Genomic DNA, 56,490 nt, shown 5'->3' on the forward strand with positions numbered 1-56,490 from the left:
CGCCTGGGCGTCCACCTCCACGCCGATCACGCGCAGCCCGGCGCGGGCGAACACCTCGGCGATGCCGGCGCCCATGGTGCCGAGACCGACCACCCCGACCGTCTGGAACGTGCGTGCCATGCTGCCCTCCCGGCTGCCCTCCTGCCACCCATCCTGGCGGCAAGTCTCCCAGAAGGCCCGCGCGGCGTCCCCACGCCCCCGCGAACCGCGCCCCACCGGACGGGACGGAGGGTAGGGTTGGCCGTCATGCGGCTGGTCATCGCGCGTTGCAGCGTGGATTACGTGGGAAGGCTCACGGCGCACCTCCCCATGGCGCCTCGTCTGGTGCTCTTGAAGGCGGACGGCTCGGTGTCGATTCACGCCGACGATCGGGCGTTCAAGCCGCTCAACTGGATGAACCCTCCTTGCAAGCTGCGTGAGGAGGAAGGTCTGTGGACGGTCACCCACGGCAAGACCGGCGAGCAGCTCATCTTGACGATCGAGGAGATCCTGCACGACTCCTCGCACGAGCTCGGCGTCGATCCCGGCCTGCAGAAGGACGGCGTCGAGGCCCACCTGCAGGAGCTGCTGGCCGGCAACATCTCCACTCTGGGCGCCGGCTGGACGCTGATCCGCAGGGAGTATCCGACGGCGATCGGGCCGGTGGACATCCTGTGCCGCGACCATCTGGGCGGCACCGTCGCCATCGAGATCAAACGGCGCGGCGAAATCGACGGCGTCGAACAGCTCACCCGCTATCTTGAGCTGCTCAACCGCGACACCATGCTGGCCCCGGTCAAGGGCGTCTTCGCGGCCCAGGAGATCAGGCCTCAGGCCAGGGTGCTGGCCACCGACCGCGGCATCGACTGCGTCACGCTCGACTACGACGCCCTGCGCGGCATCGAGCGAACCGACACCCTCTTCTGACCTCTTCTGACCCTCTTCTGACTCGCTCCTGACCCGCCTCACCGCCTCCTTCGAGGCGTCGCCGGCAGACCCGCAATCTTCGCATAGGTCGCTGCGGCGCGCGGGGCCTCTCGGGCACGCGGCGGACGGGCCGCGGCCGGCTCGGCCGCCGCACCCCGCGCCGACCGCACTCACCGGTGACCGCAGAACTCGACCCGCACTTATATCGACACTGTTCGAAATCAGCCGATTACTCGGCGATCTTCTGAGAAATCGGTGCAACGTAAGGGATGGGCGAGAGCGTCTAGTCATGCGAACAGGGGGCAGGCGGAGGACGCGCTAACAGATTCCTTACCTTCCGCGGGAAGCAGCTCATTGTTCTCACCCGGGATCACGCATGCTCCCGGACCGGCATGGCACATGGGGATACGAAGCCGTATCAGCGACCGCACGATTCGAGGGGTCTTCGGGGTGTTGACGAGGATGGGCAAGGCGATCGCACGCGTGGGGGTCACGCTGCTCGATCTGGTGAACGCCCGGCGGGCGCGCAAGGCTCCGCCGCGGAGCACCCGGAACGTGCGCATCCTGCTGCTGCACGCGTACGGGATGGGCGGCACGATCCGTACCACGCTGAACCTGGCCGCCTACCTGGCGCGCGACCACGACGTGGAAATCGTCAGCCTGACCCGCACCAACGAGGAGCCGTTCTTCGAGATGCCGCCCGGCGTGCGGCTCCGGTTCCTGGACGACCGGACGGTCCGCCGCGGATGGTTCGCCGAGTTCCTCGCCCGCCGCCCGAGCAGGCTGGTGCCCGAGGAGGAGAAGGCCTACCTCAACCTGAGCCTGCTGACCGACCTGCGACTGGCGCGCTACCTGCGCTCGCTCAGGGGCGGCGTGGTCATCGGGACGCGTCCGGCCTTCAACCTGGCCATGGGCCTGCTCGCGCCGCCGGAGGTGCTCGCCGTCGGCCAGGAGCACGTCACCCTGGAGTCCCACGGCCCGGCGCTGCAGGCGCAGATCAGGAGGCGGTACGGCAGGCTGGACGCCTTCACGACGCTCACCAGGGCCGATCTGAAGGAGTACACCAAGGCGCTGAAGGGCAACCCGCCCAGACGCCTGCTGCGCATCCCCAACGCCATTCCCGACCTCGCCGGCGAGGTGTCGCCGCTGGAGGAGAAGGTCGTGGTCGGCATCGGCCGCATCGTGTGGGCCAAGGGCTTCGACCGCCTGGTCAACGCGTGGAAGACGGTCGCGGCGACGCACCCCGACTGGGTGCTGCGCATCTACGGCGGCGGCACCCCCGAACGCGAGGAGCGGCTGCGGAACCGCATCGACGAGGCCGGGCTGTCGGACAAGGTCGTCCTGATGGGCAGCACGCCGGAGATCGGCGTCGAGCTGTCGAAGGCGTCGATCTATGCGGTCGGCTCCCGCTACGAGGGCTTCGGCATGACCATCCTGGAGGCGATGAGCAAGGGCGTGCCCGTGGTGAGCTTCGACTGTCCGCACGGCCCCAAGGAGATCATCACCCACGAGCACGACGGGCTGCTCGTCCGGTCGAAGAAGGCCGCCGCGCTCGCCGCGGGCATCTGCCGTCTCATCGAGGACGAGGAGCTGCGCCGCAGGCTGGGCGCCAACGCGTTACGCACCTCGTCGGCCTACGGCATGGAGACGATCGGCGCGCAGTGGGAGGCCCTGCTCACGGACCTGGACGAGCGCCGGCCGCTCCCCGACTGCTCGCTCGGCACGCTCGTCTGATCCTCCGGCCACCGCCGGGGCGTGTCCATCGAACGGACGACAGCCGGGTCGGTCCACCGGTGGTGCCGCGCCCGCCGCGCGTCCGCGATTCTCGGGGACATGACGCAGACAGCGGTGCAGGTTCGCGGCCTCACCAAGCACTACCGCGAGGTGCGGGCGGTGGACGGCATCGACCTGACGATCGCCGAGGGCGAGGTGTTCGCCATCCTCGGCCCGAACGGCGCCGGCAAGTCCACCACGGTGGAGATCCTGGAGGGGTACCGCAAGCGGGACGCGGGCGAGGTGGCCGTGCTCGGCGCCGACCCCGCACACCCGTCCCGGCAGTGGCGCGGCCGGGTGGGCATCGTGCTCCAGACCGCGAACGACACGGCCGAGCTGACGGTGCGCGAGACCGTCCGCCATTTCGCGGGCTACTACCCGGCGCCAGGGGACCCGGACGAGGTGATCGCCAGAGTCGGGCTGACCGAGCAGGCCGGCAAGCGCGTCAGGCAGCTCTCCGGCGGCCAGCGGCGGCGCGTCGACGTGGCCCTCGGCATCATCGGCCGTCCGGAGCTGCTGTTCCTCGACGAACCGACCACCGGCTTCGACCCCGAGGCGCGGCGCCTGTTCTGGGTGCTGATCGCGGACCTGGCCCGCGACGGCACCACGATCGTGCTGACCACGCACTATCTGGACGAGGCCGAGGCGCTGGCGGACCGGGTGGCGGTGATCGCCAAGGGCCGCATCGTGGCCGAGGGCCGCCCGGCCACCCTGGGCGGCCGGGCGAGCGCCAAGGCCACGGTGAGCTGGCTGGAGGGCGGCGAGCGGCGGCGCGTCGAGACCGGCACTCCGACCGAGACGCTCAAGGAGTTGAGCGGCCGCATGGGCGGCGAGATCCCCGAACTGACCGTGACCCGGCCCTCTCTGGAGGACGTCTACATGAACCTCATCGCGGAGGTGCCGCGGTGAGCGGCGCCGTCACCGCCTCCACGTCCGCCGCGCCCCCGGCCCTGTCGCCGCGCCTGCCCTCGGCGCTCGCGCTCGGCTGGTCGAGGGCGAGGGTGGAGACCAAGATGTTCTTCCGTGAGAGGGACGCGGTGGTCTTCACGTTCGCGTTCCCGATCGTCCTGCTCGCGATCTTCGGGTCGATCTTCACCGGACGGCTCGGCGGCACCGCCATCACCGCCTCCCAGCTGTACACCGCGGGGCTCATCGGTGCGGGGGTCATGAGCGCCAGCTTCCAGAACCTCGGCATCGGCATCGCCGTCGACCGCGACGACGGCACCCTCAAGCGCCTGTACGGCACGCCCATGCCGCCCAGCGCCTACTTCATCGGCAAGATCCTGCAGGTCCTGCTGGTGGCCTTCCTGGAGGTGGCGATCCTGCTGGCCATCGGCGTGGCGGCCTACGACGTCGCGCTGCCCGCCGAGCCGTCCCGCTGGGCGACCTTCGCCTGGGTCTTCGTGCTCGGCATCACGGCCTCGTCACTGCTGGGCATCGCGGTCAGCGCCCTGCCGCGCTCGGCTCGCAGCGCCTCGGCGGTGATCAGCCTGCCGTTCGTGGTGCTGCAGTTCGTCTCGGGGGTGTTCATCCCGATCAGCGAGCTGCCCGACTGGCTCATCAGGCTGGCCTCGTTCTTCCCGCTGAAGTGGATGTGTCAGGGATTCAGATCCGTCTTCCTGGGCGACGCGGGGGCCGCCCTGGAACCGGCCGGGTCATACGAACTGGACCGGGTGGCCCTGGTGCTGGCAGCGTGGACCGCCGGAGGTCTCATCCTGTGCCTGACGACGTTCCGCTGGAAGGGCCGCCGCGACGGATGACGCGGCGCACCTTCACCGGCCTTCTCCCCGGCCGCCCGAGTCACGACCCCCCGGGCGGCCGGGCTCGCGTGCCCATGGACGGCCCGGACGCCGCGTCGCCGGCCGGCGGGCCGCGCGTGTTCCGGTGGCGCGGGGCCCGGTCCAGCACGGACGTCCCCGCGGGTACGGACGTCCCCGCGAGCACGGGCGCGCGCGGGCCGGACGGGCCGGTCGCCAACGCCTGGCAGCTCCTGCGCGGCTGGGAGACGCTGTACGCGGTCACCTTCGTGGTGACCACCGCCCTGGTGGCCGTCGACGGGCGCTCCTCGGGCATCGCCAAAGCCGTGGCCATCGGCTCCCTGAGCGTGTGCGCCGGCGCCTACCTGGTGGTCGGGCGGCCCGCGCTGGAGGCACGACGCGACGACATCAGGTTCGGGATCATTTATGCGGGTTTCGCGGTGGTGACGTTCGTCCCCGCCGCGATCGTCGCGCCCTCCGCCATGTTCGTCCTGTTCGCCCTGTGCCCGCAGATGTTCATGGCGCTGCCGGTGCGGTGGGCGATCGCCGTCGTGGTGATGCTCAACACCGTCCCGGCGGTCCGCTTCCTGGTGACGCCCGGCGTCCGGCTCGGGGACATCGCCGTCTTCACCGTCACCGGCGTGGTGGGAGCGACGTTCTCCATGGTCAGCGGCCGCTGGATCACCCGCATCGTCAACCAGAGCGCCGAGCGGGCCGAGCTGATCGAGCAGCTCTCGGCCAGCCGGGCCGAGGTGGAGCGGCTCTCGCGCGAGCGAGGCGCCCTCGCCGAGCGCGAGCGGCTGGCCGGCGACATCCACGACACGCTCGCCCAGGGGTTCACCAGCATCATCATGCTGTTGCAGGCGGCCGAGGCGCAGTCCGACCCGTCCAGGCATCTGGCGCTGGCCCTGCGCACCGCCAGGGAGAACCTGGACGAGGCGCGCGGCCTGATCGCCGCTCTCAGCCCCGCGCAACTGGACGGCTCGAGCCTGGAGAACGCGCTGGGCAGAATCGCCTCGCGGACCGGCGAGGAGCTCGGCATCCCGGTGGCCTTCACGGTCGAGGGCGGCTCGCGCGTCCTGCCGCCCGCCGCCGAGGTCGTGCTGATCCGCGCGGCGCAGGAGGGCCTGGCCAACGTGCGCAAACACGCGAAGGCCGCGTCCGCCGCCGTCGGCCTCACCTACCGCGGGCAGGAGGTGGCCCTGCGCGTGAGCGACGACGGCGCGGGATTCGGCGCCCTCTCCCCGTCCGCCGGATTCGGCCTGCGCGCCATGCGCGGCCGGGTCGAGCAGGCCGGAGGCACCGTGGAATTGGACACCGCTCCCGGGCACGGCACCACGCTGACCGTCCGGCTTCCCCAGAAGGACGACATCGCGTGATAAGCGTGCTCATCGTCGATGACCATCCCGTGGTACGTGAAGGGCTGCGCGGCATGCTGGAGGCCGCCCCCGGCATCACCGTGGCCGGCGAGGCCGGCTCGGGCGGCGAGGCGGTGGCGCGCGCCCGCGAGCTGAGCCCGGACGTGATCCTCATGGACCTGCGCATGCCCGGCGGCGACGGCGTGGGCGCCATCCCGCCGATCCTCGCCGCCCGCCCGGAGACCCGGGTGATCGTCCTGACCACCTACGAGACCGACCAGGACATCGTGCGGGCGGTCGAGGCGGGCGCCGCCGGCTACCTGCTGAAGGACACCTCGCGCGCCGACCTGGTCTCCGCAGTGTTCGGCGCGGCGCGGGGCGAGACCGTCCTGTCCCCGGCGATCGCCACCAAGCTGGTCTCGCGCATGCGGGCGCCGGCCGCCGAGTCGTTGTCCCCGAGGGAGACGGAGGTGCTGGCCCTGGTGGCGCGGGGCCTGACCAACGCCGAGGTGGGCCGGCAGCTGTTCATCAGCGAGGCGACGGTCAAGACCTACCTGCTGCGGATCTTCGGCAAGCTGGGCGTCTCGGACCGCACCGCCGCCGTCACCACCGCGCTCGCCCGCGGCCTGCTCTAGCCTGTGACGGAACAATATTCCACGGAGATGGTTTCCGGTGTGGCAGCGCGGCTAAGGTGACCACAGGTCCCCGGCGTCGCGGTCCCGGAGGGCGCATCCGGGGCGCGAGCGTGGCCGTGAGGCCCGAGGAGGAGACGCCATGACCACCGCCACCGAGCAGGCCGCCTTCGACTCCCTGAACCCCGCGACGGGCGCCGTCGTCGGAACCCACCCCCGTCACGACGCCGAGGCCGTCCACGCGGCCGTCGAGCGCGCCGGCGAGGCCGCCCGCTGGTGGGCCGGGCTGGGCTTCGAGACGCGCAAGCGGCGGCTGCTCGACTACAAGGCGGTGCTCGTCGCCAACCTCGGCCGCATCGCCGCCCTGGTGCACGAGGAGACCGGCAAGCCGCTCGGCGACGCCACACTCGAGGTGGTGCTGACGATCACGCACCTCGACTGGGCGGCGCGGAGCGCCCGCAAGGTGCTCGGCCCGCGCCGGGTCTCGCCGGGGCTGCTCGGCGCGAACCTCGCCGCCACCCTGGAGTACCTGCCCCTGGGCGTGGTCGGGGTCATCGGGCCGTGGAACTACCCCGTCTTCACCCCCATGGGCTCCATCTCCTACGCGCTCGCGGCCGGGAACGCCGTGGTGTTCAAACCCAGCGAGCTCACCCCCGGCGTCGGGGTGCTGCTGGCCGAGCTGTTCCGGCAGAGCGTCCCCGAGCGCGAGGTGTTCCAGGTGGTCACCGGGTTCGGCGACACCGGGGCGGCGCTCGCGGGCGAGCCCGGCATCGGCAAGATCGCCTTCACCGGCTCGACGGCCACCGCCAAGCGGGTGATGGCCGCCTGCGCGGCCAACCTCACGCCCATGGTGGCCGAGTGCGGCGGCAAGGACGCGCTCATCGTCGACGGGGACGCCGACGTCGCCGCCGCGGCGGACGCCGCGCTCTGGGGGGCGATGTCCAACGCCGGGCAGACCTGCGTGGGCGTCGAGCGCGTGTACGTGGTCGAACGCGTCTACGACGCCTTCATGAGCGAGCTCACCGAGCGGGCGCGGGCCGTGCGCGGCGGGGAGCACTACGGGCCGATCACCATGCCCGCGCAGACCGAGGTGATCCGCAGGCACGTCGACGACGCCCTCTCCCAGGGGGCCACCGCGGTCGTGGGCGGCGCCGAGTCCGTACGGCCTCCGTACGTCGACCCGGTGGTGCTCACCGACGTCCCCGAGGACTCCAGCGCGGTGCGCGAGGAGACCTTCGGGCCCACGATCACCGTGCGCAAGGTCGCCGGCGTGGAGGAGGCGCTGGAGAAGGCCAACGCCGTGTCCTACGGCCTGGGCGGCACCGTCTTCTCCCGCGACGCCAGGCGCGCCATGGAACTGGCACGGGCGATGCTGAGCGGGATGACGGCGATCAACTCGGTGATCTCCTTCGCGGGCGTTCCCGCGCTGCCCTTCGGCGGCGTGGGCGATTCGGGGTTCGGGCGCATCCACGGCGCGGACGGGCTGCGCGAGTTCGCGCGGCCGAAGTCGATCGCCCGGCAGCGGTTCTCCCTCCCGGGAATGAAGATCACCTCTTTCGGCCGCGGGCCCGCCGAGATGGAGCGGCTTGTGAAACTGATCACTTTCCTGCACGGCCGACGCAAGAGGTAGTTGTCCTGATACTTCCAGAAAAACGATCTTGCGTCCATAATGATGGGTTCCTACGGGGCCAGCAGGACGCGAGGTGAGCAGTGGCGACCGGACGCGACTACCGCGGTATGACAGCGGAGCAGCGATTAGCCGACCGCAGGGAGCGGTTGCTGACCGCCGCGTACACGCTGTTCGCCAACGTGGGGTTCACCGCCACCACCATCGAGCGGCTGTGCGCCTCGGCACGCATCTCCAACCGCGCGTTCTATGAATGTTTCACAGGACGCGAAGATCTTATGCGGGCGGTGTACGACCGCTGCGTCGAGGAGACCATCCTCTCGGTCTCCAAGGCCATCGGGGAGGCGCCGGCCGATCCTGACAGCCGCATCTGCGCGGGCATCAAGGAGTACATCACCTTCGTCACCCGGGACCTGCGCCGCGCCCGCATCATGCACCTGGAAGTGCGGCGGGCCGGCGACATCCTCACCGCCCATCGGCAACGCGCGGTGAAGGGCTTCACCGAGATAATCGAGGAGACCCTGGGAGAGATGCCCGGCGGCCTCCCGGACAAGACCCACCTGCTCGCGCTCGGAGTGGTCGGCGCGCTGCAGGAACTGCTGATCGAATGGGTGCTCGCCGCGGAACGGCCGCCCCTGGACCACCTCGTCGACACGGCCGTCCACATCTTCCGCCGCTGCTTCGCCGCCTGAGCGCCACCGCTGCCGCCGCCCCTGCCGGGCCGCCCGGCCTGCCTGGACGACCGGAGGGCGGGCGCCGAGACCCCCGCCCCCCGGACCCGAGACGGCGCCACAGGGCGCCTCCCCCATATTCACGACGCCGGCGGCACCCCTGGGCGCCCGCCGGACGCGCGATCAGGCCACAGCCGCCACAGGAAGCTCGACCCGGAGCACCCGGTGCAGCCGGGTGATGGCGAGCACCCGCATGACGCGCGGTGGCACCCCCCGTAGAACAAGGCGGCGACCCGCGCGTAGCGCGCGGCGATGCGTGCCGACGAGAACTCCCAGGCCGGCAGAGTCGATCATCTCCAGGCCGGAGAGATCGACGATCATGTCACCGTCGCCGCTCTCGACCGCCTCGTGCAGGCGCGGCCGCAGCATCGCGACGGTGCCCACGTCGAGCCGGGACCCGACATGGACCTCCTGGCATCCCGGACTCCTCCGGCTTCGCATGCCGCCTCCTCATGTCCGGCGGCCCTGTCCAGGCCGCATGGTCTCCCTGCCCGTTCCGGCCGAAGCCATGCCTCTCACCTGGTCAACCCCGAGGACGGGGCCCGGAGCGCGCCCCTCCGCGAAGGGAGGGACGCCCGTGGGCGACGGGGAAGCGAGGCGAATCAGCGGCGGCCATTACGCTGGCGGCATGACGCGAGCTGACCACGACAAGCCTGTCGTCCTGTCGAAGATCTACACCCGCACGGGCGACGACGGCACCACCAACCTCGGGGACATGAGCCGCACGTCCAAGAACGACCCGCGGCTCGCCGCCTACGCCGACGTGGAGGAGGCCAACGCCGCGATCGGCGTCGCGATGGCCATGGGAGAGCTGCCCGCCGAGGTCGCCGAGGTGCTGGCCCGCATCCAGAACGAGCTGTTCGACGTCGGAGCCGACCTGTGCACCCCGGTGACGCCCGACCCGGAGTACCCTCCGCTGCGCGTCGAGCCTTCGTACGTCGAATGGCTGGAGACGCAGTGCGACCGCTTCAACGACGCGCTGAAGCCCCTTCGCAGCTTCATCCTGCCCGGCGGCTCCCCCGGCACGGCCCTCATGCACATGGCGCGCACCGTCGTCCGCCGGGCCGAGCGGACGGCCTGGGCGGCCGTGGAGGCCCACGACGACGTCAACCCGCTGACCGCCGCCTACCTGAACCGCCTCAGCGACCTGATGTTCATCCTCTGCCGCACCGTCGCAGAAGGCCGGGAACTCCTCTGGAAACCCGGCGCCACCCGCTGACCCGCCGCCTCAAAGGCGCCCCCGCCGAGCGGAGCGAGGCAAAGCGAACACGGCTCGGGGCGCGGCGGTGTCCTGAGGAGGAGGGAGCGAGTGCGAGGAACGAGCGCTCGTGAGCGACGACGAAGGGCGCCGCCTCAAAGGCGCCCCCGCCGAGCGGAGCGAGGCCAGACTACGCAGCGTCGAGGTGGGCGCTGGGCGGGGCCGACTCGACCCAGGCGAGGAAGCCGGTGAGGGCGTCTTCGCTCATGGCGAGCGAGACGCCGGCGCAGTCGACGGTCCAGTAGCCGGCCGGGCCCTCGTCGCCGGCGAGGGGACGGCGGGTGGAAACCGTGAGGCCGCGCCTCGCGATCGCGTGGCGCGGCCTCAGTCGCACTCCCAGGAAGGGGATCCAATGGAGCTCCCCGCCCGCGTAGCGGGCGACTCCACTCCTCCAGGCGCTGTCTTTGGTCCTCAGGCTGCATACGACATTGCCCCGGGATCGTGCGAGCACGATGCCGCGCAGAACGATCAGGGCGGCGATGACCACAACGCTCACCAGTATGTCAAGCGCCGCCATTGCCGCCCCCACGTTCATGTCGGTGTATCTATCAGACCTCTTCGCCGGCCGCACGCAGCCGGGCCCGAGCACGCTTGGCCTCGATCTGGGCGTCGGCGTCCTCGTTGTCGGCCTCGACGGACGCGAGCGCGCGCTGGAGCGCGTCGCGCGCCGCCGCGACGTCCACCTCGGAGCCGAGCTCGGCCGTCTCGGCCAGCACCGACACGTCGTTGTTGGCCACCGAGATGAACCCGCCGTGGACGGCGGCGACGATGTCGTCGCCGTCACCGCGGCGGATGCGCAGGACGCCGCCCTCGACAAGGACGCCGAGCACGGGCGCGTGGTTCGGCATAATACCGATCTCGCCGTCCACGGTCTTGGCAATCACCATGTCGGCCTCGCCGGACCAGATCTCACGTTCCGGCGACACCACTCCGATGCGGAGTTTTGCCATCACACACCTTCCTCGAATGCCGGTACGGCGGGGCCGTACCGGCACTCAGTCGTCAGCGGGCCAGTTCCTTGGCCTTGGCGATGGCCTGGTCGATGCCGCCGACCATGAAGAACGCCTGCTCGGGCAGGTGGTCGTACTCGCCCTCGCACAGACCCTTGAAGGAGTGGATGGTCTCGTCGACCGGCACGAACTCTCCCGGCTGGCCGGTGAACGCCTCGGCGGCGTACATCGGGTGGGACAGGAAGCGCTCGATGCGACGGGCCCGCTGGACGGTGACCTTGTCCTCTTCCGAGAGCTCGTCGATGCCCAGGATGGCGATGATGTCCTGCAGTTCCTTGTACTTCTGCAGGATGCGCTTGGTCTCCTGGGCGACCCGGTAGTGCTCCTCGCCGACGACCTGCGGGTCCAGGATGCGGGAGGTGGAGTCGAGCGGGTCCACCGCGGGGTAGATGCCCTTCTCCGAGATCGGCCGGGACAGAACGGTCTGCGCGTCGAGGTGCGCGAACGCGTTGTGCGGGGCCGGGTCGGTGATGTCGTCCGCGGGGACGTAGATCGCCTGCATGGAGGTGATCGAGTGACCGCGGGTCGAGGTGATGCGCTCCTGGAGGACGCCCATCTCGTCGGCCAGCGTGGGCTGGTAACCCACGGCGGAGGGCATGCGGCCGAGCAGCGTCGACACCTCGGAACCGGCCTGGGTGAACCGGAAGATGTTGTCGATGAACAGCAGCACGTCCTGCTTCTGGACGTCGCGGAAGTACTCGGCCATGGTGAGCGCCGACAGCGCGACGCGCAGGCGGGTGCCCGGCGGCTCGTCCATCTGGCCGAAGACCAGGGCGGTGTCCTTGAGGACGTCGGCCTCGTCCATCTCCAGCCACAGGTCGTTGCCCTCGCGGGTGCGCTCGCCGACGCCGGCGAACACCGACGTGCCGGAGAACTTCAGCGCGACGCGGCGGATCATCTCCTGGATGAGGACGGTCTTGCCGACGCCGGCGCCGCCGAACAGGCCGATCTTGCCACCCTTGACGTACGGGGTGAGCAGGTCGATGACCTTGATGCCGGTGGGCAGCATCTCGGTGCGCGACTCGAGCTGGTCGAAGGCGGGCGACGGGCGGTGGATGCCCCAGCGCTCGCTGACCTGCAGGGACGCCTTGTCGGTGTCCAGCGGCTCACCGAGGGCGTTCCACACGTGGCCCTTGACGATGTCGCCGACCGGCACCGTGATGGGGCCGCCGCTGTCGCTGACGGCGGCGCCGCGCACCAGGCCGTCGGTGGGCTGCATGGAGATGGCGCGGACCAGGTTGTCGCCCAGGTGCTGGGCGACCTCCATGGTCAGCGTCCTGGTCTCGCCGCCGAGGGCGACGTCGACGTTCAGGGCGTTGTAGATGTCAGGCATCGCCTCGACGGGGAACTCCACGTCGACGACGGGACCCGTGACGCGGGCCACACGACCTACGGCGGTCGCGACGGTCTCAACAGTCATTGTGGTTTCTCACTCTTTCCCCGCAGAGGCGTCGGCGAGCGCGTTCGCACCACCGACGATCTCGCTGATTTCCTGGGTGATCTCGGCCTGGCGAGCCTGGTTCATCTGCTGGGTGAACACGCGGATCAGCTCGTTGGCGTTGTCGGTCGCCGACTTCATCGCCCGCCGACGTGAGGCGTGCTCAGAGGCGGCCGACTGCAGCAGCGCGTTGAAGATGCGCGACTCGATGTAGCGGGGAAGGAGCTGGTTCAGCACCTCGCCCGCGGTCGGCTCGAACTCGTAGTAGGGCAGCGGACCGTCGGCCGGCTCTTCGGTCGTCTCTTCGACCTCGAGCGGCAGGATGCGCCTGGCCTGCACGTCTTGCGTCAGCATCGAGACGAACCCGGTGTAGACGACGTGGATCTCGTCGATGCCGTTCTCGTCCTCGAAGGCCGAGACCAGCGCGCCGGCGATCTCCTTGGCATGGGCGTAGGTGGGGCTGTCGGAGAAGCCCGACCATTCCCCGCTCATCTCCCGGCTGCGGAAGCGGTGCCAGGTGATGCCCTTGCGTCCGACGACGAACGGCTTGACCTGGACGCCGCGACCGCGAAGGTGACCGGCCAGCGCCTCGGCCTCGCGCAGGATGTTGGCGTTGAAGCCTCCGGCGAAGCCGCGGTCGCTGGTGACGATCAGGACGCCCGCCGAGGCCGGCCGCTCTTTGGCGACGGTCAGCGGGTGGTCCACATCGGCGCTGTTGCTCAGGACGGCCGACACCGCGCGCGTGATCTCGCGCTCGTAGGGGACGGCCGCCTCCATGCGCTGCTGCGCCTTGATGATGCGGGAGGAGGCGATGAGCTCCTGGGCGCGCGTGATCTTCGCCGTGGACCTGACCGACCGGATCCGCCGCCGCAGCAGTCTTAGCTGGGCACCCATGGACTACTTCTTCTCGGCCGAGCGGACGTGCTTCACGATCTTCTCCTGGCCGACCTCGTCCGCGCTCAGGGCCTCGACCGGCTCGTCCTGCACGAGCATCTCGCCGGAGGAGGTCTGGAAGCCCTTCTTGAACTCGGTGATCGCGTCCTTGAGGGTCGTCACCGTGTCGTCGCCGAGCTCCTTGGTCTCCCGGATCGCGTCCAGGACGCCCTTGTAGGAGGTGGAGAGCGTCTCGAGGAACTCCGACTCGAAGCGCCGGATGTCCTCAAGGGGGACGTCGTCCAGCTCGCCGCTGGTGCCGGCCCAGACCGAGACGACCTCGCGCTCCACCGGGAAGGGGGTGTACTGCGGCTGCTTGAGCAGTTCGACCAGGCGCGCGCCGCGCTCCAGCTGGGCGCGGGAGGCCGCGTCCAGGTCGGAGGCGAAGGCCGCGAAGGCCTCCAGGTCGCGGTACTGCGACAGGGACAGGCGCAGCGTGCCGGCGACCTTGCGCATCGCCTTGATCTGCGCCGAGCCGCCGACTCGGGACACCGAGACACCGACGTTGATCGCCGGGCGGACGCCCGAGTTGAACAGGTCGGTCTCCAGGAAGCACTGACCGTCGGTGATGGAGATCACGTTGGTCGGGATGAACGCCGAGACGTCGTTGCCCTTGGTCTCGATGATCGGCAGGCCGGTCATCGAGCCGCCGCCCAGGTCGTCGGAGAGCTTGGCGCAGCGCTCCAGCAGACGGGAGTGCAAGTAGAAGACGTCACCGGGGAACGCCTCGCGGCCCGGCGGGCGGCGGAGCAGCAGGGACACGGCGCGGTAGGCGTCGGCCTGCTTGGTGAGGTCGTCGAACACGATGAGCACGTGCTTGCCCTGGTACATCCAGTGCTGGCCGATGGCCGAACCGGTGTAGGGCGCCAGGTACTTGTATCCGGCCGGGTCGGAGGCGGGGGCGGCGACGATGGTGGTGTACTCCATCGCGCCCGCCTCCTCCAGGCGGGCCCGGACCTGCGCGATCGTCGAGCCCTTCTGGCCGACCGCGACGTAGACGCAGCGGACCTGCTTCGTCGGGTCGCCGGTGGCCCAGTTCTCGCGCTGGTTGAGGATGGTGTCCACGGCGATCGCGGTCTTGCCCGTGCCGCGGTCGCCGATGATCAGCTGGCGCTGGCCGCGGCCGATCGGCGTCATGGCGTCGATCGCCTTGAGGCCGGTCTGCAGCGGCTCCTTCACCGGCTGACGCTGGACGACGGACGGCGCCTGCAGCTCCAGCGGCCGGCGCCCTTCGGCCTCGATCGCGCCCTTGCCGTCGAGCGGGTTGCCCAGCGGGTCGACCACGCGGCCGAGGAAGCCGTCGCCGACCGGCACGGACAGGACCTCGCCCGTGCGGCGGACCGGCTGGCCCTCCTCGATGCCGCTGAACTGGCCCAGGACGACCGCGCCGATCTCTCGCACGTCCAGGTTCAGCGCCAGGCCGCGCGTGCCGTCCTCGAACTCGAGCAGCTCGTTCGCCATCGCCGAGGGAAGGCCGGAGATGTGGGCGATGCCATCGCCGGCGTCGGCGACGGTCCCGATCTCCTCGCGCGCCGCGCCTTCGGGCTCGTACGCCTGAACGAAGCGCTCAAGCGCGTCCCGGATCTCGTCCGGCCGGATCGTCAGCTCCGACATCTCTCTTCAGTCTCCCTAATCATCGGCCGCCCTGACACTCCTAGCCGGCCAACCGGCGGCGGACTTCTTCAATACGTCCTGCGATCGTGGTGTCGATCAGCTCGTCGCCGAGCCGGACCGAGAACCCACCGAGCACCCGTGGGTCCACCTCGGTGTTGAGGTGGACGTTGCGTCCATACGTGGTGCGCAACCAGGCGGTGAGGCGCTGCCTCTGCCCGTCGGTCAGCGGAACCGCGCTGCGCACCACGGCGACAAGTTGCTGTCGCTGCTCCGCCACGAGCTGGCCGTACTCCTCCAGCCCACGTTCCAAACTACGCCCTCGCGGGTACAGCACGAGCTGCGTGATCAGGCGCAGCGAGCTCGGCGCCACCTTGTCGCGCAGCAGGTCGGCGACCAGCCCCCGCCTGGCGTCGGCGGGAACGGCGGAATCCATGACCGCCATGCGCAGCTCGGGGTTGGCCTCGACGATGCGGCCGAAGCGGAAGAGCTCGTCCTCCACGTCGTCGAGCCTGCCGGCGGACTCGGCCTCGGCGGCCGAGGCCACGACGCTGAGCCGCTCCAGCGCGTCCGACAGGTCGGCCGACTTGGACCACCTGACCGAGACGGCCGCGACGACCGTGTGCACGGCCGCCTCGCTGATCTTGTCGCCCAGCAGGGCGCGCACGACCTCGGCCTTCTGCTCCGCCGGGCGGGCGGGGTCGGCGAGGTTGCGGCGCAGCCCGTGCTCGGCGTCGAGCAGGACGGCGACCGCGCTGAGGTCCTCGGCCAGCCGGCCGAGGTCGGCCGAGGCCGCCACCGCGTTGAAGCGCTCTTCGACCTCGGCGAACGAGCTACGGCTCAGGCCCCTCATCAGCGCACCGCCGCCTCGCCGGCGGACTCCAGCTCGTCGAGGAAGCGGTCAACGACGCCGCTCTGCCGTGCCTGGTCCTCCAGCGACTCGCCGACGATGCGGCCGGCCAGCTCGATGGACAGGCGGCCGAGCTCGGCGCGCAGCTGGGTGAACGCCTGCTGGCGGTCGGCCTCGATCTGGGCGTGCGCCGCCTCGATCAGGCGCCGCGCCTCGGCCTGGGCCTCCTCGCGGAGCTCGGCCTTGATCTGCGCGGCCTGCTCACGTGCCTCCTCGCGCATGCGGGCGGCCTCGTGACGGGCCTCGGCCAGCTTGGCCCGGTACTCCTCCAGCGTCTGCTGGGCTTCGGCCTGGGCCTCCTCGGCCTTCTTGAGACCGCCCTCGATGGCCTCGGTCCGCATTTCCAGCGTCTTCTGGATGCGGGGCACAAGGAGGCGGCCGACGAAGAACAGAACGACCAGGAACGACACTCCGCCGATGACCATCTCGGCCGGGTGCGGAAGAAGTGGGTTGGTCGCTTCCTCTGCCGCTATCGCAATCATGAATGCCGCCTTCCTTCAGAGCAGATCGTCTGTCACGCCCGGAAGGCGAACGCGAGCGCGATACCGATCAGCGCGAGCGCCTCGGCGAAAACGAAGCCCAGGATCATGTTCTGACGGATGAGACCGTAGGCCTCGGGCTGGCGGGCGATGGCCTGCACGCCCTGGCCGAAGATGATGCCGATGCCGATGCCGGGGCCGATGGCGGCCAGGCCGTAACCGATGGAACCGAGGTTGCCGGTCACTTCGGCGAGAACACCAGACATGCTTAGGTTTCCTTTTCTATCGACCAGTGGACGTCCCCACTGGAGTTGTCGGGCGGGGCGGAACGTATCGGGGGTGCCGCCGGGGCGGGACTCAGTGGGCGGGGTGCAGCGCGTCGTTGATGTACATCGCCGCGAGCAGCGCGAAGACGTAGGCCTGCAGCGCCTGGATGAACAGCTCGAAGGCGGTCAGCAGGATGGTCATCACGACGCCGAGAATGCCCAGAGGCGCGCCGAGCGGAGTCAGGTTGGTGACCAGGAAGTGCCAGCCGACCTCGGAGAACAGCGCGATGATCAGGTGGCCGGCCATCATGGTGGCGAACAGCCGGACCGCGTGGGTGATGTGGCGCAGGAAGAAGGTCGAGATGAGCTCGATCGGCGCGACCAGCACGTAGATCCAGCCGGGCAGGCCGGGAGGGAACATCACGTTCTTGAAGAAGCCGATCGGCCCCTGGTGCTTGATGCCCAGGTACATGACCAGCAGCCACACGAAGATCGACAGAATCGCCGGGTAGCCGATGCGCGACATCACCGGGAACTGGATGAAGATGACCGAGCCGAACAGGTTCAGGACCAGCACGAAGAGGAACAGCGTGAACAGCAGCGGCATCCAGCGGTCGCTGTCCTTGCCGAGGTTCGGCCGGGCGATCTGCTCGCGGACGAACTGGTAGGCGAGCTCACCGATGTTCTGGAAGCCCCGCGGCACGAGCTTCGGCCGGGAGAAGGCGGCGAAGACGAGCACCATGACGAGCAGGGTGCCGGTCAGCGCGAGCAGAGCCGGCTTGTTGAACCAGGCCTGACCCTCGACGAGCGGCGGCCAGTCGAAAATGCCGAGCCCCGGAGCCGTGAACTCATCGGAGGCGAGAGGCGTCAGCGTGGCGCTCACTCGTCATTCCCTTCGTCGTGTTGATCGGTCAAGTGGCCATCCAGTGACCACGCCGCGGACGGGCTGGCCGGATGAGAAGTAGAAAGAGGGCGAGGAGACCAGGGCTCGATGGCTCGGACAGATGTTCCCCGACCCTGTTTACCGCGCACGCGACAATAGCAGGCGCGGCCATGACTAGTCATATCGAGCCAGCCTGGAGAGATGTGCCTCTCAGGCCCTCGACGGTGACTCGTCGCGCCCCGTCTGCCGATGAGAGTGTATTGGAAGCGGCGGCGCGGAGCATTACGGCTCACCTCTTCTCCTCGAGGTGGCCGGGAACCTTGACCTCAGGATCGACGTAGAGCATGCGAAGGCGCAGGAAGCCGCGGGCCTCGCCGATGGTCCAGCAGATCGTGCAGGCGACGACCGTCAGGCTGAACGACTGAGGGTCCCAGATGGTGGCGTCCGCGAAACGTTCGAGCAGCACGGCCAGTACCAGGATCTTCACCAGGTAGGTGCCCATGGCGGCGGCCATCATGATCGCGGGAGAGACGCGCGCGGCGTAGGCGACGGCGATCAGGCTGATGGTGAAGAAGGCCGCGACGACGATGACGCCGATGCCCGCGCCGAGCGCGCCCTTGGAGCCCACGAGGAGCGCTGCGACGGCGACGGCGATCAGGCCGACCAGAGCCGTCGGGATCACGGCTGCTCTGAGTATTCGGAGATCGTTGTCCTGCATCGGTGCTCCAGGGCATCAGTTGTCAAGCGAGCGATTGCTACCTTACAGGGCTGACGTGACCCGGGCCTTGCCGGGCCCACTGCTAGTGAAAGATATCACAAGCTCAGGGAGTACTGCCTTTACCTGCGATTTCGGGTCGATTATCGGGCGGCCGAAGGCAGCAGATGATCTCCGCGAGCCACGCCGGACGATCTCGGCGCGGGACCTGCGGGCGGCTTCGGGACGAGCTCCGGACGGGTCCTGGACCGGGTCCGGGAAGGGGCGGGCACAGGTCCGGAGAACCGGTCGGCGAAACGGTCCGTGATCAGGTCAGACGGGTCACCCGCTGGTGGTGGCCGTGGTGGGGGACGCCGAGGAGGACGCCGCGGCCGTGCCCGGCAGCGGGGGGTCCTTGGCGGCCGGACCTTCGCCGGGCCTTGGCCCCTGGCGCATGGCATGGACGCCGCCGCCACCGCGCCCGCCCCTGCCCGACCGCCACAGCGGCAGGCCCATCATCACCAGCACCGCCAGTGCCAGCAGCACGACCACCGGGAAGACGATCAGCGGGACGCCGCCGACCGAAAGCCCTACGACGGTCGCGGCGAACAGGAACGTCCACGCGTACATGATGAGCACCGTGCGGCGGTGCGAGTGGCCGATCTGCAGCAGTCGGTGGTGCAGATGGCCGCGATCGGGCGCGAACGGCGACTTGCCGTACGACGTGCGCCGCACCACCGCCATGATCAGGTCGGCCAGCGGGAGCACCATGACCGCGAGCGGCAGCAGGATGGGCAGGACGACCGGAAAGCGGTTGATGTCGCCTGCGCCGTTGTAGTCGACCGTGCCGGTCACGGTGACGACCGAGGTGGCCAGCACCAGGCCGATCAGCATCGCCCCGGTGTCGCCCATGAAGATCTTGGCGGGGTGGAAGTTGTGCGGCAGGAAGCCCAGGCACATCCCGATGAGGATCGCCGTGATGGCCGCCGTGACGCTGAGACGCCCCTGGTCGAGGCTGTCGGTGAGCGCGACGGTCCAGGCGAACGTCGCCATGGCCGCGATGCAGACGATGCCGGCGGCCAGGCCGTCCAGGCCGTCCACGAAGTTCACCGCGTTGATGGCGACCACCACCACCAGGATGGTGATGATCGTGGTCAGCGTGTTGTCCAGGCTTACCGTTCCGCCGTTCGGCAGCGGGATCCACAGCAGGGTCAGCTTGAACGCGACCAGCAGCCCCGCCGCGGCGATCTGGCCGCCCAGCTTGACGAAGGCGTCCATGCCCCACCAGTCGTCAAGGAAGCCGATGACCACGATGACCCCGCCCGCCAGGGCGAGGGCGATGACCGTGTGGCCGTCGCCCATGCGCGAGTCGGCGAGCTTCTCGCCGATGTGGTCGAGCCTGCTCGCCACGAACAGCCCGGCCAGCATGCCGGCGTACATGGCCAGGCCGCCAAGGCGCGGCGTGCGGACGGTGTGCACGTCTCTCTCGCGGATCTCGGGCGCGGCGCCGATGCGCAGGGCGAAGACCCTGACCAGCGGTACGAGCAGGTAGGTGACCACCGCGGCCACCGACGCCATGAGGAGGTATTCGCGCACGACCCCAGTTTCCCGGATTGTTCGGTCAAATGTGACCGAAAAATTGCACAGTACTGCACATTAACCACGTGGATACGCCGGATGACCCCGTGTGAGCCGTGCCACCCTCTCGGCCACCGACGTTATCGCACCCGGATGACGCACGGCCTGCGCCACCATCGACCCGATCTCCTTCATCTCGCTCACTCCCATGCCCTGCGTCGTCACGCACGGGGTGCCGACCCGGATGCCCGAGGTCACCGTCGGCGGTTCGGGATCGTAGGGGATGGCGTTGCGGTTGAGGATGATCCCGGCCCGCGCGCAGCTCTGCTCGGCCGCCGCCCCGCTCACGCCGACATCGCGCAGGTCGACGAGCGCCAGATGGGTGTCCGTTCCGCCGGACACCGGGCGCATGTCCTCGGCCGCCAGCGCGTCACTCAGCGCACGGGAGTTGACGATCACCTGTGCCGCGTACTCCCGGAACTCCGGCCGCAGCGCCTCTCCGAAGGCCACCGCCTTGGCCGCGATGCAGTGCATCATCGGGCCGCCCTGGGTGAAGGGGAAGACCGCCCGGTCGATGCGCGAGGCCAGCTCGGAGGTGCACAGGATGCCGCCGCCCCTCGGCCCGCGCATCGCCTTGTGCGTGGTGAACGTCACCACGTCGGCGTGCGGCACCGGCGAGGGGACCGCACGGCCCGCCACCAGGCCGATCGTGTGCGCGGCGTCCACCAGCAGCCACGCGCCGACCTCGTCGGCGATGCACCGGAACACCGCGTGGTCGATGAGCCGCGGATAGGCCGTGGCGCCACAGATGATCATCTTGGGCTGGTGCCGCACCGCGAGGTCGCGCACCTCGTCGTAGTCGATGGTCTCGGTGTCGCGCCGCACCCCGTACGCCACCACGTCGAACCAGCGGCCGGAAAAGTTGACCTTGGATCCGTGGGTCAGGTGGCCGCCGTGCGGCAGCGCCATCGCCAGCACCGTGTCTCCCGGCCGCAGCAGGGCGGCGTACGCGGCCAGGTTCGCCGACGCGCCCGAATGCGGCTGGACGTTGACGTGGTCGGCGCCGAACAGCGCCGTCGCCCGCTCGACGGCGAGCCGCTCCGCCCGGTCCACCACCTCGCAGCCGCCGTAGTAGCGCCTGCCCGGGTAACCCTCGGCGTACTTGTTGGTCAGCGTGGAGCCCAGGGCCGCGATCACGGCCGGCGAGGCGAGGTTCTCGCTGGCGATGAGCTGCAGGCCGCCGCGAACGCGCGCCACCTCGTCGAGCAGCACTTGGGCGATCTCAGGATCCTGCCGCCGCAGCCGCGCGAAGTCGGGCCCGTAGAACTCCGCGTCGTCCCCGTCACCGGCCCCGTCGCCGGCGTCGCCGAAGCCTTCACCGGCCGGTACGTCATCCCTCTGGCGGCCGAGTGACCGTTCGGAACCGTCCATGTGGTGGGCGGGCTCCCGGCCGGAATCGTCCATGTGGTCCGCAGGGTCGTGGTCGTGCTCGGGGCCGTCGGCCTGGCGGGCAGGTCCGTGGTCGCGCCGTCTCGCAGGCATGGCTGGCTCACCACTCCTTCCCCGCGCACAGGACCGTACGCGGTAAGGACACCGGTCTCCCCACTGTAAGCCCAGCCCTCCGCGGGGCTCCGGCACCCGGCCGGGGAGTGCCTCTCGGAGTCAGCTGTAGGCGTGCGGGGCGCCGGCCGCGACCGGGACCCAGCGCGGGGTGTCCGCGGCCTGGTCGCTGATGGCGGTCAGCACCGACTGCCGGTACATGCCCAGGCGGTTGCGCCACTCGCTCATGTCCTGGACGTAGCGCTCGGCGACCGGCGCGTCCCACACGTCCCTGCTGCGGGCCATCTGCTGCGCCTTGTCCAGCGAGCTGGTGAGGCCTTCGAGCAGCGGGAGCACCTGCTGCCACAGATCGACGAGCTTCTGGTACTCGGGGTTGAACCGCCAGCTCGTCGCCTGCCCGTCCGGGTTGAACGGGTCGGCGGACGAGGTCGGCGGTCCTTCTCCGGGCTGGAGCGGCTGCGGAGCCGGGGGATCGGCGTACATCTCTGGCGGCCCTCCTTCACGAACCGGACGACGAAGCGGACCCGCCTCGCGGCGACGCGCCGAACATGCGCTCAGGATCGGCGTCCGGCGACGGATCGGTCAACCGTCCGTGGCCGCCGGGCGGCGGGCCGGCGTCTCCGTCCGGCGGCGAACCGGGCGGCGAGCCCTCGTAGGGCGCATCGGAGTCGAATGCCACGGGAAGGCCGCCGTGAGCCCTCAGATGGCCGTGTCGGGCCTCTTCCGCCGACGGGGCATGGACACCGGTCCGAAGCTGCTCCCCCGCATGTACGCCCCGCTCAGGCCCCCCAAGCCCCACAGAACCCGAACCGGCGGAACCTGAACCGGAACTCGGATCGGCGGAACTGGCATCGGCGGAACTGGCATCGGCGGCAGAGTCGGGCGAGTCCGGCGGAAGCGGGGCCGACGGCTTCGCCGAGCCGGACGGATCATCGGGCTGGATGTACCCGACCGGCCCGTCCGGCGCCGGATGCCCAGGTTGCGCACCATCCGGCGGGACGACCACCGGCTGCTCCATCGGCGGGATCTTGTCCATGTTCTGCATCAGCCAGCGAAGGTGCTCTTCGCCGGGAGGCCTCATGGTGACCTCGACGACGCGCACTCCTTCGACCTCGATCACCCTCGTCCGCTCGCGCGTGGTGTCGATGTCATGGAGATTGTCGGCGTTGGGCGTGTCCAGCCGCTGATCGGGCGGCGCATTCTGCGCATGAGGAGCGCCGGACCGCTGATCCATGGCGTCGGGCCGCTGGTCCACGGCGTCGGGCTGCCGCTCGGGCGTGACAAGCTGCTCATCAGGCATATCAGGGTGCCCCACCGGAGCCTCCGGCCGCTGATCGGGCCCGGTCGGCTGCTGATCGATCACATCGGGCTGCCGGTCAGGGGTGGGTGGCTGTTGCTCGGTCCCGTCCGGCTGCCCCACCGGAGCCTCCGGCCGCTGATCGACCACATCAGGCACCTGATCGGGCGCGGTCGGCTGCTGATCGACCACATCCGGCTGCCGATCTGGCGTGGTCGGCTGTTGTGCGTCCGGGCCGGTCTGCGGATTTGCCTCAAGGGGAGCCACGTACTGCGGCGTCTCGTTCTCGTGCGGCTTGTTGGCGTGGGGGGCCTCGGGCTTGTCGTGCTTATCGGGCTTGTCGGCCTTCGGGGCGTCGTTCTTATCCGGCTTGTCAGCCTTCGGCTCGTGCTTATCCGGCTTGTCGTGCTGATCGGGATGCGAGTCGACCTTGTGACTGTTGTCGTGCGGGGTCGACGTGGGCGCATCGTGCTTGTCCGGCCTGGACGGAGGATCGGATTTGTCCGCCTTGGGGGCGTGCTTCTTGTCGGGGTGGTCGTTCTTATCGCTCTTGGGCGAGTCGTCCTTGTCGGGCTTGTCGGGCTTGTCGGCCTTCGGAGCGTCGTTCTGCTGGTTCCGGTCAGCCTGCGGAGAGTCGTTCTTGTCGCTCTTGGGCGAGTCGTGCTTGTCGGCCGTCGGAGGGGCGTCCTTGCCGCCCTTGTCGGACTTCGGATGCCCGTCCTTGTCGGCCGCGTGCGGCTTATCCGGCTTGTCCGTCTTGTCGTCAGACTTGGCGTCGTGCTTGTCGGGACCGGCGCCGTTCATCTTCTTGGGACCGGTCACCGGGTCGTTCTGCTTCTCCTTCTTCTCAAGAAGGACGAGCCGGGCGCTCACATCACGAACGAGCGTCTCGCCGGCGTCGGCGATCTGGGCGGGCCGGTACGTGACGGGCACCGAAAGGCCGGCGGCGCCGGTCAACTGGGTGATGCGCGCCTCAGCGCCGCGCATCTGCTTCCCGGCACGTCCCACCTCGGCCAACAGCTCACGGACCAGCTTCGGGTCCATTCCGTCCAGCTTGCCCATGGGCGTCTCCCGTGGTCGTGACCGCCGCTCCCTCTGACCCGCTGATGCGCCGCCGAAGGGCTCGCGCCCGCTCGCAGCCATGCTCTCTCGCAACAGACGATCGCTCAAGAGCACAGACGCACCTCACGCTACTGAGGCGCTGCGGCCACGACCACGGACGATAGCCATACGGCATGAGTCACGGCGGCCACCCACGAACGCGGCCGTCACGGCCGCTTGTCGGCCTGCCCCTGCTTGTCATCGGGGGCGACCTGCCTCGCTCCGGCGACCCCTTCGGCGTCGTCCGGCTTGCCGGCGGGCTTGATCGGATCGTCGGACTCCGCCTTGTCGGCGGGCCGGTCATCGGGCTCCGCCTTGTCAGCAGGCCGGGCGTCGGACTCCGCCTTGTCGGAAGACCGGTCGATGCGCGGTTCGTGGGCGTCCGCAGGCTCCACCGTGTCGGCAGGCCGGCCGAGAGACTCCACCTTGTCGGCGGGCTTGGCCGGGGTCTCTGCTTCGGCTGGCTGGGCGGCCTCGTCGAGGGCTTCCCTCGCGCCCGCCAGGCCGGAGACGTCGGTGTCCGGGCCCGCGTCCGTGGCGACGTACCCGATGACGCCGCGCAGCTTCTCCACCGGGATGGCGCCCTGGCGCAGCACGCGGGGCACGGGCGTCGTGAGGTCGATGATGGTGGAGGGCGTGGTGTCGGCGCAGGCGCCGCCGTCGAGGTAGACCGCGACGGACTCCCCGAGCTGCTCCTCGGCCTCGCCGGCGGTCGTCGCGGGCGGCTCGCCGGACCTGTTGGCGCTGCTCACCGCCATCGGCCCGGTCTCCTTGAGCAACTGCAGCGCGACCGCGTGCAGCGGCATGCGGACCGCGACGGTGCCCTTGGTCTCTCCCAGGTCCCAGTTGAGCGAGCGGCTCGCCCGGCAGATGATCGTCAGCGGCCCCGGCCAGAAGTTGTCGATCAGGTCCTGCCCGTAGGTGCCGAGATCCTCGATGAGGGCGGTGGCGGCCCGTACGGTGCCCACCAGCACGGGGACGGGCATGTCCCTGCCCCGGCCCTTGGCGTCGAGGAGGGCGCTGACGGCCGAGGGCGTGAAGGCGTCGGCCCCGATGCCGTACACGGTGTCCGTCGGGATGACCACCAGTTCGCCGGCCCGGACGGCGGACGCGGCGTCGGCGATCCCGGCAGCACGCTGCTCGGTGTTGGAACAGTCATAACGTCGGCTCACGACTTGTCATCCTCCCACGTGGGCGGACCGGTCAGAGCCGGGAACCCCCACCCTGGCGCTCACTCCTGGCCGTAGCGCGCCGTGACGAAGCGGTCGCGGCCCGCCAGATCGGCGTGGTTGCGCGCGTCACGCCAGCCTCGGTCTTCGGAGAACTCCAGGTAGACCTCCGAACCCTGCTGGTCGGCGTGCTCCACCGCGACCAGGCCGCCCGGCCGCAGCAGGCGCCGGGCCGTGCGCTCGACGGCGCGCACCTCGTCCAGCCCGTCCTTCCCCGACCCGTACAGGGCGCGGGACGGATCGTAGTCGCGGACCTCGGGGTCACGCGGCACGGCGCCCGGCGGGATGTAGGGCGGGTTGGAGATCACCAGGTCCACCTGGCCGCTCAGCTCGGGAAGGCAGTCGGCGAGGTCCTCGGGGTGCAGCGAGACGCGTCCCTGACCGTGCTCGACGATGTTGCGCTTGGCCCAGCCGTAGGCCACAGGGTCGACCTCGACGGCGTGCACCTGCGCGAGCGCGACCTCCTGGGCGATAGACAGGGCGATGGCGCCCGAGCCGGTGCCGAGATCGACGACCAGCGGGGACGCGACGTCCATCTCGCGGAGCCGGTCGATGGCCCAGCCGGCCACCACCTCGGTCTCAGGCCGCGGCACGAACACGCCGGGGCCCACCTCGAGCGACAGGTAGCGGAAGTAGGCACGCCCGGTGATGTGCTGAAGCGGCTCGCGCGCCTCGCGCCGTGCGATGCCCTCCCAGAACAGGGCGTCGAACTCGGAATCGGGCACCGTGTGGAGCTGGCCGCGCCGCACACCGTGGACGAACGCCGCGATCTCCTCGGCGTCGGTGCGCGGCGACGGCACCCCCGCCTCGGCGAGCCGGGCGGTGGCGAGGGCTATCTCGTCCATCAGCAGCGTCATGGGACTTTTCGTGAGGTACGTCGGCGGGGTCGTGGGATGCTTCTGGTCTTCTCGGGGCGGCGGGTTCACGTGGCTCAGGAGTGCGCGGCGAGCTTGTCGGCCGTCTCGGCGTCGGTGAGGGCCTGGATGACCGCGGAGAGGTCGCCGTCCAGCACCTGGTCGAGGTTGTAGGCCTTGAAACCCACGCGGTGGTCGGAGATGCGGTTCTCCGGATAGTTGTACGTGCGGACGCGCTCGGAGCGGTCGACCGTGCGGACCTGCGACTTGCGCTCGGCCGAGGCGGCGGCGTCGGCCTCCTCCTGCGCGATGGCCAGCAGCCGGGCGCGCAGGATGCGCAGCGCCGACTCCTTGTTCTGGAGCTGGCTCTTCTCGTTCTGGCAGGAGACGACCACGCCGGTCGGCACGTGGGTGATGCGCACCGCCGAGTCGGTGGTGTTGACGCTCTGGCCGCCGGGGCCGGAGCTGCGGAACACGTCGATGCGCAGGTCGTTGGGGTCGATCTGGACGTCGACGTCCTCCGCCTCCGGATACACGAGCACGCCGGCCGCGGAGGTGTGGATGCGTCCCTGCGACTCGGTGACCGGCACGCGCTGGACCCGGTGGACGCCGCCCTCGTACTTCAGGCGCGACCAGACGCCGTCGGCGCCCTTGCCCTTCACCGCGACGGTGACATCCTTGTAGCCACCGAGATCGGAGTGCTGGGCGTCGATGATCTCGGTCTTCCAGCCGACGCGCTCGGCGTAGCGGAGGTACATGCGGAGCAGGTCGCCGGCGAACAGCGCGGACTCCTCGCCGCCCTCCCCCGCCTTGATCTCCATGATGATGTCTTTGTCGTCGTTGGGGTCGCGCGGGATGAGCAGCTGCTTGAGCCGGTCCTCCAGCGGGCCCACCCGCCCCTCCAGCTGCGCGGCCTCCTCGGCGAACGACGGGTCCTCCGTGGCGAGCTCCTTGGCCGCCTGGAGGTCGTCGCGGACGCCCTCCAGCTCGCGGTAGGCCGACACGATCGGGGTCAGCTGCGCGTAGCGCTTGCCCAGGGTGCGCGCCTGGTTCTGGTCGGCGTGCACAGCGGGATCGGCGAGCCGCTGCTCAAGCTCCGCGTACTCGTTGAGCAACTCGTCGAGATTCACCGTGCGTCCTTCTTTCCTTCACCACCGGCGAGAACCTGGCCCATCACCAAGAACGCCGACCCGGGCACGCTCCCGCACGCGGGAGCGATGCCGAGCCGGCGTCGGGCGCGGAGCTACTTGCTCGCGGGCTTCTTGCCGAAACGCTTCTCGAAGCGGGCCACCCGGCCACCGGTGTCGAGGATCTTCTGCTTGCCCGTGTAGAAGGGGTGGCAGGCGGAGCACACGTCGGCGTGGATGACGCCGTTCTTGGCGGTGCTGCGGGTGGTGAAGCTGTTGCCACAGCTGCACGTGACCTGCGTGGTGGCGTAGGTCGGGTGAATGTCGGGCTTCATCTCAATCCTCTCTGGCGCGGCCGCCGGGTCGCCTTCGTCTCTCGCGGTCTTATGACGCGCGGACGGGCGGGAACCGGAACCGCCGTTGGGTCGGCTACCAGTGTGCCAGATCCTGTAACCCCGCCAGGCCATCGCGCATTCCCCGGCGAGGGCCGGATCCGGCGCCTGTCCCGGTCGTCCGGGTGACCCGCCGAGCTTAGGGCCCCGCACACCGCCGTTCCGCCAAATCTCCCTCGGCACCACGCAAAAGTTCGGTAACAGTGCTCAGCGCAGCCGTCTGGTACACCGAGGGTCATATCGCCGCGGAGGGACGAGCGGTGCGTGCGCGGTGGTCATCGGGTGGGCAGCACGGGGCATGCGATGGGCACAGAGCGCGCGGGTTCATGTCCTGCGCAGGTAGGCCAGCACGGCGAGGACGCGGCGGTGGTCGTCGGGAGCCGGGCCGAGGCCGAGCTTGCCGAAGATGCCAGATATGTGTTTCTCGACGGCGCCCTCGCTGATGCCGAGACGCGCGGCGATCGCGTTGTTCGACCGCCCTTCGGCCATCAGCGCCAGCACCTCGGACTCCCTGGCGGTCAGGAGGTCGAGGGGGTCGTGGCTCCCCCGGCGGCTCAGCAGCTGCACCACCACCTCGGGGTCGATGACCGTCCCGCCCGCCGCCACCCGCCGGACGGCGTCGAGGAACTCCGTCACGTCGGCGACGCGCTCTTTGAGCAGGTAGCCCACCGCGGCGGCGCCCCGGCCGATGAGCTCGGTGGCGTACCGTTCCTCGACGTACTGCGACAGCACCAGCACCGGCAGGCTGGGCAGCAGCGCCCGCGCCTCCAGCGCCGCGCGGAGCCCTTCGTCGGTGTGGCTCGGCGGCATCCGCACGTCGACGACCGCGAGGTCGGGCCGGTGCGTGCGCACGGACTCGACCAGGGCGGGCCCGTCGCCCACCGCGGCGACCGTCTCGATGCCGCCGTCGCCGAGCAGCCTGACCAGGCCCTCCCGCAACAGGACGGAGTCCTCCGCGATCACCACCCGCACCCGGGCACCCCCACCCTCACGCCGTCACACGCTCGCCGCGTCGCCACCGGCCACAACGCCGATGGACTCACCACTCGCACGGTAGCGCCGCCCGGATGACGGTGGGGCCGCCGAGCGGGCTTTCGACCGCCAGCGTGCCGTCGATGGTGGCCGCGCGGTCGGCGAGCCCCGCCAGGCCGCTCCCCGGACGGGCGTGAGCGCCGCCGACGCCGTTGTCGCGGACCTCCACCACCACGCGCTGCTCCTGACGGCCCACCCAGACCGACGCCTCCGTCGCCGCCGCGTGCTTGGCGATGTTCGTGAGCGACTCGGCGACGATGAAGTACGCGATGCTCTCCACGGCCGGCGGCGGGCGGTCGGCGATGTCCACCGAGACCTGCACCCGCACCGGCGCGCGGGCGGCCAGCGCCGACAGGGCGGCGTCCAGGCCCCTGTCGGTGAGGATCGCGGGGTAGATGCCGCGCGCCAGGTCGCGCAGCTCGGTGATGGCGGCCTTGGTGCCCGCGTGGGCCTGCGCGAGCAGCGCGCGCGCCTCGTCGGGCGCCGTGTCGAACTTCGACTGGGCTCTGCCGAGGTCGAGGGCCACGGCCAGCAGGCGCTGCTGCGCGCCGTCGTGCAGGTCGCGCTCGATCCTGCGGCGTTCGGCCTCGGCGGCGTCCACGCCCCTGGCCCGGCTGGCCCTCAGGTGCTTGACCCGCGCCTCGTCGCCGGGGCCGAGCAGCGCCCCGGCCAGCATGCCGTGGATCAACGCCATGCCGCGCACCACGTACAGCGTGACGCACAAAAGCACCATGCCGCCGAGCGCCCACGGCAGCGCCTCGGGCACGCTGTCGACCAGGAGCCGGTGGCTGATCTGCGTGCGCACGCCGTACAGCATCACGACCGGCTGCGCGATCAGCTCGACGGAGGCGCTTCCCAGCACGAACGACGCGAAGGATTCGACCAGGCCGAGCGGGAGCAGCAGGAACAGGTAGCCGAGGTCCTTGTAGGTCGCCGGATCGGAGACCAGCCGGCGCAGGCCGCTCATCACGCCACCGTCCGGCCTCGGCTGGTAGGGGTCGGGGATGGTGAGGCCGAACGCCAGGCGGAGCAGCCGCCGCTCGAGCATGGCGCCGCCCCGCCAGATCAGCATGGTCAGCACCAGAAGGGGCAGCCCCACCCAGATCACCAGCAGGGCGAAGGAGACCGTCAGACCCGTCACCAGGATGACGAACCAGGTGATGCCCCAGAACATGCTGAGCAGCAGATAAGGGACGGCCCGCCAGGTCATGGGGTCGACGAGCAGCCCCAGCGGACCACGCGGGCCGAGCGGCACCCTCATCCGCAAGGGCGGACGCCTCGCCGCCGCCTCCCCAGCCATGCCGAACCCTTCCTGTCGAGCCGCGCGCGTCCCGGCCTGCCGGCCCGTACGGCAAGAGCCTGCCAAGCCCGGACGCTCCGCGCCATGGAGTCAGCCCCCGCGGCAGGATGCGGCCAGCCCCACCACCGGGCCGGCGCCGACCGGCGAACACGAAGACCGGCCCGGATGGACCCGGATGGACGCGAAAGCCCGGCCGGGCGCGGAGCGGGCGGCTCCGGCGCCGGGCCGGGCTGGTGCGTCGCGTTCGCCCCGGACGGGGCGGACCGAGCTCAGTCGCGGTCGGAGCTGACCGTGGTCTTCTGGACCTGGAGCAGGAACTCGGCGTTGGACTGCGTCTCGCGCATCTTCTCCAGCAGGAGTTCGAGCGCCTGCTGCATGTCGAGGGCGTGCAGGACGCGGCGGAGCTTCCAGACGATCTGCAACTCGTCCCTGGACATCAGGATCTCTTCCTTGCGGGTGCCGGACGCGTCGACGTCCACCGCGGGGAAGATGCGCTTGTCGGCCAGGGAGCGGTTGAGCTTGAGCTCGGCGTTGCCGGTGCCCTTGAACTCCTCGAAGATGACCTCGTCCATCTTGGAGCCGGTCTCGACCAGCGCCGTGGCGAGGATCGTCAGCGAGCCGCCGTTCTCGATGTTGCGGGCGGCGCCGAAGAACCGCTTCGGCGGGTAGAGCGCCGTGGAGTCGACACCACCGGACAGGATGCGCCCCGACGCCGGGGCCGCCAGGTTGTAGGCGCGGCCGAGGCGGGTGATGGAGTCGAGGAGCACGACCACGTCGTGGCCCAGCTCGACCAGCCGCTTGGCGCGCTCGATGGCGAGCTCGGCGACGGTGGTGTGGTCCTCGGCGGGACGGTCGAAGGTCGAGTGGATGACCTCGCCCTTCACCGACCGCTGCATGTCGGTGACCTCTTCGGGACGCTCGTCCACCAGGACGACCATCAGGTGGCACTCGGGGTTGTTCCTGGTGATCGCGTTGGCGATCGCCTGGAGCACCATCGTCTTGCCGGCCTTGGGCGGGGAGACGATGAGACCACGCTGCCCCTTGCCGATCGGCGCCACCAGGTCGATGATGCGCGTCGTCAGGATGTTGGGGTCGGTCTCCAGGCGCAGCCGCTCCTGCGGGTAGAGCGGGGTGAGCTTGGAGAAGTCGGGACGGTTGCGTCCCTGCTCGGGGTCCATGCCGTTGACGGTGTCGAGCCGCACGAGGGCGTTGAACTTCTCGCGGCGCTCGCCCTCGCGGGGCTGGCGCACCGCTCCGGTGATGACGTCGCCCTTGCGCAGGCCGTTGCGGCGGATCTGCGCGAGCGAGACGTACACGTCGTTGGAACCCGGCAGGTAGCCGCTGGTGCGGACGAACGCGTAGTTGTCCAGGATGTCGAGGATGCCGGCGATCGGGATGAGGACGTCGTCGTCGCCGATCACGGGCTCGTTGCTGTCGAAACGGTCGCGCCCGCGGCGGTTGCGCTCCCTGAACCTGCCGCGGCGGCCGCGGCGGTCGTCGTCGCCCTGCAGGTCGCGGCCCTGGTCGCGATCTCTGCCCTGGTCACGGCCCTGGTCACGCGTCTGCTCGCGGCCCTGGTCGCGGTCGCCGCGCTGCTCGCGGCCCTGGTCGCGATCTCTGCCCTGGTCACGGGACTGGTCGCGGCCCTGGTCACGGCGGCTCGAACCCTCGCCCGCGTCGGCGGCGCGCTGCTCGGGACGGGCGTTGTCGTTGCGGTTGTCGGGGCGGTTGTCGCCGCGCTCGCGACGGTCGCCACGGCCGCGGCGCTCGCCGCGCTCACGACGGGACTCGCCGCGCTCGGCGCGGCCCTCGGACTGCGGGGCCTCGACCGGCGCGGAGACGGCCGGGGCCGCGGCGACGGGAGCCTGCTCAGGGGCCGGCGTCTCGGCGACGGCGGCGCGCTCTTCGCGGGTCTCGGCGACGGTCTCGACCGGCGCCGGGCGGGAACGTTCCCGACGGGTACGGGCGGGGCGCTCGGCCACCGGCTCGGCCGTGGCCGTGGGAGCCGGAGCGGCGACAGGCTCGGCGGGGGCGGAGGTGGAGGCACCGTCAGCAGATACGCCCTGCTTCTCCTGGATGGCCGCGATGAGCTGGCTCTTGCGCATCCGTCCGGTCCCGCTGATGCCGAGGCTCGACGCGAGAGCCTGCAGCTCGGGCAGCACCATGGCCGCGAGGCCGGTGCCGGAGCGACGGCGCGGCCTGGCCGCGGCGCGGGTGGGGGTGTCGCCGGCGGCCGACGGCGCTGTGCCGGTGGCGTCGGAGAGGAGTTCGGTGGTGTCGCTCAACTAAAAGGTCCTTCCCAGGGGTCGGGCGTCGGCCACGATCAGCCAGGCGTCCCGGTGGTGCGACCCGGCGGGACAGACCGGGTCGGGCTGGACGAAGTCTCGATGTGCCGGTAAACCGGTGCGTCTAACCGGCGCGTGGCCGTCACCGTCGAGATTCGTGAGCCGTTGGGGGCCCGGGGGTCGCCCCCCGGCTGGTTACCGCCGACCAGATGTCGATGCCGATCGAACGCGCATGTCCCCGATTACGCCGCTTCTCGACACGCCAACCGGATGTGGACCAACCGGAGGCGATGAATTCGGGAAGCCCGCTGTGCGGCCTGTGTCTTGCGACGCAAGGCGCGATCCAGCGATGTATGGCTGACAAGCACGCACCCGCAATGGGGGCACCTGGTGCGGCTATCAGCCTAACATCACCAGCGCACACTGCTATTCCCTGAAGGTCGAAGATGCATCAGCGTGTCTCGGGAGATTCAACGCTCGCGCCGGACGGATCGACGTCCAATGGCTGGATGTGCCAGTCACTACCCACTTCCGACGCGATCAAATCATGGGTATCCGCCGTTCCGAACGCCAGAACCGTTGGACCGGCGCCCGAGACGACGGCGGGTACCCCTGCCACGCGGAGACGTTTTACCAGATCGGCCGTGCCAGGCATCGCAGGCGCGCGGTACGCCTGGTGCAGGCGGTCTTCGGTGGCGGCGAGCAACAGCCCGCTCTCGGGCCGCTGGGTCAGCGCCGCGATGAGCAGGGCCGCGCGTCCGGCGTTCGCCGCAGCGTCGGCATGCGGCACGTCCTTCGGCAGGAGCCCGCGCGCCGCCTCGGTGGAGAGCCGGGTTCTCGGCACGCACACCACAGGTCGGACGCCCCCATGCGGGCTCAGTTCCAGCTTATGCGGTGTTCCGGACCCGTCGCTCCATGCGATGGTCAGGCCGCCGGACAGGCACGGGGCGACGTTGTCGGGATGCCCCTCCATGCGGGTGGCCAGCTCGAAGACGTCGTCATCGGACAGCGAGGGGGCGGCGAGCGCCCGCGCGGCGAGAATGCCCGCGCAGATGGCCGCCGAGGACGAGCCGAGGCCGCGGGCGTGCGGGATGCGGTTGTGACATCGCAGCCGCAGGCGGCGCGGCTGCGGCACGCCCGCGCGGTCGAGCGCGGCGCGGAAGGCCCGGACGATCAGGTGGCCCTCGCCGGTGTCCAGCTCGCCGGCCCCTTCGCCTTCGACGTGCACCTCGACGCCCGGCAGGTCGTGCGCGACGGCCGGCGCGTCGCCGGGAAGGGAGACCTCGACCTCGTCGTACAGGGTGAGGGCGAGGCCCAGCGAGTCGAAGCCCGGCCCGAGATTCGCGCTGGTGGCGGGCACGCGGACCACGACGGTGCTGCTCGGTGACATGCGGTTCCTCAGAAAGGATGCGGTCGATCTCGGCCGATCATACGGTCGCGCCCCGCGACTCGCGCCGCGGGGCCGCCCGGTGATGTCGCGGGCCGCCGGCCCCTCTATGCGAGTTCGAGCGCGGTGGCCGCCGCGAAGGCGTCGACGGGGATGGTCAGCGGGGTGGGCGCGCCGGAGATCGCCCAGTCGGGATCTTTGAGCCCGTTGCCGGTGACGGTGCAGACGACGCGCTCGCCGGGGCGGACGAGCCCCTGCTCGCGGGCCTGCAACAGCCCCGCGACGCTCGCCGCCGAGGCGAGCTCGACGAACACGCCCTCTTCCTGGGCGAGGAGTTTGTACGCCGCGGCGATCTGGCGGTCGGTGACGGCCTGGATGGCGCCGCCGGACTCGTCGCGCGCGACCTCGGCCAGGCGCCAGGAGGCGGGGTTGCCGATGCGGATCGCCGTGGCGATCGTGTGCGGGTGGGTGACCGGGGCGCCGTCGACGATGGGCGCGGCCCCGCTGGCCTGGAAGCCGAGCATGCGCGGAGTGCGCGTGGCCACGGCGTCCGCGGCGTACTCGCGGTAGCCCATCCAGTAGGCGGAGATGTTGCCGGCGTTGCCGACCGGGATGCAGTGCACGTCGGGCGCGTCGCCGAGAGCGTCGACGATCTCGAACGCCGCGGTCTTCTGCCCCTGGAGGCGGTGGGGGTTGACCGAGTTGACCAGGGCGATGGGGTAGTTCTCCGCGAGCTTGCAGGTCATCTCAAGGCAGTCGTCGAACGAGCCGTCGACCTGCAGCAGCCTCGCGCCGTGCACGAGGGCCTGCGCCAGCTTGCCCATGGCGATCTTGCCGCGCGGCACGAGCACCGCGCAGGTCAGCCCGGCGCGGACGGCGTAGGCGGCGGCGGAGGCGCTGGTGTTGCCGGTGGAGGCGCAGATGACGGCCTTGGCGCCGTCTTCGACGGCCTTGCTGATGGCCACGGTCATGCCGCGGTCTTTGAAGCTGCCGGTGGGGTTGAGCCCCTCGACCTTGAGGTGGACCTCGCAGCCGGTGAGCGCCGAGACGCGACCGGCCGGGATCAGCGGCGTGCCGCCTTCGAGCAGGGTGACCACGGGCGTCGTCGTGGTGACGGGGAGCCGGTCACGGTATTCCTCGATCAGGCCACGCCAAGCCATCGTCACTCCTCCCGCGCCCGGCCCGGGGCGAGCGGGCGCCACAGCGCGTAACCATGAGTCCGCTACCAGCGGTGTCAGGCAACGAGTCTACGGGGGCGCGAGCCCCCGCCGCGTCTTGTGTCCACAGGCTGGACCGCCTCTCGCGGCCACCACCGTAGATACCCGGCCATGCGCGCCGAGGTGACGGCGGAAAGCCGGCAAGAAGGCATCCTTGAAGAACCAGGAAAGCTCACTGTCTCTTTAACCACTTTTGCCCCACAATTGGGGGGACGCCACCATGCCCGGAAGGAAAACGCCGCCGTGACCGCCGCGAGCTTAGTCCGGGCCGGGGACGACCACGACCGCCTGCACTGGGTCCTCGACCACCTGCCCGCCAGCCGTCCTGGACGCCCGATCTCCGTACTCGACCTGGGCTGCGCGGAAGGCGAGCTGTCGCTGCTGCTCGCCGAGCGAGGCGACCAGGTGACCGGGGTCGACCTCGCGGCCCCGCTCGTCGCCCGGGCGCGCCTGCGGGCCGAGCGGCTGCCCGCGGACATCGCCGCGCGCGTCGCGTTCACGGTCGCGGACGGGCACGGGCTGGACGGCGTTCCCGACGAGACGTTCGACGCGGCCGTGGCCGGAGAGATCCTCGACCGCGTCGGCGACCCCGTCCAGGTGCTCGAAGCCCTCCACAGGACGCTGCGCCCGGCCGCGACGCTCGTCTTCACCGTCCCCTACGGGGTGAACGAGGCCGTCCTGCGCCTCGCCCGCGCCTCCGGCAACGTCTCCAGTGACGTCTCCAGTGACGTCTCCGCCGACGAATCCGGCGGACGGGACGAGTTGCCGGCGGAGCCGGAGGACCGATCGGCGGAGCCGGACGATGCCCACCGGCGGGACGAACCCGGCGGGGACGACGCCGAGCGGCGGCGGGTCTTCTACCACGGCAGCCTGCGCCACCTGGTGGAACCGCTGTTCGAGATCCGCGAGCTGACCGTGCTGCGCCACCATCTCGCGGGCGTCGCCGTGCGCAGGGACGAGCCGCGCGGCACTCCCGGTTTCGCGCTCAGCCGGGCCGAGACCGCGTTCCTCCAGCGCGAGCGGCACCTGCACGGCGAGATCGCCGAACTGCGCGCCCTGTGCGCGGAGCTGGCCGACCGCGAGGCCGTCCTGACCCGCGCCGGGCAGGATCTGCTCGGCCGCAACGCCGCGCTGCGCGCGGAGACGACCCGTCTGGCGCATCGGGTGCGCCGGCTTGAGCACCGCCTGGGCGAGTACCGCGAACTGATCGCCCGCCTGCGCCGCTCCCGCGCGTGGCGCCTGATCACGGCCTACCGCCGTTTCCGGTACTCCTCGCTCCGCGAGACCCCGCCCGTGCCCCAGCACTCGGTGGTGATCACCGGCCCCGCCTCTCCCCCGGCCTCGCGCACCGCCCTCCCAGGCCGCTCAGAACCATGACCCCGGCCCGGCGGCACGCCGAGGTATCTTTGCTCCGCACAGACGGGCGGCGCCGCAGTGAGGAGGACGATGGGCCGGCTCACCAGAGCGCAGACTCAGGAGCGCAACCGGGCCAAGGTGCTGGCCGCCGCCAGAGACGAGTTCACCGAGCGAGGCTTCCGCGACGCCAAGATCGACGCCATCGCCGAACGGGCCGGCCTCACTCGCGGCGCGGTCTACTCCAACTTCCCCGGTAAGAGGGCCCTGTACTTCGCCGTCCTCGCCGACCTGGCGGAACGCGTGCCCGCCTCCCCGCACGCCGAGGACGGCCGCACCGCCCGCGAGGCGCTCAGCGCGTTCGCCCGCGCCTGGCTCACCCGGCTGCCGCTCACCACGGACGAGCGGCCCGGCTCGGCCCGGCTCGGCATGGACCTCATGTCCGAGATCATGGTCGACGAGCGCACCCGACGCCCGTTCGCGCAGTTGATGAAGCTCGACGCGTTGCTGCTCGGGCTCGCCCTCGAACGGCTGCGCCCGCCCGCGGCGTCCGCCGAGCGCCTGGTGCGCGTGGCCGAGTCCGTCCTCACCGCCTTGCACGGCGCGACGCAGCTCGACGCCGCCGCGCCCGGCTTCGTCGAGCCCTTCGACGTCGTCGGTGTCTGCGAGCACCTGGCGGGCCTCGACCTGGGCGATGTGTGGCGGCCTCCGCACATCCCGTTCATCCCGCAGGCGCGCCCCGCCGACGAGCCGTGGTCGCCGCCGCCCGCCATGGACGCCGTCCGGGACGAACCGGCGGACCTCACGGCCGACGGCGTGGTGGCGATCCTCGGGCTGCACCGGCTCGAAGCCGCCGAGGAGGCCGTCCGGGCGGCGCCGCCCGGCTCCGCGGTCACCGCCGTCCTGGTCACCGCCGACCCCGGCGAGCTGGCCCCGCTGGCCCGGCTGACCGTCGCCGAGCTGCGCGCCTGCCTGCGCCGCGCCTTCCCGCCGCCGGCGTGGCCCCGCCTGCGGGTGGTGCACGACGAGTCGGGCGTCCTGGCCGCGGCGGCCGGCGTGCCCGCGGTCAGCGACGAGACCGAGGTGGCGGTCCGCGTCGCGTCCGGCCGCGTCCGCGCCAGGGCCGACGGCCGCGGCGCGTGCCACGCGGTCGCCTCGGCCGCCGTCACCGGCTCGCCTTCGTCCGGCCCGTCACGCGGCGGCGCGCCGACCGCGGAGAGCCAGGAGAGCCGGCGGAACTAGCGGCCCCGCAGCGCCGTGCGCAGCCGCTTGACCAGCTTCCCCGCCGGCACGGCCCCGGCCGGCTCGCCCGCGGGCGCGCGTTCGCCCTCGACGGGCTCGCGTTCGGTCCTGGGCGCGCGTCCGGCACCGGCGGCCTCGTGGCCGGTCCCGGCGGGCGGGGGTGCGGTCTCTGCGGGCGCGCGTTCGGCCTTGCGGTCCGGGGGCCAGAACTTGGCGGCGGGAGCCCGGCTAACGCCGTGGGTCCGCTCGATCACCTCGGCGAGGTCCTCGCCGGGAACGGCGAGCAGGCGGGCGCGGTTGACGGCGTCGGTGCGCTCCATGCGCGCCGTGCGGCCGTCGGGGAACTCCACGACGAGCAGCCCCGAGCGTTCCTCGTTCATCATCCTGATCATGACTTCCAGCGAGCGGCGGTGCAGCGGCACGTCCACCGGCCCGGTGTAGCGGAACGGGACGGGCGCGAGGTCGGGTGATGCCGCCGGGGCGAGGAGCACGCCCTCGTCGTACCGGAACTGCTCGCGGATCAGCCGCAGTTCGAGACGCGGGTCGTCGAGCACGCCGTGGCGGCCGTCGGTCAGCAGGTCCCACGGCGCGACCAGCGTCACCCGCACGTCCGGCAGGCTCCCGCCGAGCGCGGCGGCCACGACGGCCCGCACCTGCGGCTCAGGGCGGCCGTCCACCTCCAGGACGACCTCGACGTAGGGCACGAGCCAGCGCCTGCCGGGCTCCTTGCGCAGGTCGCGGCGCAGCGGGACGCGCTGCGCGAGGTAGGGGGCCACGACGCGGACGGTCGCGTCGGTGTCGACGCGCTGGGCGGGCAACCCCAGGTGGACGGCGCGCGCCTGCGCGTCGGGCACGAACACGGCGCCGCTCATGGCGAGCCGGTAGGCGAACTCGGTGTCCTCGCCCCTGAGCACCCGCGCGTCGAAGCCGCCGACCCGCTCGAACAGCTCGCGCCGGAAGGACACGGTGGGGCCCGTGCAGACGTGGTAGGGGTTCTTGCTGGCGCGCAGGCCGTCCAGCCGCCTGATCGTCGCCTCCGTGGAGCTCGGGACGGCGTTCGCGAGGTCGAAGAGCGTGTCGAACGCCCCGTCGCGCACGGCGGCGCGCACCTGCGCGGCGGTGAGCGCCGGCTCGTCGAGGAAGACCTTGGCGCCGATGGTGACCACATAGTCGGTGAGGTGGTGCCAGCGCATGAGCGCCTCGATGTGCTCGCGGCAGATCACCATGTCGGAGTCGAGGCGCTGGAGAACCTCGCCCTCGGCCAGGCGCGCGCCGGTGTTGAGCGCGTGCGCGATGCCCCATCCCCCGGGCGCGCCGCGTACCAGGCGGGTGTTCTCCGGCCGGATGTCGGGCAGGCGCAGCGGCGGCTCGCTGCCGTCGTCCACGACGACGGCCTCCATCAGGCCGGACGGGTAGGACTGCGCGGCCAGGGCGGCGAGTGTCAGGTCGAGCCGGTGCTGGCCCCCGTACGCGGGGATGACCACGCTCACGGGCAGGGACGGGGTCCACGTGCCGAGCGGCGGTGGCGTGAGGGGGGAGTAGTCGTTGTGCCGGATCCTCGGCCGGTCGCCCGCGCCGGTCATGCGCGCGGGGCCTTCGCCGCCGGGTGCCTGCCGCCCGCCGGCATGGGTCGCGCCGGGCTCCTCCGTGGAGAGGCGGTCACGATGATCGCTCCTTAGTCGGGTTCCGTTCGCCGCCGGGCCGACCCTATACAAGGAAGCTGGGAGCTTCATGAGAGGCCCGGGACGCCGCCGCCCTCTGACCTGCCCCGCTCACACCGATCATGCACATCCGCCCGGGCCGCGATCCCCGCCGCCGGACGCCGCTCGCCCGCCGTCAGGCGCCGCTCGCCGGGTCCGCGTCGGCCGGGGGGCCGCCGGACGCCGGGCCGTTGACCGGCTCGCTGGGGGCCGGGCCGCCGCGCCGCACGGAGATCCGCTTGATCATGGTGCGCAGCCGGCTCGCCTTGAGCCGGCCCACCTCCCGGCGCAGCCCGCCGACCTCGCGGCGCAGGTCGACGGCGCTCTTGCGCCAGCGTCCCGCCTCGTCCCGCCACTTGCCGACCTGGCCGCGCAGCCGCTCGACCTCCTTGGTGAGCTTGGCCACCTCGGCCTCGGACTCCAGCCGGGCGCGATAGGCCATCCGGCGCCCTTTGACGGGCATCGCGCGCGCGGCGGGCACGAAGCCGAGCGTCTCGCCGTCGATCCACAGCACGCCGTAGACCTCGTCCACCACGTCGTCGATCGCGTCGTCGCCCGCGACACCGCCGACGACACCACCGACGACACCGCTCGCGGCGCCGGCCGTCCCGGGGGACGCCGACGAGGCGAGGATGAGGGCGGCACGGGCGAACGCGGCGCGGCGTTCCAGCCGGGCGGCGGCCAGCCCCTCGGGGGACTCGGCGAGCAGGACGCCGACCAGCCCGTGCCCGTCGTCCACCGCCAGGTCCAGCAGCTTGGCCAGGGTGTCCTCCTCGGGCACCCACCCGGCGGGCAGGCGCAGCCGGAACGGCGCCACCCGCTCGGCGGCGGCCGGCGAGAACCGCACCCGGCCCTCGTGCGCGTAGTGTCCCCGGATCAGCGTCAGGTCGAGAAGGGGGTCGGTGAGCGGCGCTCGGCGCTCGGGCACGAGCGTGTCCCACGGGCCGGTGAGCAGCACCGACACGTCGGGCACCGTGCCGGCCAGCACGGCGTCCACGGTGGCGCGGGTGTCCTCGTACCCGGCGGCCTCGACCACGACCTCCAGGTACGGCACCTTCCACTGGCGGGACGGGTGCGCGCGGAGCCAGCGGTACTGCGGGATGCGGTCGCCGATCAGGGCGTGGCTGACCCGGTCGATGGGCTGCTTGTCGCGCATGCGCATGGACGGGCCCAGGTGGAAGCCGCGGGCGAGCGGCTCAGGGACGAACACGGCTCCGGCCTGCGCCAGGCGGTAGCCCATCTCGGTGTCCTGGCCGAGGATCAGCTCGTCGTCCATGGGGCCGGCCGCCTCGATGAGCCGGCGGCCGACGGAGGTCGCCCCGCCGACGTGCAGGCTGAAGGCCCTGCCGGGGTTGGCGGTGAGCCCGTCGGTGCGCCGCACCAGGTCGACCAGCCACTCGTGCGGCTCGGCCGGCTCGAACAGGCCGCCCAGGTCGGCGGTGGCCCTGACAACCTCGGGATCCGGCAGCGGGGCCGCGGTGAACCGCAGGTAGCTGGTCACGACCAGGTAGGGGGCGAGGTGGTGCCAGCGCATGTGCGCCTCGACCTCGTGCCGGTCGGCGACCACGTCGGAGTCGAGCCAGTGGACGACGTCGCCGGTGACGGCCGCCAGCCCGGCGTTGCGGGCGTTCGCGCGGCCGGGGACGTCGCAGACGATCAGCCGGGTGGCGGCGGGACGGATGGCGGGCAGCCGCAGCGGCGGGCTGCTGCCGTTGTCCACGACGACGACCTCGATGAGATCGGCGGGGTAGGTCTGCGCGGCCAGGCCGGCGAGGACGAGGTCGAGCTTGTCCTGGCCGTTGTAGGCGGGGACGACGACGCTCACCCGCAGGCTGGGCGTCCAGGCGCCGAGCGCGGGCGGGTCGAGCACGGTGTAGTCGTTGCCGCGGATCGGCCGGACCCGGGGGCCGCCCGGCGCGGGCGCCGTGTCGTCGGGTCGCAGGATCTGGCCGCTCATGGGGTTCCCGGGATTCGGCGGGGCACGAGGCCGGAGGAGCAGGTCATGGGATCTCCCCGGCCTGGCGCGGGCACGGGTCCGCCGGGGCGAGGCGCGAGGCCGGAAAGGCAGGTCAGGGGATCTCCCCGGCCTGGCGGGGGCACGGGTCTTGCGGGGCGGCGGGTCACACCGTCTCCAGGATGAGGCTCGGCCGGAAGCCGCGCCACTGGTTGGTCGCGACGCGCAGGAAGTGCGCGAGAGGCAGCTGCCAGGTGTGGCCGGCCGCGAGCGAGCGGCGCAGGACGTACCCGAGCCCCTGGGTGCGGTAGATGCGGGCTCCGGCGGCGTGGGCCGTCTTGAGGAGCTGGGCGTCCACTCCCCGCGACACCCCCTCGAACCCGCCTATTTCCTGGTATTTCTCACGAGCGAGGAAGATGGTACCGCCGGCCACGTGATCGGACCAGATCTCGCTGGTGTAGTCGGTGCGGCGCACCGTGACGTTCAGCGGCTCAAGGTAGAAGAACTCGGCGGCGGTGCCCACGATGTCGGCCCCGCTGTACGCGCGCGCCATGACCAGGTCGGCCAGGTGTTCAGGGGAGTACCAGTCGTCGTCGTCCCATTTGGCGATGTCGTCGCCGCCCGCCCTGGCCGCCGCCTCGTGGAGCACCTGGCCGAACGGCGTGGCCTCGTCGGCCTCGACCACGGTCAGCGGCAGCGGGAAGCCGGCGACGGCGCGGCGCACGTCCGGGTGGTCGGCCGGGACGCCGTGCAGGCCGAGGACGACCTCGACGTCGACATGGCGCTGCCGCGCGATCTGCGCGAGCGCCGACCCGAGCAGGCCGGGCCGCTTGCTGGACATCACGACGCTGATCTTGGGCGTCGCCGGGGCGCCGGCGCTGCGCGGGGAGGGCCGGACGCGCAGGACGTGGCGGCGGAGCCGCAGGCTGTGCTCCTCCCTGCGCAGGTCGCTCACCGAACGGACCGACTGCTCGCGCGGGCCGGGCGCCCAGGACGCGAGCAGCCCGGCGAGGTCGGGGTCGGCCTCCTTCACCCAGGCGGGCGCGTCGTCCGCGTGGACGGGGACCCCGGCCGCGGCCAGGGCGTGGACGGCCTCCAGCACCCCCGCGGCGGGCGCGGCGCCGGTGCCGCCGGACTCGGGCCAGCGCACGCGCAGGCCCTCCAGGGGACGCAGCGGCACGATGTCGGCGGCGGTCAGCGGCAGGCTCGCGGCCTGGCCGGCGAGCAGCGGCCGGTCGCCCTGGAAGGACAACTCGGCCGGGCCGGCCGTCGGCGTCCGCGTGTAGCCGAGCGGTGTCGGGTCGCCCTCTGCCAACGCCTCACCTTTCACTACCGGCCCGCCGGGGGCGGCGGGGGAAGACGCCCCAGGGCACGCCGGGCCGGGGCGCCGCAAGCCCGGGACCTGCGAGATCGCGCGGGGGCGACGCTCCGGGCGTGCCCGGGTCAGGGCGTGTCGTCGCCCTCGACGCGCATCACGCTCGTCACGCCTCTGACGATGTCGAGCTCGCGCAGCCCGTCTATTGTGGCCGAAAGCGCGGCGTCGCTGGCCCGGTGGGAGACCAGGACGAGCTGGGCGTCGTCGCCGTGGCCCTCCTGGCGCACGGTCTGGATCGACACGTCGTGCTTGGCGAACATGTCGGCGACCGTGGCGAGCACGCCCGGCTTGTCGGCGACGTCCAGCGACACGTGGTAGCGGGTGACCGTCTCGCCCATCGGGTGCACGGGCAGGTCGGCGTAGGTGGACGCCTGCGGGCCGTGGGTGCCCGCGATACGGTTGCGGGCCACGGCCACGAGATCGCCGAGCACCGCCGAGGCGGTGGGGGCGCCGCCCGCGCCCTTGCCGTAGAACATGAGCTGCCCGGCGGACTGGGCCTCCACGAACACCGCGTTGTACGCCTCGCGGACCCCGGCCAGCGGGTGGCTCCTCGGGATCATCGCGGGATGGACCCGCACGCCGACCGAGCGGCCGTCGTCGGACCGGGCGCAGATCGCCAGCAGCTTGATGACGTACCCCATGGCCTTGGCGCTGGCCACGTCGGTCGCGGTGATCTCGGTGATGCCCTCGCGGTGCACGTCGGCGGCGGTCACCCGGCTGTGGAAGGCCAGCTCGGCGAGGATGGCGGCCTTGGCGGCGGCGTCGAAGCCCTCGACGTCGGCGGTCGGGTCGGCCTCGGCGTACCCGAGCGACTGCGCCTCGTCGAGCGCGTCGGTGAACGAGGCGCCCGTGGAGTCCATCTTGTCGAGGATGTAGTTGGTGGTGCCGTTGACGATGCCGAGCACGCGGTGGACATGGTCGCCGGCCATCGACTCGCGCAGCGGGCGGAGCAGCGGGATCGCCCCGGCCACGCTGGCCTCGTAGTACAGGTCGACGCCGTGCCGCTTGGCGGTGCCGTGGACCGTGGCGCCGTCCTCGGCCAGCAGGGCCTTGTTGGCGGTGACGATCGACTTGCCGCCGGCCATGGCGGCGAGCATGAGCGAGCGCGCCGGCTCGATGCCGCCGATCACCTCGATGACGATGTCGATGTCGTCCCTGGTGACCAGGGCCTCGGCGTCGGTGGTCAGCAGGGCGGGGTCGACGTCGCCGTCGCGCTTGCGGGCGAGACGGCGGACCGCGACGCCCGCCAGTTCGAGCGGGGCCCCGACGCGGGCGGCGAGGTCGTCGGCCTGCTCGCGCATCAGCCGCACCACCTGCGAGCCGACGACGCCGCAGCCGAGCAGCGCGACCTTCAGCGGCTTCGGCCGCTCGGGGTCGCCCGCCCTCTCGTGCCTGCCCCGCGGCTGCGCGGCGGGCGCGGCGGACGCCGCCTGCTCGCCGTCGCCGGGCGCGGGCGCCTGCGGCCCCTCGGGCAGGACCGGTTTCATACTTGCCCCCTCAGCAGGTCGTCCTCGGTCTCCCTGTGCACGATGACGCGTGACTTGCCGTCCTTGACCGCCACCACGGCGGGCTTGAGAAGGTAGTTGTAGTTGTGCGCGAGCGACCGGCAGTACGCGCCGGTGGACGGCACGACGAGCAGGTCGCCGGGGGTGATGTCGCCCGGCAGCCACACGTCGCGCACCACGATGTCGCCGCTCTCGCAGTGCTTGCCCACCACGCGCGACAGCGTGGGCCTGGCTTCGCTGACCCGCGAGCCGAGCACGCAGGTGTACTCGGCGCCGTACAGGGCGGTGCGCAGGTTGTCGCTCATGCCGCCGTCGACGCTGACGTAGGACCGCAGCCCCTCGACGTCCTTGACCGTGCCGACCTCGTAGACCGTCACGCCGCCGGGACCGGCGATGGCGCGGCCGGGCTCGACGGTGAGCCGGGGGACGGGCAGGCCGGCGTCCTCGCAGACCCTGCCGATGATCATGCGCAGGCTGTCGGCGATCTCCTTGATGTCGGGCGGGTCGTCGCCGTCGACGTAGGCGATGCCGTACCCGCCGCCGAGGTCGAGCTCGGGGAGGACGACGCCGTGTTCCTCCTTGATCTGCGTCAGCAGGATGGCCAGGCGCCGGGCCGCCACCTCGAAGCCCGCCGTGTCGAAGATCTGCGAGCCGATGTGGGAGTGCAGGCCGACCAGTTCGAGCTGCGGCAGCGCGAGGATGCGCCGGACGGCCTCGGCCGCCGCGCCGCTGTTGAGCGACAGGCCGAACTTCTGGTCGTCGTGGGCCGTGGCGATGAACTCGTGCGTGTGCGCCTCGACGCCCGTGGTGACCCGGATCTGGATCTTGGGTCGCACGCCCAGCTTGTCGGCGAGGTAGCCCACGCGGGCGATCTCCTGGAAGGAGTCGACCACGATGTGGCCGACGCCGGCCGCAAGGGCCCGTTCGAGCTCGGCGTAGGACTTGTTGTTGCCGTGCAGGGCCATGCGCTCGGGCGGGAACCCGACGCTCAGGGCCACGGCCAGCTCGCCGCCGCTGCAGACGTCCAGGCCCAGGCCCTCTTGGTCGACCCAGCGGGCGACCTCCTTGCACAGGAAGGCCTTGCCGGCGTAGTAGACGTCGTCGCCCTGGAAGGCGGCCTTGTAGTCTCGACACCGGGAGCGGAAGTCGTCCTCGTCCACGACGTAGAGAGGCGTGCCGTACTCGCGGGCCAGGTCACGGACGTCCACGCCGGCGATCGTGACGGCGCCGTCCACCCTGCCGGACGTTCGCGGCCAGATGGTGGGGACGAGCGTGTTGAGGTCGGCCGGGGCCTGAGGAGGGCGCTCATCGGGCAGCACCTCGGCGTGCCGGTCACCGGCGGGATGGGCGAATCGACTCACCCGAACGAGGCTATCCGACCCTGTGATCCCGCCGCGCCCTATGCCCACCTGGCGAGACGGCGATAAGGAAGATCTTCCGAACGGCAGGCCGGATGGCGCACCACTTCCTGCCGTTTGCCGCTTTTAGTCATATTTTCCCGGGCGGGGTCTGCCCGAGTTCGGTCAGCCCCTCCCCGAGCACCTTGCGCACGGCCCGCGCCATCCACAGGCGCGCCACATGGGTGCCGGTCGGCGCCCGGTCACCCTTGGGGATCGCCGGGGCGTGCTCGAACGCGTCGTGGTAGGCCTCGGCCAGCCGCTCCAGGTACGCCGGCCGCCCGGAGTCGCGGCCCGCCCGCCTGCTCGGCAGCTCGGCCAGCACCCGCAGCACGGCCCGGTCACACGGATCATCGAGCAGCTCCCCCTGGAAACCCCACATCTCCCCGGCCGTCCCCAGACCTGCCAGGCCGAGGTCGCGGGCCCAGCGCTGGACGGCGCCGGCCCGCACGTAGGCGTATCGCACCACGAAGCCGGGATTGCTCCAGGTGCGCGGCCGGTCGGGCCACGGCGGCGCCTGCCGTCCATGCGGCGCCGACGGCGGCGCCGGCCTCGGCGGCTCGGCCAGGATCTCGGGGACGATCTCACCGGGCACCGCCACCTCGATCACCAGGAAGCCGTTCGGCCGCACCTCGACCGCCCGCACCCCCGGCACGGCGCGCAGTCGTCCGGCCAGCTCCTCGGCCACCTCGCGCGCGGGCCCGCCCGCCCGCCGCAGCGCGGCCGTCGAGACGTACACGGCGTCCCGATCCCAGGACCCCTCGGGCACGGGAGCGGAGCCGAGGACGGCGCGCAGTGCCTCCACGACCACCCCCAACGACCAGACCGACTCCCCTGCCCGCGTCAGCCGCGCGCAGGGCTCAGGCTACGGGGCTCGCTCCCGCGCTCGCCTCCATGGCCGCCGGCGCGGCGACGGCGCGGCGACGGCGGGCGTTCGCGTTCGGCGCGGCCCACCACAGGTCGCGGGGCGCGAGGCCGCTCAGGGGATCAACGGGAGCCGAGGGACTCGACGAAGCGGAGGACCCGGGCGTTGACCTCGGCGGCGCACTGCCCCGCGATCGAGTGGGTGGCGCGCGGCCACAGCTCGGCCCGCACCCCTGGGATGAGGGCGCGAGCCCGCTCGAACGCCTTGGCCGGGTCGTGGACGACGCTGCGTCCGGCCACCACGACCAGGGCGGGGACGGCGATGGAGCGAAGCCGGTCGTCGGAGAAGTACTCGGGCGGCGGCAGGGCGATGCGATAGTGCGCCATGTTCGCGGCGATCACGCGCGCCACCGGGTCGTCCTGCGGAACCGGGTCGCCGCCGTTCACGTATCGCAGGAACCCCGGCATGGCCCGCGCCGCGGTGAACGGCAGCGCGACCGGGATGGTTCGCAGGATCATGCCGAGCGGTATGCGCGCCAAGGTGTTGGCGGGGTCGAGCATGGTGATCGACGCCACCCGCTCCGGCGCGCGTACGGCCTGGTTGCAGGCGAGCCACCCGCCGATCGACACCCCGACCAGGTGCGCGGACGCGATGCCGAGGCGTTCCAGCACGGCGGTGAACCAGGCCGCCTGGTCGGCGCCGCCGGCGATGGGGGCGGTCTGCACGCTGAGGCCGCCCTCCCCGAGCAGGTCCAGGACGTACACCCGGTGACGGCCGGCGAGGGCGGCGATGTTCGGCAGCCACATGACGCTGGTCGCGGCTCTGCCGTGCAGCAGGACCAGCGGCGTCCCCGAGGCCGCGCCGAACCCGTAGACGCGCACCCGGCCGAAGCCGGTGGGGACGTCCTCCGTCAGCTCCGGCGAGGGCAGCGCCGCCAGACCTCGCTGGTAGACCCGCTCGAACTCCGCCCGGGCCGCGGGTGACGCGAACCCGCCGATCCGCGGTCGCGGCATGACGGCACATCCTCTCTTTTACAATATGATCGTATTGTAAAAGAGCGGGACGGCGGCGCGCGATGCCCAAACAGGTGGACCACGACGAACGACGCCGGCGCATAGCGCGGGCGCTGTGGCGCATCGCCGCAGGCGGGGGGCTCGAATCGGTGAGCCTGCGGCAGGTCGCCGCCGAGGCGGGCACGTCCATCGGCCTGGTCCAGCACTACTTCGGCGGCAAGGCGGACATGCTCGCGTTCGCGGCGGCCCACCTGCGCGAACGGCTCGAAGAGCGCGTCCGGCGCGGCGTCGCCGGCCTGCCCGAGCCCGTCACGCACTCGGCGGCGCTGCGCGCCACATTGATCGCGTTGCTGCCGATGGACGCCGAGAGCCGCACCGAGACGCTGGTCGGCATCGCGTTCTTCAACCGGGCGCTCAGCGACCCGGCGCTGGCCGCCCGCTACCGGCGAGGCCGCGCCCTGCTCACCGCCGCGGTGGCCGACCGGCTGCGGGCGATGTCCGCACAGACCGCCGCGGACAGCGACGTCGAAACGGTCGCCGAGACGCTGCTGGCGCTGGTCGACGGGCTCGCCTCCGACCTGCTGCTCGGCCACCACACCCCCCGGCGGGCATTGGAGATCCTCGACCGCCACCTCGCGACCATCACCCGCCCGTCCCCGCGGTGAGCCGCAGCGCCTCAGCCCTCGGCCGCCGGCCCCCGGCGCGACGGCGCGGGCCGGGTCGCCGGGGGTCATTCCGCGAAGGTCTTGCCCGTCTCCAGCAGCGTCTTGAGGTCGCTGAGGACCCAGGCGTGGCCGCCGCCCGCGCCATGGTCCTCCCACTGGCCGCCGACGAGCGCCGCGAGCTTCGGCGCGCCTTCCAGCTCGTGGGTGAGGGTCAGGGAGCAGACACCGTCCGGCAGTTCCTTGATCTCGTGCGTGATCACGGTGAGACGCTCGGCGGCGATCTCCGGGTCCATGAGCATGCGGTAGGTGGTGACGAGCTTGCGCGGCGGGTCGGCCTCGACGACCTCGCCCTCGATGACCACGTCGGGGACCGGGCGCCCGTTGGCCGCGCCCGCGGCCTTGAACGGCTCGGTGGCGCGCATCCGCCACGCGCCGCCGGGGCGCAGGTCATAGTCCGCCAGGCCGGTGTAGCCGTATCGGGCCGTCCACTCGGGCTTGGTGATTGCGTCCCAGATGCGCTCGGGGGTGGCCCTGATGTAGACGCGGTAGACCTGTGTTGTGGTGGCCGGGGACGGCGCGGCGGTCATCATGCCTCGTTCTCCAGTTCTGCCTTCAGATCGGCCAGCGCCGTGACCTGGCGCTCGGTGTACTTGTCGATCCACCTGTCGTGGATCAGCCGGATCGGCACCGGGTTGAGGAAGTGGAGCTTCTCGCGGCCCGACCGGCGCGAGACGACCAGCCCTGCCTCTTCGAGCACCTTCAGGTGCTTCATCACGCCGAAGCGGGTCATCTCCAGTCCGGACTCGAGCTCGGTGAGCGTACGGCCGTCGCGCTCGAAGAGCAGGTCGAGGAGGAACCGGCGCGTCGGGTCCGCGAGGGCCTTGAACACGCGATCGTCGTCCGTCACCCCGCCAAATTACGTGACCAATAAGTCACACGTCAATCCATCCTCGCCCCTCGCCCGCCACCATCCCCCGATCCTCGCGCCACCCCATCCCGTCACCCCACTCCCGCATCAGACGCCCGCCACCCCCAGGGATGACCTCGGTGTGAGGTTGTGGAGACCTTGCGGGTATGGGTGTCCACCATGGCCAAGGAGACAGGGAGCCCGTCGGCGAGGCCGCGATAACCTCGTGCCTGGAGCCGGGGACAAGGAGTCGCGATGAGATGCCCGCTCACGAGAACGGCGAAGGTCGTGCCGATCGCCCTCTTGGCCGCGGCCCTCGCCGGATGCGGCGCCACCACGACCGGCACCGCCTCCGCGAGCACCGTCCCCGCGACCGGCACCCCCCTTACAAGCGCCGCCTCCGCGAGCGCCGCCACCGCGAGCCGGGGCTCCGTCCCCGTCGAGTCCGAGAGCGAGCCTCGCCGGCTGGTCGCGCAATGGGAGTCCTTCGGCGGGTTCGCCGCCACCCGCAGAGAGCTGAGTCCGCCCAAGGTCGCCGTCTACGGCGACGGCCTGGTGGTCGCGGACGCCGAGCGGCGGATCACCCTGAAACCGGCCGAGGTGACCGCCCTGGTCCGCGCCCTGCGCCGCGATCTCGCCGGCCAGGTCCCGACCCCGTCCCCCACCGCGGGCGCGCGCGTCTTCGACGCAATGACGACGGTGCTGGCAGTGCGCAGCGGCGGCACCATGCGGTCGGTCACCGCCTACGGCCTGCAGGAGACCCGCTCCGAACACGCCTATCCGCCCGGTCTGTACCACGCGCTCGACACGATGAACGGGCTGGCCGCCCGGGCCGCCCGCAAGTCCTCCCCCTACACCGCCGGCCGCGTGCTGCTGATCGCCCAGCCCCGTCCGGGCGAGAACGGCAGGCCTTGGCCGGGCCCGGTCCCCCAGCCCTCCGCCACCAACGAGTCGGTCGCCATCAGGCACCTGTCCGGCGCCAAGGCCCGCGCCGTGGTCCGCCTCGTCCACCGCGACCCCAGAAGGGGCACCTGGCCCCTCTACCGCGACCACCACAACCACACCTACGCCCTCTCGTGGAGATACCTCCTCCCCTCCGAGTGACCACCACGCGACATCCCGCCCCCGGGCACAACCGACTCGCGACCGGCAGCGCCTCGTGCGTTCCCCGCGGCGCCGGCCGGCGTGCCCGGCGGCGTGCGATCGGCCGGCGAATCGGCCGGCGAATCTGTCGGTGGCCGCGGGCATACTGCCGGGCATGGAGGCACGGATCTCTCTCATCACCCTCGGCGTCGCCGATCTCGCGCGGTCCCACCACTTCTACAAGCACGGCCTCGGCCTGCCGACCACCCGCGCACCCGAGGAGGGCATCGTCTTCTTCCAGACCTCGGGGGCCGCACTCGCCCTCTATCCGTACGCCGAACTGGCCAAGGACGTCGGCCCCGGCTGGGACGCGCCTCGATCCAGGTTCCCGGGCATCACCCTGGCGCACAACGTCCGCGAGCGTCACCAGGTCGACGAGGTCCTCGACCAGGCGGCGGCCGCCGGCGCCGACATCGTCAAACCGGCCGGGGACACCTTCTGGGGCGGCTACTCCGGTTACTTCACCGACCCCGACGGCTACCTCTGGGAGGTCGCCTGGGGCGCCTTCCCCTTCAACGACGACGGCTCGCTCAAGGTCTCCTGAACGGCGCCGGGCGGCTTCGGACGGAGGGCTGAGGTCACAGAGATAGTTCCAGTCGTAATAAAACCGACATTAACCCCAAATACCCTCCCCCGGGATGATCAGCAACAATCAGCCCCACACTGCTGATCAATCACAGGGAAACCCCTTGAGACAACCGCACAAACGCTGGAGCGTGCTGGCGATCGCCGGCGCTTCCGTTCTCGCGCTCGCGAGTCCGGTCACCGCTTCCGCGGACACCCCCCTTCCCCCCGCTTCCTCGGGCGCGGCCCAGACCGCCTCGGACGGCGTGCCGCCGGGCACCCACTCGGTCACGCTGATCACCGGGGACGTCGTCACCACCCGCCAGTCCCCGGGACGGCCCGGAGGCACGGTGACCGTCCGCGGCCCCGGCGGGTCGCCGGCCCAGGCCCACGTCATGGAGTCCTCGGGCGATCTCTACGTCTACCCCGAGTCCGTCCTCCCGTACGTGGCCCAGGGCATCCTGGACCGCCGGCTGTTCGACATCAGCGATCTCGTCGCCGACGGGTACGACGACGCGCGCCGCGACCGGCTGCCGCTTATCGTCGCCTACGCCCAGAGCGCCGCCACCCTGCGCCCGAGCGGTCCGCCTCCGGGCGCCACGCGGGTACGCGACTTCACCACGATCAAGGGCGCCGCGCTCACCCAGGACCGCGCCCGGGCCGCCGACTTCTGGGGCGCGGTCACCGCGCCGCCCGCCCCCGGCTCCCGGACGGCCGACCCCGCGAAGCCGGCCTTCGCCGGCGGCATCGCACGGATCTGGCTGGACGCCACCGTGAAGGCCGACCTCGCCGACACCACGGCACAGATCGGCGCCCCCGAGGTGTGGGCGGGCGGTGACACCGGGCAGGGCGTGGACGTCGCCGTCCTCGACACCGGCGTGGACACCGGGCATCCGGACCTCGCCGGCCGCCTCGCCGCCACGCGGAGCTTCGTCCCGGACGAGACCGTGGAAGACCACCACGGTCACGGCACGCACGTCGCGTCCACCATCGCCGGCACCGGCGCGGCCTCCGACGGCAAGGAGAAGGGCGTCGCGCCCGGCGCCGAGCTCCACGTCGGCAAGGTGCTCGCCGACAACGGCACCGGGCAGGAGTCCTGGGTGCTGGCCGGCATGGAATGGGCCGCGGTCGAGCAGCACGCCAAGGTCATCAACATGAGCCTCGGCTCGGACACCCCCTCCGACGGCACCGACCCGCAGAGCGAGGCGGTCAACCGTCTCAGCGCGCAGACCGGCGCGCTGTTCGTGGTCGCCGCGGGCAACACCGGCACCCCCTACAGCCTGAGCGGCCCGGGAGCGGCGGACGCGGCGCTGACCGTGGGCGCCGTCGACGCCACGGACGCGGTGGCGTTCTTCTCCAGCCAGGGTCCCCGGGTCGGTGACGGCGCACTGAAGCCCGAGATCACCGCTCCGGGCGTCGACGTCCTCGCCGCCCGCTCGCAGTACGCGGCCGGTGAAGGCGCGTACCAGACGATGAGCGGCACGTCCATGGCCAGCCCGCACGTGGCGGGCGCCGCGGCCCTGCTCGCCGCGGCCCGCCCCGAACTGACCGGCGGCCAGCTGAAGGATCTGCTGACCAGCAGTTCCCGGCGGACCCCCGACTACGACGCGTTCCAGGCCGGCAGCGGCCGGTTGGACGTCGCGGCGGCCGTGCGCGCGGGCGTCTTCGCCACGGCGACCGCCTTCGCCGGGCAGGTGCGGGCGGACGCCGCCGGAGCGGCCGAGCGCCCGGTGACCTACACCAACACCACCGGCTCCCCGGTCACCCTCGACCTCGCCGTCGAGGCGCCGAACGCGCCCGAGGGCATGTTCCGGCTGTCCGCCGACCGGGTCGTCGTGCCCGCGCACGGCACCGCCGGGGTCACCGTCACGATCGACGGCTCCAAGGCGACCGGCGACGGCCGCTACAGCGGCCAGATCCTCGCGACCGACTCGGCCGGGAACCCGGCGGCGCACACCGCCGTGTCCCTGGGCGACGTGGCGCACAAGCTGACCATGGTGCTCAAGAACGCGCAGGGCGAGCCCATGTCGGGCGTCGTCCAGCTTCTCAGGTCGGGCCAGGACTTCCCCGAGTTCTGGATCATCGACCAGTCCGGCACGGCCGAGACGTACCTGCCCCGCGACGTGTACTCGGTGCTGTCCTTCAAGACCGTGCAGGGCGTGCACGGGCCGAACTCGCAGGGCATGGCGCTGCTCGGCGACCCCGAGGTCACCATGGACCGGGACACCACCGTCACCCTCGACGCCGGGAAGATCCGCCGGGTCGAGATGACCGCCCCGCAGAAGACCGAGGTGACCTACCAGCGCCTGGAGTACAACCGTTCGATGGGCGGCTGGGCCTGGCGCGACTACATGGAGACCCAGACCAGCTTCGACAGCCTCTGGGCCCAGCCCACGACCGACAAGGTCACCCACGGCGACTTCTATCTCTCCGCCCGGTGGCGCAAGGAACTGCCCGCGCTGAGCGTCTCCTCCCGCACGACCGACTTCACCGACGTGCTGCGGCAGGACGCCATCACCCCGCTGCCGGAGGGCCGCCACAAGCTGCCCGCCGTCTTCGCCGGGAACGGCGCGAGCGCGGACTACGCCGGGCTCGACGCGCGCGGTAAGGCCGTGGTGGTGCGCCGCAACAGCGCGGTCGGCGACGCCGACCAGGCGACGGCCGCCGCGCGGGCGGGCGCGAAGCTCCTGCTGGTCGGGAACGACGAGCCGGGACGGCGGTTCCGCCCCTACAGCCTCGACCCGTTCACGCCCGCCCCGATCGACGTCGCGCTGCTCAGCACCGACGAGGGCGAGAAGCTCATCGAGCAGGTCCGCGGCGGCAAGGCCACGCTCACGGTCGAGTCCCGGCCGGTCAGCCCGTACGTCTACGACCTCATGCGGACCTGGCACAACGAGATCCCGCGCGACATGGTCGTGCAGGGCGGTCCGAAGAACCTGGCACGGGTGGACGTCACCTTCGACAGCCCGGACCCGACGCGCGGCGGCGGCGAGTACCGGTTCGACTGGCCCTCGTACTCAAACTGGGGCATCGGCCTCACGATGCGGGAGCCGGTGAACGGCAAGCGCGTCGACTGGGTGTCCACCGGTGGCGAGAACACCTGGGGCCAGGAGGCCTACGTCGACGGGCTGATCTACGAGATCGAGCCGCGCATCTCCTACCGGCCCGGCAGCACCCAGGCGCAGGAGTGGTTCAAGCCGATCGAGCGCCCCCACCTCAACGACAACTACAAGCTGCCCAGCCGCAGCGGAAGCTGGCTGAGCTTCGACGTCCCCGGCTACGGCGGCGCCGACCACGTCGGCATGTCGATGGACTACGAGCGCACCCACCAGACCCTCACCCTGTACCAGGGCGAGACGCGGCTCGCGCAGGGGACGGGCACCGTCGTGGGCGCGGCCGCGCCCGGCGAGGACCGGCTGCCCTACCGGCTGGTCGTGGAGAACAGCCGGGACGCCTCGGTCAGCCCCTACTCCTCGACCACCAGTACGGAATGGACCTTCACCTCCAAGGCCCCGGAGCAGCAGGACGCCCAGGAGGTCCTGCCGCTGATCCAGCTCGACTACCGGGTCTCGGCCGACGAGGCCGGCAAGGTGGCGAGGAAGGACTACCTGACCGTCTCCGCAGCGTCCCTGCCGGGCGCGGCCGGGGCCGGGCGGATCGGCCCGATCACCCTTGAGCTGTCCTACGACGACGGGAAGACCTGGCAGCGTTCCGACCACGGCCACGACGGACGGTACCGGCTGGCCGCCCCGAAGAAGGCCTCGTATGTGTCCCTGCGGGCGACCGCGACGGACTCGACCGGCAACGCCGTCACCCAGACGGTGATCAGAGCCGTCGGCCTGCGTTGACCCACCTCGCCCGGCGCCGGCCCCGGCGCCGGGCGAGGTGCCGCTGACCCGCCGGGCCGCCGGCCGACCGGTCCGTCAGTCCGCGCTCCCGGAAGCCGGGAGCGGACGAGGGGCGGCCGCACGACCCGGACGTCCTGCGGGCAAGCCCGCCGCCCAGAGGGCCACGCCGACGTAGAGGACCTGCTCGGGGATGCGCTGCCACAACGGCGACGCCGCCTCCCCTGCCAGGGTCACCCCGTCCAGCGCGGCGTGGACGTTGGCCGGGAGCATGAGCACGAACAGCAGCGCCAGGCAGACTCCGGCCGCCCGGCGGGTGGCGGGGAGCACCAGGCCCACCGCCCCGGCCAGTTCCAGGACGCCGGTCAGATAGACCACGAGGGCGGGGAACGGGACGAACGGCGGAACCATGGCCACCATGTCGGCGTGGTTCGGCATGACGGTCACATCCGACGGGACGAAGTGCGCGCCGGCCGTCATCACCAGCATGACGGCCAAGCCGTGCCCTGCGCTGACCCGCCAGGTGGTGAAGCGGGCCACCCCGAACACCGCGCCCAGCAGGCGGAAGCACAGCGCGGCCACAACGAGAACGATCACGGTCATTGGACTCACCCTCCTTGGATAGTCACCCTATCCAATCTCTGGATAGCTTCGCTATCCAGAGTGGGATCGATCACCGACGGACGGCCCCGCCCCGGCCCCCTCCGGACCGCGAGCGGCGCCCGGCTCGTAGGCTCTGCGCCCATGGACTTCTTGGTGCGCCACGCTCGGCCGGAGGACTACGAGGCTCTCGCGGAGCTGACCGTCGAGGTCTACAGAGATCTGATCTCCGCCGAGCCCAAGGCGCAGGTGTACCTGGAGCGGATGCGGGACGTCGAGACCCGCGCCAAGGAGAGCGAACTGCTGGTCGCGGCGGACCTCGGCACCGGCGAGATCCTCGGCGGAGTCTCCTTCGTCCAGCACGGCGACGCGTTCTCCAACACGGCGAGGCCGGGCGAGGGCGAGTTCCGCCTGCTCGCGGTGGCCCGGACAGCGCAGCGACGCGGGATCGGCGAGGCCCTCGTCCAGGCGTGCCTCGACCGGGCCGCGCGGCTCGGCCTGCGAAGCGTCGCCATCCTCACCCAGCACAACATGCTGTCCGCCCACCGGCTCTACGCCCGCATGGGCTTCACCCGGGCCCCCGAGCGCGACAGAGAGCCCATCCCCGGCGTCGTCCTATGGGCCCTCACCACCGAAGTCCCGCCGTCTCCCCCCCACTGAAGGCGCCCTTGGCCGCGCCGCCGGTCAGAGCGGAGCGCCGCCGAGGCCGATCTCGTTGCCGTCCGGGTCACGGTAGGTGATCTTGCGGACGCCGTTGGAGTAGGTCTCCCGGTTCACGGGTTCGAGCCCCCGGCCGGCGATCTGGGCGACGCGTTCGTCCAGGTCGTCGACGAAAATGGTGTGCATGGCGTGGCCCGCACGCTCCGGCAGATGCTCGACGTACAGGTAGCGGTGTTCCGCCAGTTCCCACACGGCCTCGGTGTCATTGGGCAGGAAGGTCGGCGCAGACCCCAGCAACAGCTCGTACCACCGCAGGGCCGCGGCGTAGTCGGTGACGGCGATTCCGGCGAACAAGTCGAGAGCCATGCCGCGATCGTACGGACCTGCTACGACGATCCGGCCTTCGAACTCTCCGGCGAAGCCCGCCTTGATCGCCACCGGTTTCGACCCGGTCGGCCAGCGGGGGGCACGCATTGCGCGTCGCCCGGCCAGGGTCGGCGCGGTCAGGCGGCGTGGGATCGGCGGATCGTGAGATCCCTGACGAAGACCGCGATGAGCAGGAACGCCGCAGGGAGGAAGGCCATGCCCAGCCCGAGGGCGAGCATGATGGCCCACACCGTCATGGCGATCGCCCCGATCGCGTCGGCCACGGTCGTGCCACGCGCCATAAGGTCGGCGGCGACCGGGATCACCGCGGCCACCACGGGCACTCCCAGCAGGTAGGCCGCGGCGGAGCCGGAGTCGCCGACCGTGAAGGGCGTCAGCGCGGCGGCCGTGATCACGGTCAGCGCCAGCGCGGCCCAGCGCAGGATGCGCGAGCCGTTGGCCGGCGCCCAACCCGCGACCACGCCCCCCACGATGACGGCGACGATGAAGACGAGCAGTGTCAGATGGCCCATCATTGCTGCTCCCGGGACGAGGGGGCGAGACGATCGAGGCAGATTCGGACCGGCCACTTCCGCCGGAGCCGACCGATCAGCCCACCGAGATGCCGCTGCTCGATCTCATGACTGGGCGCTGCGCACCCGGTGGGTAAGCCGCTGATAGCAGAATCGCGCATGGAATCGCATCTCGTCC

At 71.6% G+C, this 56,490-nt stretch carries 52 protein-coding genes and 1 pseudogene (1 of these 53 only partly in view); 16 read left to right on the plus strand and 37 right to left on the minus strand.

The window, feature by feature from the left end:
- Positions 1 to 120, minus strand: partial view of a 3-hydroxyacyl-CoA dehydrogenase family protein gene (locus ACZ6QO_RS16365; protein WP_465851426.1) — the 5' end (the start) only. The gene continues 1,377 nt to the left of window position 1, outside the view; 120 of the gene's 1,497 nt are visible here — the first part of the coding sequence; the start codon lies at positions 118 to 120; the stop codon falls past the left edge of the window.
- Between the two features lie 126 nt (positions 121 to 246).
- Between ACZ6QO_RS16365 and nucS the strand changes: the two genes are divergently transcribed.
- The 8 genes from nucS to ACZ6QO_RS16405 all read left to right on the plus strand — a co-directional run bounded on the left by nucS (position 247) and on the right by ACZ6QO_RS16405 (position 8,745).
- On the plus strand, positions 247 to 906 hold the full coding sequence (gene nucS, locus ACZ6QO_RS16370) for an endonuclease NucS (protein ID WP_465851428.1): 660 nt from the start codon (positions 247 to 249) through the stop codon (positions 904 to 906).
- 450 nt (positions 907 to 1,356) lie between these two features.
- Positions 1,357 to 2,640: a glycosyltransferase family 4 protein gene (locus ACZ6QO_RS16375; protein ID WP_465851430.1), complete on the plus strand. Its 1,284-nt coding sequence runs from the start codon at positions 1,357 to 1,359 to the stop codon at positions 2,638 to 2,640.
- A gap of 99 nt (positions 2,641 to 2,739) precedes the next feature.
- On the plus strand, positions 2,740 to 3,588 hold the full coding sequence (locus ACZ6QO_RS16380; protein WP_465851432.1) for an ABC transporter ATP-binding protein: 849 nt from the start codon (positions 2,740 to 2,742) through the stop codon (positions 3,586 to 3,588).
- Positions 3,585 to 4,439: an ABC transporter permease gene (locus ACZ6QO_RS16385; RefSeq protein WP_465851434.1), complete on the plus strand. Its 855-nt coding sequence runs from the start codon at positions 3,585 to 3,587 to the stop codon at positions 4,437 to 4,439. Before ACZ6QO_RS16380 ends, ACZ6QO_RS16385 begins: the two co-directional genes overlap by 4 nt.
- The gene (locus ACZ6QO_RS16390) at positions 4,397 to 5,815 is read left to right on the plus strand and encodes a sensor histidine kinase (protein WP_465851436.1); all 1,419 of its coding nucleotides are present in this window, start codon (positions 4,397 to 4,399) and stop codon (positions 5,813 to 5,815) included. Before ACZ6QO_RS16385 ends, ACZ6QO_RS16390 begins: the two co-directional genes overlap by 43 nt.
- Complete coding sequence (locus tag ACZ6QO_RS16395; protein WP_465851438.1) at positions 5,812 to 6,429, plus strand: response regulator; 618 nt, start codon at positions 5,812 to 5,814, stop codon at positions 6,427 to 6,429. The genes ACZ6QO_RS16390 and ACZ6QO_RS16395 overlap by 4 nt, the downstream gene beginning before the upstream one ends.
- Positions 6,430 to 6,568: 139 nt before the next feature.
- Positions 6,569 to 8,056 carry an aldehyde dehydrogenase family protein gene (locus tag ACZ6QO_RS16400; RefSeq protein WP_465851441.1) on the plus strand — a complete coding sequence of 496 codons (1,488 nt, stop codon included), beginning with the start codon at positions 6,569 to 6,571 and terminating at the stop codon, positions 8,054 to 8,056.
- 107 nt (positions 8,057 to 8,163) lie between these two features.
- Positions 8,164 to 8,745 carry a TetR/AcrR family transcriptional regulator gene (locus tag ACZ6QO_RS16405; RefSeq protein WP_465851443.1) on the plus strand — a complete coding sequence of 194 codons (582 nt, stop codon included), beginning with the start codon at positions 8,164 to 8,166 and terminating at the stop codon, positions 8,743 to 8,745.
- A gap of 162 nt (positions 8,746 to 8,907) precedes the next feature.
- Here the strand turns inward: ACZ6QO_RS16405 and ACZ6QO_RS16410 are convergent, their stop codons facing one another.
- Positions 8,908 to 9,225 carry an STAS domain-containing protein gene (locus tag ACZ6QO_RS16410; protein WP_465851445.1) on the minus strand — a complete coding sequence of 106 codons (318 nt, stop codon included), beginning with the start codon at positions 9,223 to 9,225 and terminating at the stop codon, positions 8,908 to 8,910.
- A 187-nt stretch (positions 9,226 to 9,412) separates the two neighbouring features.
- On the opposite strand from ACZ6QO_RS16410, the gene ACZ6QO_RS16415 reads away from it, so the two are divergent.
- Positions 9,413 to 10,003, plus strand: coding sequence for a cob(I)yrinic acid a,c-diamide adenosyltransferase (locus ACZ6QO_RS16415; protein ID WP_465851447.1), 591 nt, complete (start codon positions 9,413 to 9,415; stop codon positions 10,001 to 10,003).
- Positions 10,004 to 10,172: 169 nt separating this feature from the next.
- Here the strand turns inward: ACZ6QO_RS16415 and ACZ6QO_RS16420 are convergent, their stop codons facing one another.
- The 23 genes and pseudogenes from ACZ6QO_RS16420 to thrC all read right to left on the minus strand — a co-directional run bounded on the left by ACZ6QO_RS16420 (position 10,173) and on the right by thrC (position 34,574).
- A complete protein-coding gene (locus ACZ6QO_RS16420; RefSeq protein ID WP_465851449.1) occupies positions 10,173 to 10,538 on the minus strand; it encodes a DUF2550 domain-containing protein in 366 nt (121 codons plus the stop codon).
- 52 nt (positions 10,539 to 10,590) lie between these two features.
- Positions 10,591 to 10,992 carry a F0F1 ATP synthase subunit epsilon gene (locus ACZ6QO_RS16425; protein ID WP_465851451.1) on the minus strand — a complete coding sequence of 134 codons (402 nt, stop codon included), beginning with the start codon at positions 10,990 to 10,992 and terminating at the stop codon, positions 10,591 to 10,593.
- A 52-nt stretch (positions 10,993 to 11,044) separates the two neighbouring features.
- Positions 11,045 to 12,472, minus strand: a complete 1,428-nt coding sequence (gene atpD / locus ACZ6QO_RS16430) for a F0F1 ATP synthase subunit beta (protein ID WP_465851453.1) — start codon at positions 12,470 to 12,472, stop codon at positions 11,045 to 11,047.
- A gap of 9 nt (positions 12,473 to 12,481) precedes the next feature.
- Entirely contained in the window at positions 12,482 to 13,384 is a 903-nt protein-coding gene (locus ACZ6QO_RS16435; RefSeq protein ID WP_465851455.1) for a F0F1 ATP synthase subunit gamma, read from the minus strand.
- Positions 13,385 to 13,387: 3 nt separating this feature from the next.
- Positions 13,388 to 15,037 (minus strand): F0F1 ATP synthase subunit alpha, encoded by a 1,650-nt coding sequence (gene atpA, locus ACZ6QO_RS16440; RefSeq protein ID WP_465851456.1) that lies wholly within the window; start codon positions 15,035 to 15,037, stop codon positions 13,388 to 13,390.
- Positions 15,038 to 15,077: 40 nt separating this feature from the next.
- Positions 15,078 to 15,887, minus strand: a complete 810-nt coding sequence (locus ACZ6QO_RS16445) for a F0F1 ATP synthase subunit delta (protein WP_465851458.1) — start codon at positions 15,885 to 15,887, stop codon at positions 15,078 to 15,080.
- Complete coding sequence (locus ACZ6QO_RS16450) at positions 15,887 to 16,426, minus strand: F0F1 ATP synthase subunit B (RefSeq protein ID WP_465851460.1); 540 nt, start codon at positions 16,424 to 16,426, stop codon at positions 15,887 to 15,889. The genes ACZ6QO_RS16445 and ACZ6QO_RS16450 overlap by 1 nt, the downstream gene beginning before the upstream one ends.
- A 32-nt stretch (positions 16,427 to 16,458) precedes the next feature.
- Positions 16,459 to 16,689: an ATP synthase F0 subunit C gene (atpE, locus tag ACZ6QO_RS16455; RefSeq protein WP_465851462.1), complete on the minus strand. Its 231-nt coding sequence runs from the start codon at positions 16,687 to 16,689 to the stop codon at positions 16,459 to 16,461.
- 91 nt (positions 16,690 to 16,780) lie between these two features.
- Entirely contained in the window at positions 16,781 to 17,572 is a 792-nt protein-coding gene (gene atpB, locus ACZ6QO_RS16460; protein WP_465851463.1) for a F0F1 ATP synthase subunit A, read from the minus strand.
- 289 nt (positions 17,573 to 17,861) lie between these two features.
- Entirely contained in the window at positions 17,862 to 18,290 is a 429-nt protein-coding gene (locus ACZ6QO_RS16465; protein ID WP_465851465.1) for a hypothetical protein, read from the minus strand.
- A gap of 318 nt (positions 18,291 to 18,608) precedes the next feature.
- Positions 18,609 to 19,862 carry a glycosyltransferase family 4 protein gene (locus tag ACZ6QO_RS16470; RefSeq protein WP_465851467.1) on the minus strand — a complete coding sequence of 418 codons (1,254 nt, stop codon included), beginning with the start codon at positions 19,860 to 19,862 and terminating at the stop codon, positions 18,609 to 18,611.
- A gap of 60 nt (positions 19,863 to 19,922) precedes the next feature.
- Positions 19,923 to 21,386 carry a serine hydroxymethyltransferase gene (locus ACZ6QO_RS16475; protein WP_465851468.1) on the minus strand — a complete coding sequence of 488 codons (1,464 nt, stop codon included), beginning with the start codon at positions 21,384 to 21,386 and terminating at the stop codon, positions 19,923 to 19,925.
- A gap of 120 nt (positions 21,387 to 21,506) precedes the next feature.
- A complete protein-coding gene (locus tag ACZ6QO_RS16480; protein ID WP_465851470.1) occupies positions 21,507 to 21,887 on the minus strand; it encodes a hypothetical protein in 381 nt (126 codons plus the stop codon).
- Between the two features lie 16 nt (positions 21,888 to 21,903).
- The gene (locus ACZ6QO_RS16485; RefSeq protein WP_465851472.1) at positions 21,904 to 23,763 is read right to left on the minus strand and encodes a hypothetical protein; all 1,860 of its coding nucleotides are present in this window, start codon (positions 23,761 to 23,763) and stop codon (positions 21,904 to 21,906) included.
- A 577-nt stretch (positions 23,764 to 24,340) separates the two neighbouring features.
- A pseudogene (locus ACZ6QO_RS16490) lies at positions 24,341 to 24,974 on the minus strand (L-threonylcarbamoyladenylate synthase); the annotation flags it as partial.
- Positions 24,975 to 25,033: 59 nt separating this feature from the next.
- On the minus strand, positions 25,034 to 25,888 hold the full coding sequence (gene prmC / locus ACZ6QO_RS16495; RefSeq protein WP_465851474.1) for a peptide chain release factor N(5)-glutamine methyltransferase: 855 nt from the start codon (positions 25,886 to 25,888) through the stop codon (positions 25,034 to 25,036).
- Between the two features lie 74 nt (positions 25,889 to 25,962).
- Positions 25,963 to 27,015, minus strand: coding sequence for a peptide chain release factor 1 (gene prfA / locus ACZ6QO_RS16500; protein ID WP_465851476.1), 1,053 nt, complete (start codon positions 27,013 to 27,015; stop codon positions 25,963 to 25,965).
- A gap of 113 nt (positions 27,016 to 27,128) precedes the next feature.
- The gene (gene rpmE, locus ACZ6QO_RS16505) at positions 27,129 to 27,347 is read right to left on the minus strand and encodes a 50S ribosomal protein L31 (protein WP_465851477.1); all 219 of its coding nucleotides are present in this window, start codon (positions 27,345 to 27,347) and stop codon (positions 27,129 to 27,131) included.
- A 381-nt stretch (positions 27,348 to 27,728) separates the two neighbouring features.
- Positions 27,729 to 28,376: a response regulator transcription factor gene (locus ACZ6QO_RS16510; RefSeq protein ID WP_465851478.1), complete on the minus strand. Its 648-nt coding sequence runs from the start codon at positions 28,374 to 28,376 to the stop codon at positions 27,729 to 27,731.
- A gap of 67 nt (positions 28,377 to 28,443) precedes the next feature.
- Entirely contained in the window at positions 28,444 to 29,736 is a 1,293-nt protein-coding gene (locus tag ACZ6QO_RS16515; RefSeq protein WP_465851480.1) for a sensor histidine kinase, read from the minus strand.
- A gap of 269 nt (positions 29,737 to 30,005) precedes the next feature.
- Positions 30,006 to 32,021 carry a transcription termination factor Rho gene (rho, locus tag ACZ6QO_RS16520; RefSeq protein WP_465851481.1) on the minus strand — a complete coding sequence of 672 codons (2,016 nt, stop codon included), beginning with the start codon at positions 32,019 to 32,021 and terminating at the stop codon, positions 30,006 to 30,008.
- Between the two features lie 451 nt (positions 32,022 to 32,472).
- Positions 32,473 to 33,411 (minus strand): homoserine kinase, encoded by a 939-nt coding sequence (thrB, locus tag ACZ6QO_RS16525; RefSeq protein WP_465851483.1) that lies wholly within the window; start codon positions 33,409 to 33,411, stop codon positions 32,473 to 32,475.
- 104 nt (positions 33,412 to 33,515) lie between these two features.
- Complete coding sequence (gene thrC, locus ACZ6QO_RS16530) at positions 33,516 to 34,574, minus strand: threonine synthase (protein WP_465851485.1); 1,059 nt, start codon at positions 34,572 to 34,574, stop codon at positions 33,516 to 33,518.
- A 294-nt stretch (positions 34,575 to 34,868) separates the two neighbouring features.
- On the opposite strand from thrC, the gene ACZ6QO_RS16535 reads away from it, so the two are divergent.
- Positions 34,869 to 36,002 (plus strand): class I SAM-dependent methyltransferase, encoded by a 1,134-nt coding sequence (locus ACZ6QO_RS16535; protein ID WP_465851487.1) that lies wholly within the window; start codon positions 34,869 to 34,871, stop codon positions 36,000 to 36,002.
- A gap of 69 nt (positions 36,003 to 36,071) precedes the next feature.
- The gene (locus tag ACZ6QO_RS16540; RefSeq protein WP_465851489.1) at positions 36,072 to 37,220 is read left to right on the plus strand and encodes a TetR/AcrR family transcriptional regulator; all 1,149 of its coding nucleotides are present in this window, start codon (positions 36,072 to 36,074) and stop codon (positions 37,218 to 37,220) included.
- On the opposite strand, the gene ACZ6QO_RS16545 is transcribed toward ACZ6QO_RS16540, so the two are convergent.
- From ACZ6QO_RS16545 to ACZ6QO_RS16575, 7 genes are all read right to left on the minus strand, one after another.
- On the minus strand, positions 37,217 to 38,803 hold the full coding sequence (locus ACZ6QO_RS16545; RefSeq protein WP_465851490.1) for a glycosyltransferase: 1,587 nt from the start codon (positions 38,801 to 38,803) through the stop codon (positions 37,217 to 37,219). The two genes, ACZ6QO_RS16540 and ACZ6QO_RS16545, sit on opposite strands and share 4 nt — an antisense overlap.
- 253 nt (positions 38,804 to 39,056) lie before the next feature.
- Positions 39,057 to 40,877 carry a glycosyltransferase gene (locus tag ACZ6QO_RS16550; RefSeq protein WP_465851492.1) on the minus strand — a complete coding sequence of 607 codons (1,821 nt, stop codon included), beginning with the start codon at positions 40,875 to 40,877 and terminating at the stop codon, positions 39,057 to 39,059.
- A gap of 163 nt (positions 40,878 to 41,040) precedes the next feature.
- On the minus strand, positions 41,041 to 42,189 hold the full coding sequence (locus tag ACZ6QO_RS16555; RefSeq protein WP_465851494.1) for a glycosyltransferase: 1,149 nt from the start codon (positions 42,187 to 42,189) through the stop codon (positions 41,041 to 41,043).
- Positions 42,190 to 42,317: 128 nt separating this feature from the next.
- Positions 42,318 to 43,736 carry a homoserine dehydrogenase gene (locus ACZ6QO_RS16560; protein ID WP_465851495.1) on the minus strand — a complete coding sequence of 473 codons (1,419 nt, stop codon included), beginning with the start codon at positions 43,734 to 43,736 and terminating at the stop codon, positions 42,318 to 42,320.
- Positions 43,733 to 45,115, minus strand: a complete 1,383-nt coding sequence (gene lysA / locus ACZ6QO_RS16565) for a diaminopimelate decarboxylase (RefSeq protein WP_465851497.1) — start codon at positions 45,113 to 45,115, stop codon at positions 43,733 to 43,735. Before lysA ends, ACZ6QO_RS16560 begins: the two co-directional genes overlap by 4 nt.
- 127 nt (positions 45,116 to 45,242) lie before the next feature.
- A complete protein-coding gene (locus tag ACZ6QO_RS16570; RefSeq protein ID WP_465851498.1) occupies positions 45,243 to 45,956 on the minus strand; it encodes an anticodon-binding protein in 714 nt (237 codons plus the stop codon).
- Between the two features lie 182 nt (positions 45,957 to 46,138).
- Positions 46,139 to 47,029: an alpha/beta fold hydrolase gene (locus ACZ6QO_RS16575; RefSeq protein WP_465851499.1), complete on the minus strand. Its 891-nt coding sequence runs from the start codon at positions 47,027 to 47,029 to the stop codon at positions 46,139 to 46,141.
- A gap of 62 nt (positions 47,030 to 47,091) precedes the next feature.
- Between ACZ6QO_RS16575 and ACZ6QO_RS16580 the strand changes: the two genes are divergently transcribed.
- Positions 47,092 to 47,694: a TetR/AcrR family transcriptional regulator gene (locus tag ACZ6QO_RS16580; RefSeq protein ID WP_465851501.1), complete on the plus strand. Its 603-nt coding sequence runs from the start codon at positions 47,092 to 47,094 to the stop codon at positions 47,692 to 47,694.
- A 65-nt stretch (positions 47,695 to 47,759) separates the two neighbouring features.
- Here the strand turns inward: ACZ6QO_RS16580 and ACZ6QO_RS16585 are convergent, their stop codons facing one another.
- Together ACZ6QO_RS16585 and ACZ6QO_RS16590 are read right to left on the minus strand one after the other, a co-directional pair.
- Positions 47,760 to 48,284: an SRPBCC domain-containing protein gene (locus tag ACZ6QO_RS16585; RefSeq protein ID WP_465851503.1), complete on the minus strand. Its 525-nt coding sequence runs from the start codon at positions 48,282 to 48,284 to the stop codon at positions 47,760 to 47,762.
- Entirely contained in the window at positions 48,281 to 48,601 is a 321-nt protein-coding gene (locus tag ACZ6QO_RS16590) for an ArsR/SmtB family transcription factor (protein WP_465851504.1), read from the minus strand. The genes ACZ6QO_RS16585 and ACZ6QO_RS16590 overlap by 4 nt, the downstream gene beginning before the upstream one ends.
- 255 nt (positions 48,602 to 48,856) lie before the next feature.
- On the opposite strand from ACZ6QO_RS16590, the gene ACZ6QO_RS16595 reads away from it, so the two are divergent.
- From ACZ6QO_RS16595 to ACZ6QO_RS16605, 3 genes are all read left to right on the plus strand, one after another.
- The gene (locus ACZ6QO_RS16595) at positions 48,857 to 49,705 is read left to right on the plus strand and encodes a hypothetical protein (RefSeq protein WP_465851506.1); all 849 of its coding nucleotides are present in this window, start codon (positions 48,857 to 48,859) and stop codon (positions 49,703 to 49,705) included.
- A 154-nt stretch (positions 49,706 to 49,859) separates the two neighbouring features.
- Positions 49,860 to 50,288: a VOC family protein gene (locus tag ACZ6QO_RS16600; RefSeq protein ID WP_465851508.1), complete on the plus strand. Its 429-nt coding sequence runs from the start codon at positions 49,860 to 49,862 to the stop codon at positions 50,286 to 50,288.
- Positions 50,289 to 50,433: 145 nt separating this feature from the next.
- Entirely contained in the window at positions 50,434 to 54,156 is a 3,723-nt protein-coding gene (locus ACZ6QO_RS16605) for a S8 family serine peptidase (protein WP_465851510.1), read from the plus strand.
- A 75-nt stretch (positions 54,157 to 54,231) separates the two neighbouring features.
- Here ACZ6QO_RS16605 and ACZ6QO_RS16610 read toward each other — a convergent pair whose 3' ends face one another.
- The gene (locus tag ACZ6QO_RS16610) at positions 54,232 to 54,756 is read right to left on the minus strand and encodes a DoxX family protein (RefSeq protein ID WP_465851511.1); all 525 of its coding nucleotides are present in this window, start codon (positions 54,754 to 54,756) and stop codon (positions 54,232 to 54,234) included.
- Positions 54,757 to 54,897: 141 nt separating this feature from the next.
- On the opposite strand from ACZ6QO_RS16610, the gene ACZ6QO_RS16615 reads away from it, so the two are divergent.
- The gene (locus ACZ6QO_RS16615) at positions 54,898 to 55,413 is read left to right on the plus strand and encodes a GNAT family N-acetyltransferase (RefSeq protein ID WP_465851513.1); all 516 of its coding nucleotides are present in this window, start codon (positions 54,898 to 54,900) and stop codon (positions 55,411 to 55,413) included.
- A gap of 24 nt (positions 55,414 to 55,437) precedes the next feature.
- Here the strand turns inward: ACZ6QO_RS16615 and ACZ6QO_RS16620 are convergent, their stop codons facing one another.
- A complete protein-coding gene (locus ACZ6QO_RS16620; protein ID WP_465851514.1) occupies positions 55,438 to 55,779 on the minus strand; it encodes a VOC family protein in 342 nt (113 codons plus the stop codon).
- A gap of 137 nt (positions 55,780 to 55,916) precedes the next feature.
- A complete protein-coding gene (locus ACZ6QO_RS16625; RefSeq protein WP_465851516.1) occupies positions 55,917 to 56,315 on the minus strand; it encodes a hypothetical protein in 399 nt (132 codons plus the stop codon).
- Between the last annotated feature and the right edge of the window lie 175 nt (positions 56,316 to 56,490).

The sequence above is a fragment of the Sphaerisporangium sp. NPDC049457 genome (assembly GCF_055586705.1).

What these genes read in the sequence shown, in the direction of transcription:
- ACZ6QO_RS16540 (WP_465851489.1), top strand. Translation starts at nt 36,072, where the DNA reads ATGGGCCGGCTCACCAGAGCGCAGACTCAGGAGCGCAACCGGGCCAAG.
- ACZ6QO_RS16435 (WP_465851455.1), bottom strand. Translation starts at nt 13,384, where the DNA reads ATGGGTGCCCAGCTAAGACTGCTGCGGCGGCGGATCCGGTCGGTCAGG.
- ACZ6QO_RS16600 (WP_465851508.1), top strand. Translation starts at nt 49,860, where the DNA reads ATGGAGGCACGGATCTCTCTCATCACCCTCGGCGTCGCCGATCTCGCG.
- ACZ6QO_RS16625 (WP_465851516.1), bottom strand. Translation starts at nt 56,315, where the DNA reads ATGATGGGCCATCTGACACTGCTCGTCTTCATCGTCGCCGTCATCGTG.
- ACZ6QO_RS16380 (WP_465851432.1), top strand. Translation starts at nt 2,740, where the DNA reads ATGACGCAGACAGCGGTGCAGGTTCGCGGCCTCACCAAGCACTACCGC.
- ACZ6QO_RS16450 (WP_465851460.1), bottom strand. Translation starts at nt 16,426, where the DNA reads ATGATTGCGATAGCGGCAGAGGAAGCGACCAACCCACTTCTTCCGCAC.
- nucS (WP_465851428.1), top strand. Translation starts at nt 247, where the DNA reads ATGCGGCTGGTCATCGCGCGTTGCAGCGTGGATTACGTGGGAAGGCTC.
- atpE (WP_465851462.1), bottom strand. Translation starts at nt 16,689, where the DNA reads ATGTCTGGTGTTCTCGCCGAAGTGACCGGCAACCTCGGTTCCATCGGT.
- ACZ6QO_RS16560 (WP_465851495.1), bottom strand. Translation starts at nt 43,736, where the DNA reads ATGAAACCGGTCCTGCCCGAGGGGCCGCAGGCGCCCGCGCCCGGCGAC.
- ACZ6QO_RS16610 (WP_465851511.1), bottom strand. Translation starts at nt 54,756, where the DNA reads ATGACCGTGATCGTTCTCGTTGTGGCCGCGCTGTGCTTCCGCCTGCTG.
- ACZ6QO_RS16595 (WP_465851506.1), top strand. Translation starts at nt 48,857, where the DNA reads ATGAGATGCCCGCTCACGAGAACGGCGAAGGTCGTGCCGATCGCCCTC.
- ACZ6QO_RS16475 (WP_465851468.1), bottom strand. Translation starts at nt 21,386, where the DNA reads ATGCCTGCGAGACGGCGCGACCACGGACCTGCCCGCCAGGCCGACGGC.
- atpD (WP_465851453.1), bottom strand. Translation starts at nt 12,472, where the DNA reads ATGACTGTTGAGACCGTCGCGACCGCCGTAGGTCGTGTGGCCCGCGTC.
- atpA (WP_465851456.1), bottom strand. Translation starts at nt 15,037, where the DNA reads ATGTCGGAGCTGACGATCCGGCCGGACGAGATCCGGGACGCGCTTGAG.
- ACZ6QO_RS16615 (WP_465851513.1), top strand. Translation starts at nt 54,898, where the DNA reads ATGGACTTCTTGGTGCGCCACGCTCGGCCGGAGGACTACGAGGCTCTC.
- ACZ6QO_RS16585 (WP_465851503.1), bottom strand. Translation starts at nt 48,284, where the DNA reads ATGATGACCGCCGCGCCGTCCCCGGCCACCACAACACAGGTCTACCGC.
- ACZ6QO_RS16410 (WP_465851445.1), bottom strand. Translation starts at nt 9,225, where the DNA reads ATGCGAAGCCGGAGGAGTCCGGGATGCCAGGAGGTCCATGTCGGGTCC.
- rpmE (WP_465851477.1), bottom strand. Translation starts at nt 27,347, where the DNA reads ATGAAGCCCGACATTCACCCGACCTACGCCACCACGCAGGTCACGTGC.
- ACZ6QO_RS16425 (WP_465851451.1), bottom strand. Translation starts at nt 10,992, where the DNA reads ATGGCAAAACTCCGCATCGGAGTGGTGTCGCCGGAACGTGAGATCTGG.
- ACZ6QO_RS16485 (WP_465851472.1), bottom strand. Translation starts at nt 23,763, where the DNA reads ATGGGCAAGCTGGACGGAATGGACCCGAAGCTGGTCCGTGAGCTGTTG.
- ACZ6QO_RS16400 (WP_465851441.1), top strand. Translation starts at nt 6,569, where the DNA reads ATGACCACCGCCACCGAGCAGGCCGCCTTCGACTCCCTGAACCCCGCG.
- ACZ6QO_RS16480 (WP_465851470.1), bottom strand. Translation starts at nt 21,887, where the DNA reads ATGTACGCCGATCCCCCGGCTCCGCAGCCGCTCCAGCCCGGAGAAGGA.
- ACZ6QO_RS16415 (WP_465851447.1), top strand. Translation starts at nt 9,413, where the DNA reads ATGACGCGAGCTGACCACGACAAGCCTGTCGTCCTGTCGAAGATCTAC.
- ACZ6QO_RS16405 (WP_465851443.1), top strand. Translation starts at nt 8,164, where the DNA reads ATGACAGCGGAGCAGCGATTAGCCGACCGCAGGGAGCGGTTGCTGACC.
- ACZ6QO_RS16580 (WP_465851501.1), top strand. Translation starts at nt 47,092, where the DNA reads ATGCCCAAACAGGTGGACCACGACGAACGACGCCGGCGCATAGCGCGG.
- thrB (WP_465851483.1), bottom strand. Translation starts at nt 33,411, where the DNA reads ATGTCACCGAGCAGCACCGTCGTGGTCCGCGTGCCCGCCACCAGCGCG.
- ACZ6QO_RS16620 (WP_465851514.1), bottom strand. Translation starts at nt 55,779, where the DNA reads ATGGCTCTCGACTTGTTCGCCGGAATCGCCGTCACCGACTACGCCGCG.
- ACZ6QO_RS16575 (WP_465851499.1), bottom strand. Translation starts at nt 47,029, where the DNA reads ATGCCGCGACCGCGGATCGGCGGGTTCGCGTCACCCGCGGCCCGGGCG.
- prmC (WP_465851474.1), bottom strand. Translation starts at nt 25,888, where the DNA reads ATGACGCTGCTGATGGACGAGATAGCCCTCGCCACCGCCCGGCTCGCC.
- ACZ6QO_RS16515 (WP_465851480.1), bottom strand. Translation starts at nt 29,736, where the DNA reads ATGGCTGGGGAGGCGGCGGCGAGGCGTCCGCCCTTGCGGATGAGGGTG.
- ACZ6QO_RS16465 (WP_465851465.1), bottom strand. Translation starts at nt 18,290, where the DNA reads ATGCAGGACAACGATCTCCGAATACTCAGAGCAGCCGTGATCCCGACG.
- ACZ6QO_RS16445 (WP_465851458.1), bottom strand. Translation starts at nt 15,887, where the DNA reads ATGAGGGGCCTGAGCCGTAGCTCGTTCGCCGAGGTCGAAGAGCGCTTC.
- ACZ6QO_RS16545 (WP_465851490.1), bottom strand. Translation starts at nt 38,803, where the DNA reads ATGACCGGCGCGGGCGACCGGCCGAGGATCCGGCACAACGACTACTCC.
- ACZ6QO_RS16550 (WP_465851492.1), bottom strand. Translation starts at nt 40,877, where the DNA reads ATGAGCGGCCAGATCCTGCGACCCGACGACACGGCGCCCGCGCCGGGC.